The following is a 57,498-nucleotide window of genomic DNA, read 5'->3' as shown; positions in this document are numbered from 1 at the left end:
ATTGGTCTGTATTACAACGAGGATGGCATTATTCCTCAGTTGCAGGCGGTTGCAGAAGCCGAAGCACGCCTGAATGCTGTACCACATGGCGCATCGCTTTATCTGCCGATGGAAGGGTTAAATACTTACCGTAACACCATCGCGCCGCTGCTGTTTGGTGCCGATCATCCGGTGCTCGCGCAAAAACGTGTCGCCACCATCCAGACGCTTGGCGGGTCAGGTGCGCTGAAAGTCGGTGCAGACTTCCTGAAAAAATACTTCCCGGACTCCGGGGTATGGGTGAGTGATCCTACGTGGGAAAACCACGTGGCTATCTTTGAAGGCGCAGGTTTTAAGGTCGCGACTTATCCATGGTTCGACAGCGAAACCAACGGTGTGCGTGTAGAGGCACTGCTGGAAAAACTGCACACCCTGCCGGAGCGCAGTATTGTGCTACTGCATCCATGCTGTCATAACCCGACCGGTGCGGACCTCACTAATGACCAGTGGGATGCGGTAATTGAGGTACTGAAAGCGCGTAATCTGATCCCGTTCCTCGACATTGCCTATCAGGGCTTTGGCGCAGGCATGGAAGAGGATGCTTATGCAATCCGCGCCGTTGCCAGCGCAGGCCTGCCGGCACTGGTGAGTAACTCTTTCTCTAAAATCTTCTCTCTGTATGGCGAACGCGTCGGCGGTCTGTCCGTAGTGTGTGAAGATGCCGAAGCCGCAAGCCGTGTGCTGGGTCAACTGAAGGCGACGGTGCGCCGCATTTACTCCAGCCCACCAAACTTTGGTGCGCAGGTCGTCGCCACGGTTCTTGGTGATGAGCAACTGAAAGCATCCTGGCTTGCTGAAGTGGAATCAATGCGTACGCGCATTCTGGCGATGCGTCAGGAACTGGTTAACGTCCTGAAAAAGGCCGTGCCGGGCCATAACTTCGACTATCTGCTCAAGCAGCGCGGGATGTTCAGTTATACCGGCCTGAGTGCCGCTCAGGTTGATCGCCTGCGCGAAGAGTTTGGTGTCTACCTGATTGCCAGCGGCCGTATGTGCGTGGCGGGGCTGAATGCCAGCAATGTTCAGCGCGTGGCGCAGGCATTTGCTGCCGTGATGTAAGTAAGTGATCACATTCTCTCTTCTTTCTGAAGAGAGAATGTGATCTTTCTTCTTTTTTCGCTGATCCATAAGCAAAAACTCCTTTCCTTCGCTTCCCGCTGGGGTTATGGTCGGATAGTTTTTTGACCGTTCGCTCAAAATAAAACGATAACAAACTGAATATTCAGGGGAAAACATGCGCAAGATCACACTGGCGCTCAGCGCCGCCTGCTTATTGTTCTCGCTTAATAGTGCAGTCGTTGCGCGAGCTTCCGCACCGACACCGCTTTACACCGGAACCACCGCCGCCATCCTTGCCGAGCAGGCGCCTGTTCACTGGGTCTCTGTGGCACAAATCGAAAATAGTCTGATGGGGCGTCCGCCAATGGCTGTGGGCTTCGATATTGACGATACCGTCCTGTTCTCAAGCCCGGGTTTCTGGCGCGGCAAGAAAACATATTCACCAGACAGCGAAGACTATCTGAAGAACCCGGAGTTCTGGGAAAAAATGAACAACGGCTGGGATGAGTTCAGCATCCCGAAAGAGGTCGCCCGATCGCTTATTGCCATGCATGTTAAGCGCGGCGACAGCATTTACTTTGTTACCGGACGTAGTCAGACCAAAACGGAAACGGTATCCAAAACCTTGCAGGACGATTTTCTGATCCCTGCCGCTAACATGAATCCAGTCATTTTTGCGGGAGATAAACCCGGTCAGAACAGCAAAACGCAGTGGCTGGAGCAGAAAAATATCAAAGTGTTTTATGGCGATTCTGATAACGATATCACGGCCGCGCATGATGTGGGGGCCAGAGGGATCAGGGTGTTACGCGCCTCTAATTCGACCTATCGACCACTGCCAATGGCCGGGAAATTTGGTGAAGAGGTGATTGTTAATTCTGAATACTGAGGTATGCTGGTTTTTTGTACAAATCACGCCTGCCGGGTTTACCTTTTGTCGTCTTGCTGCACACTTAAAGAGGCAGGAACTCAGGTCGTGTCCAACCCATTTACAGGGGAGCTAAGATGACAATTTCGGAGATACTCCAGTACTGCATGAGTAAGCCCGGCGCTGAACAAAGCGTCCACAGCGACTGGAAAGCCACGCAGATCAAAGTGGGTGACGTGCTTTTTGCAATGGTGAAAGAGGTTGAAGGCCGTCCGGCGGCTGCACTGAAAACCAGCCCGGAACTGGCTGATTTATTACGCCAGCAGCACCATGACGTCCGACCGAGCCAGCATCTCAACAAGGCTCACTGGAGCACTGTCTACCTCGACGGCTCTCTGCCGGGCTCGCAAATTTACTATCTGGTGGATGCATCGTACAAGCAGGCAGTTGAACTGCTGCCGGAAACGACCCGACAGCAGCTCTCCGTGTGACAATTACAGCAATGGTTTAAGGAAGCGTGCGGTGTGCGAGGCTTCGCACTCTGCAACGGTCTCTGGCGTACCGGAGACGAGGATTTCACCGCCGCCGCTACCGCCTTCCGGGCCAAGATCGACAATCCAGTCAGCGGTTTTAATCACATCAAGGTTGTGCTCAATCACCACAATGGTGTTGCCCTGGTCTCTGAGCTGATGCAGTACGTCCAGCAACTGCTGGATATCGGCAAAGTGCAAACCTGTGGTGGGTTCATCCAGGATATAAAGCGTCTGGCCCGTGCCACGTTTGGAAAGCTCACGCGCCAGCTTCACGCGCTGGGCTTCACCACCCGAAAGCGTCGTTGCTGACTGACCGAGACGGATATAGGTCAGCCCTACATCCATTAACGTTTGCAGCTTACGCGCCAGCGCCGGGACGGCATCGAAGAACTCGCGTGCTTCTTCAATGGTCATATCCAGCACTTCATGGATAGTCTTGCCTTTGTACTTAATTTCAAGCGTTTCGCGGTTATAGCGTTTGCCTTTGCACTGGTCGCACGGCACGTAGATATCCGGCAGGAAGTGCATCTCAACTTTGATCACCCCATCGCCCTGGCACGCTTCACAGCGTCCGCCACGCACGTTGAAGCTGAAACGTCCTGGTGTATAGCCGCGTGAACGAGATTCCGGTACGCCAGCAAAGAGTTCACGTACAGGCGTAAAGACGCCAGTATAGGTCGCCGGGTTAGAACGTGGGGTACGGCCAATCGGGCTCTGGTCGATGTCGATAACCTTATCGAAATGCTCCAGCCCTTGAATATCGCGGTACGGTGCAGGTTCAGCAAGCGTTGCGCCGTTCAGCTCCGTCTGTGCTATCGGGAACAGCGTATCGTTGATCAGCGTTGATTTACCGGAACCGGACACGCCGGTGATGCAGGTAAACAGGCCAACCGGCAGCGTCAGGGTGACGTCTTTCAGGTTGTTGCCGCGTGCGCCAGTCAGCTTCAGCACTTTTTCCGGGTTCGCTGCCACGCGTTGTTTCGGCACGTCAATCTTGCGCTTGCCGCTCATATACTGGCCGGTCAGCGATTCAGGTACCGCCATGATATCTTTCAGCGTCCCTTCCGCGACCACCTGGCCGCCATGCACGCCTGCGCCTGGGCCAATGTCGATAACGTGGTCAGCGGCTCGAATCGCGTCTTCGTCATGCTCGACCACAATCACCGTGTTACCGAGGTTACGCAGGTGGATCAGCGTGCCGAGCAGGCGTTCGTTATCACGCTGGTGCAGGCCGATAGATGGCTCATCCAGGACGTACATCACGCCAACTAAACCCGCGCCGATTTGGCTGGCAAGACGGATACGCTGGGCTTCACCGCCGGAGAGCGTTTCAGCGGAGCGGGAAAGTGTCAGGTAGTTCAGTCCGACGTTCACCAGGAATTTCAAACGATCCCCGATCTCTTTCAGCACTTTCTCGGCGATTTTCGCGCGCTGTCCGGAGAGTTTCAGGTTGTTGAAGAAGTCCATCGCGTGGCCGATGCTCATGTCTGAGATGGTCGGCAGCGCCGTGTTTTCGACAAACACGTGGCGCGCTTCCCGACGCAGACGTGTACCGTCACAGGTGGCGCACGAGCGGTTGCTGATGAATTTTGCCAGTTCTTCGCGTACTGCGCTGGATTCGGTCTCTTTGTAGCGGCGCTCCATGTTGTGCAGCACCCCTTCAAACGGGTGGCGACGCACGGAGGTATCGCCGCGATCGTTCATGTACTTGAACTCGATGTTCTCTTTGCCGGAACCGAACAGAATCACTTTGTGCACACTCGGGCTCAGGCTGGCCCACGGGGCTTCAACATCGAACTTATAGTGCTCTGCCAGCGATTTCAGCATCTGGAAGTAGTAGAAGTTACGCTTGTCCCAGCCGCGAATGGCCCCGCCCGCCAGAGACAACTCCGGATTCTGGATCACTCGGTCCGGGTCGAAATACTGCTGAACGCCAAGGCCGTCACACGTCGGGCACGCGCCCGCCGGGTTGTTGAAGGAGAACAGGCGCGGTTCCAGCTCGCGCATGCTGTAGCCGCAAATCGGGCAGGCAAAGTTGGCGGAGAAGAGCAGCTCTTCTGCTTTTGGGTCGTCCATATCGGAGACCACGGCCGTGCCACCAGAGAGTTCCAGTGCCGTTTCAAAGGATTCCGCCAGACGTGTCGCGAGATCGTCACGTACTTTGAAGCGGTCAATCACCACTTCGATGGTGTGCTTTTTCTGCAGCTCCAGCTTGGGTGGGTCTGACAGGTCACATACTTCACCGTCGATACGAGCGCGGATATAACCCTGGCTTGCGAGGTTCTCCAGCGTTTTAGTGTGTTCACCTTTACGTTCTTTAATGATGGGTGCCAACAGCATCAGGCGTTTGCCTTCTGGCTGCGACAGCACGTTATCCACCATCTGGCTCACGGTCTGGGCCGCCAGCGGGACGTCGTGGTCCGGGCAGCGTGGCTCACCCACACGGGCATACAGCAGACGCAGGTAGTCGTGAATTTCGGTAATGGTACCGACCGTTGAACGCGGGTTATGCGAGGTAGACTTCTGCTCAATGGAGATGGCAGGGGACAACCCTTCAATATGGTCGACATCCGGTTTTTCCATCAGCGACAGGAACTGACGTGCGTACGCAGAGAGTGATTCAACGTAACGACGCTGTCCTTCGGCATATAAAGTGTCGAAAGCCAGTGAGGATTTGCCAGACCCCGAAAGCCCGGTCACGACGATGAGTTTGTCGCGAGGGATTATGAGGTTGATATTCTTGAGATTGTGGGTGCGGGCGCCCCGAACTTCGATCTTATCCATTCACCTTTCCCGGTTGGAACACGGATTGCCTGGTTTGTTTGAAGGACAAACGGCTGTCAGAAACGGCTAATTATGACACAATTTAACCTGTTTGAATATACAGTATTGGAATGCATTTTCCGATTGGCTATGTAACAATGTAGCGTTCGCACGAGAACTCTGGAATCCATCTCGCAGCTATCAAAATGCAGCATGGAAATGGTACACTCGCGCGTTTACACTATTAAGAAACGTATTCAGGAGACACGAACATGGCCAGCAGAGGCGTAAACAAGGTGATTCTCGTCGGTAATCTGGGCCAGGACCCGGAAGTACGCTACATGCCGAGTGGTGGCGCAGTTGCCAACATTACGCTGGCTACTTCCGAATCCTGGCGTGATAAAGCGACCGGTGAGATGAAAGAGCAGACTGAATGGCACCGTGTTGTGCTGTTTGGCAAACTGGCAGAAGTGGCCGGTGAATATCTGCGTAAAGGTTCTCAGGTTTATATCGAAGGCCAGCTGCGTACCCGCAAATGGACCGATCAGTCCGGCGCTGAGAAATACACTACTGAAGTGGTGGTAAACGTTGGCGGCACCATGCAGATGCTGGGTGGCCGTCAGGGTGGTGGCGCACCAGCAGGTGGTGGCCAGCAGCAGGGCGGTTGGGGTCAGCCTCAGCAGCCGCAGGGTGGCAACCAGTTTAGCGGCGGCGCACAGTCTCGCCCGCAGCAGCAGTCTGCTCCTGCACCGTCTAACGAACCACCAATGGATTTCGACGACGATATTCCGTTCTGATCCTCTGATATCCAAACAAAAAACCCAGACAATAGTCTGGGTTTTTTTATTCCGTAAGGGATCAGGTAATCACCATCGGCCAGTCTGGCGGTGTGTGGCTCATTGCTTCAACCATCACCACTTTAATATTTTCCCAGACGGCGGCAATGTCCAGCAGGGTGATGCCAAGAAGACCAGTGGCAAACCAGCAAGCTGCGCCTAACCCCAACAGAGTGCTGATGATAGCAAGGCCAGCGTAATCAGACTTACGAAACTGAATGTTCAGCGTGCTGGCTAAAAACATCAATACCGCACTCAACAACGGCCAGCGTAAGAGAACCATGCTGGTAGTAATGGTTGCCATAAAACCCATCCTCTACAAAACAGACTCACTGAATGAAACAGTGTTTATTATTACACAAGATATGTGAACTATATCACACTTGATGATTTATTCGCCAGAGTCAGAGGTGTGAAAATGGGAGGATTCACAACTGAATGAAAGGGGGAGGTATCAGAAAGAAAATATATCTTTGCAGGCTAAGAAACCCTTTTCCCCTGCTCTTCATAACGAATTCATTGAGATAGCAAAACCTCTGCAAGACGGCGCCTGTTGTACAGCGTTTACAGCAATAAACGTATGGATTATGCTTGAGTGGACATATTAATTTACTCGCAGCTAACCTTTCAGGTTTTTGAATTTTATTGTTATTTTATTTATTTGTCCGTTTTTAATTACACACAACAGTCGTTTCATTTCGCTGTGCTGATATTCAGCCTCCAGCTTTGGCTGACCAGTTTTTGAATCTGAAGAAAGTTGCGTCCGGTTTATCGCGTGATAATCGGCGAAAAGATGAAAAAAAAACGATGTGAGATTGTCAATGACAGCATGCAGGCTTTGCATGCACTGGCTAAGTTGATGCCCCAGCTTCACACTCAGTGTTCACTGGCAGAAATGCTGGAGACGATCAATCGATCTCTGGGGGCAAGCCTTGCCTGGGTTAGCGTTAATGATAATGACGGACTGCACCGTGTGGTCTGCGCGGGTGATGTAGCCTGCCACTCTTTTGAAGTCGCCGATTTTCTGGCGGGAGCCCTGTTACAGCGGCATCACCGGTCATGGCGGGTGGTCTACTGGAAAGAGAAGATTGGTCGCGCCTTATTTCCTCCGCAGCACCCTGGCTATACGCAATTGCAAAGCGGTGTACTATGCAAACTTTCGACCCATAACTGGCATTGCAGGGGATATTTCTTTCTGGCATTTGATGAGAAATTGTATTCTCTGCCAATCCTGAAAAATATCGTCGTGGTGCTGGTCGAAAAATTAAAAGACTATTTTGAGGAAATTATTGCCCGCGAGAAAACCGCACAGGAAATGCAGCGTGTCGTGACACAATATAAGACCCTGTTTGAGCGGGCTCCGGTTTTAATGAATTCTTTCGACAAATTTAACCGCTGCGTGTTGTGGAATGCCGAGTGTGAAAAAGTATTTGGCTGGACGATGGCGGAGATCGGGGCTCATGCCGATCCGCTCTCGCTGTTTTACCCCGATCCTGAAGAGCGGCGTCGGGTAAGAGAGTCGGTAAATATCTCTCCCCTCAAGGACATGTATGAGTGGCATCCACTACGTAAAGACGGTACGCAGTTGACCGTATTGTGGTCAAACATACTGTTGCCGGACAACTCTATCCTGAATATTGGGCTCGACATTACCGAGCGAAAGAAAGCAGAGCAGCGGTTGGAAGTGAAAGCCACGATTGACGATCTCACCGGCTGTTTTAACCGTTCGGCGATTTTGCAGCAACTGGAACTTGCTCAATCAGCAAATGCCAGGCGGGAGGCTAACAGCCATTTTTGTGTCCTGATGTTTGACCTGGATTTTTTCAAACAAATCAATGATGAGTGGGGACACCAGGTAGGCGATGCGGCGCTTCTTCACTTTTGTGATTGTATCCGTGAGTTAGCCCCTTCAGATTCTGCATTAGGGCGCGTGGGAGGGGAGGAGTTTTTGCTTCTGCTGGCGCAAACTCATGGTCATGACGCGGCGCAACTGTCCGCCAGGCTGCATACCACGCTAAAAACCAAACCGCTGAGGGTTGGAGAGAAAAAACTGGAGTTGTCGTTTAGTGCTGGGGTTGTGGAGGTGTGCGGGGATCAGTTCGATACGTCGGCATTGCTGACGCGCGCTGATAAAGCATTATATGACGCCAAGCGTACGGGACGGGGAAAAACGGTAGTGGCAGCTGACTATTTATAAATCAGCGAACAAAATACACCCGAAAAAATAGCATAGAATTTCATGAAGAAGTTGTGCTTTTTTCATGCTGTCAAAAGTTTGGCTTAATCAACGATCCTCTGTTGTGTTATCTTCGCACCTCCCTTACGGGATGGATAAATATTTTCCTTAATTGAAACGGAACGAATACTTACAGTTTAGCTTACGGGAAAATATTATCGTCATAACGAAATTTAAGATTTTTAATACTAAAAGTCAGTTGCTAACTTCGCATGATTCATGCAACGTAATCACCTGTTTAGCAAAGCATCCGGCCTTCATTACTACAGGCGTACAACATGCAGGGATATAGGGCGGGAAATGAATCGTAGCGCGCGGCACAAGATGCTCAGGGTGGTAGGGATCATCATGGTAGTTATGCTACCGGTGATGCTTGCGCTATGGTTTGCCCAGCTAAGAGCCGTATCGGAAACAAGCGCTCAGCTACGTACCTTTGCTGAACTGGCTTTAGACAAAACAGAACTGGTTATTCAACAGGTTGAACTGGCCCGGGACGAGGCGACAAAATACCAGGGCGAACTTTGCACGCCAGGACATCGTCAATATATGCTGAACGTTGTTCGTGGCCGTCTGTTTGTCGCCGATTTAATTTATGCCGAAGGTCAGAATTTTCTTTGTTCGACCGTTTTTACACCGGAACATCCATACTCAATTTCCGTCGCCAATTACACGCGTAAACCTGACGTCGCTATCTATTATTATCGCGATACCCCATTTTATACTGGTTATAAAATGACATATATGCAGCGTGGTAATTATGTGGTGGTGGTCAATCCGCTTTCGTACAGTGAAGTGATGTCAAACGATCATTCCCTTTCATGGGGAGTGTACGACACGATAACCAACGCATTCTTTTCCGTTAGCCAAAAAGCCAATATTTCTTTATTAAATTCGATGATTCGGGATAAGGAATCGGTATTTCAAAAAGATAACCGTTTTTATACCGTCGTAAAATCGCCAAAAAGACCTATTGCGGCTATTGTGTCAACATCGAATAAACGCTTTTATGAAACGCTTTATCATCAGGCAACATTGACGCTGCCACTGGGGATGATCTGCAGCATTATTATTTTGCTGGTATGGTCGCGTACCCATCGTGAACTTAATTCCCCAGGGCGGTTGTTGCAACGCGCGCTCAACAAACGCCAGCTTTGTGTGCACTATCAGCCGATCATTGATATCAAGAACAACCAGTGTGTAGGGGCTGAAGCGCTGTTACGTTGGCCTGGTTTTAACGGACAGGTGATGAGCCCGGCTGAGTTTATTCCGCTGGCTGAAAAAGAGGGAATGAGCGAGCGGATAACGGATTATGTTGTTGAGGAGGTGTTCAGCGATCTGGGCCATTTCCTGGCCGCGCATCCGCATCTCTATATCTCGATTAACCTGTCGGCCACGGATTTCCACTCTTCGCGGCTGATCGCCATGATTTCTGACAAGGCCCGCCACTATGACGTGCGCGCGCAGCAGATCAAAATCGAAGTGACGGAACGTGGGTTTATTGATGTGCCAAAAACCACGCCGGTGATTCAGGCTTTCCGTCAGGCAGGTTATGAAGTGGCAATCGATGATTTCGGGACGGGTTACTCTAACCTGCATAACCTCTATTCGCTGAACGTTGATATCCTCAAAATCGACAAATCCTTTATCGACACCTTAACGACCAACAGCACCAGTCACTTGATCGCCGAGCATATTATCGAGATGGCACAAAGCCTGCGGCTTAAAACCATTGCGGAAGGTGTAGAGACGGCAGAGCAGGTCGGTTGGTTGTTGAAGCGCGGTGTTCAGTTCTGTCAGGGATGGCACTTCGCGAAAGCGATGCCGCCCCAGGAATTTATGACCTGGCAGCAGCAACCTTTGCATTGATAGTGATTAATTCAACTGATGGCGATAATCGCTCGGCGTGCGGTCAAATTCGCGACGGAACACGCGGGAAAAGGTTTGTTGCGACACATAGCCAAGATCCATTGCGATATCAAAAATGGGCCGCTGCGTGGAGCGTAGCGCCTGAGCTGCCAGCAGCAGTCTGCGCTGACGAATGTATTCACCCAACGTCTGATGCATAACCGTCCGGAACATTCTCTGTAAATACCATTTCGAATAGCCCGATTTTTTAGCGACCACATCAATGTTCAACGGTTGGTCGATATGTTCATCAATCCATTCAATAAGTGTCTGAATAATCTGCTGATGCGACATACGGTTGCCCCTCTGTAGATACAACTTTCCTGGTTGATTCGTCGTTTTCTCTGCGGGGGAGTATAATTCCTCAAGTTAACTTGAGGTAAAGAGGTTTTATGGAAAAGAGATTGCCGCGAATTAAAGCACTTTTAACACCTGGTGAAGTGGCGAAGCGAAGCGGTGTTGCGGTATCGGCGCTCCACTTCTATGAAAGCAAAGGGTTAATCAAGAGTATCCGTAACGGTGGAAACCAGCGTCGCTATACCCGCGATGTGCTCCGCTATGTGGCGATTATCAAAATTGCGCAACGAATCGGAATTCCCCTGGCCACCATCGGCGAGGCATTTGGTGTGCTGCCGGAAGGTCACACCCTAAGCCCGAAAGTCTGGAAAGAGCTTTCATCCCAGTGGCGTGAAGAACTGGACAGGCGTATCCATACGCTGGTCGCACTGCGTGACGAGTTGGATGGTTGCATTGGTTGCGGCTGTTTGTCCCGTAGTGATTGTCCGTTGCGTAACCCGGGCGACAGGCTGGGTGAACAGGGGACGGGGGCGCGGTTGCTGGAAGAGGATTAATAAAGAACTAAAGCGCCACATAAGGGCGCTTTAGTTTTTCCCGGTCTTTGTCTTTCTCTCTATCCCGCTGGTTCACGGGAGGGTTTCCCCCGACATCAGCACCCCTCATGTCGAGCTGGTTGGGGAGGTTCCGGATTGTGCTGACACTTTAATTCTATGCAAGCCCTGTCATTTCGCCAGCTACACCGGTTGTTTTTTAGCCGAATTTTTTTCGCGGTGTTGTTCGATTTTCTATAGTTAAAAAGTATGAATAACAGGAGACAACCATGCTCACGGTACACCACCTTAACCAGTCGCGCTCACATCGTGTGATCTGGGCGCTGGAAGAACTCGCCCTGCCTTATGAGATCATTCACTACCAGCGCGAAAAGAACATGCTGGCTCCTGAGTCCCTCAAAAAAGTGCACCCGTTGGGCAAATCGCCAGTCGTCGAAGATAACGGCCTGATTCTGGCCGAGTCAGGTGCCATTCTGGAGTATCTGCAGGAAACGTACGATCCCGACTCACGGTTGAAACCCTTAGATCCCGCTCATAAGGTGCAATATCGCTTCTGGCTGCATTATGCCGAAGGGTCGCTGATGCCGCTGTTACTCATGAAGCTGGTGTTTAACAGCCTCGGTAAACCCCCTGTGCCGTTTGGTATCCGAACCCTGGGCAAAGCGCTGGGACAGGGAGTGCAAAAAGCCTATCTCAACCGTCAGCTGGAAACCCATGCACGTTTCATTGACTCACATCTTGCGGAAAACAGCTGGTTTGCCGGGGACGCGATGAGCATGGCCGATATTCAGATGAGTTTCCCGATCTTTGCCCTGCTGGCGCGTGGAGGCATCAATAATCTGCCGCATATTCAGGCATGGAAGAAAAAGATTGAGAATAGCTCTGCCTGGCAAAGAACACTGGAACAAGGTGGTCCTTTATCAATCCCGGGTGACGATTGAAATGTAAACGAATTGCGCATAAACGATAACGTTTGCGCATCCTCTGTTTATTTCTTCAGCGTCATAAGTGAATTTTAGCGAAAAACGACAAAGTTCAGTTGAAAAGGGCGGTGATTAGGCTAGATAATCGTTTGCCTTAATTTGACCACCCGTTTGTAAGTGCGGAGCTAAACGTTTGCTTTTTTTGTGACGCCCTTTCGTCACAAACGCAACTCAAGGATTTGACGTTTAGCTGGCAGTGGCGTCTCCACCACGCTTACGGACTTTCTAAAAACTCTCAGGGGATGTTTTCTATGTCTACGCCATCTGCGCGTACTGGCGGTTCACTTGACGCCATGTTTAAAATTTCGGCTCGCGGCAGCACCGTGCGTCAGGAAGTTGTTGCCGGTCTGACAACGTTCCTGGCGATGGTTTACTCCGTCATTGTTGTGCCGGGCATGCTGGGCAAAGCGGGCTTCCCGCCTGCAGCTGTCTTTGTTGCGACCTGCCTTGTGGCCGGTGTGGGCTCCATCGTGATGGGGCTGTGGGCGAACCTGCCGCTGGCGATTGGTTGCGCCATCTCTCTGACGGCGTTTACCGCATTCAGTCTGGTGCTGGGCCAACACATCAGCGTACCGGTTGCGTTGGGCGCCGTGTTCCTGATGGGTGTGCTGTTTACCGTTATTTCAGCGACCGGCATCCGTAGCTGGATTTTGCGCAACCTGCCGCACGGCGTAGCGCACGGTACGGGTATCGGTATCGGTCTGTTCCTGCTGCTGATTGCCGCCAACGGCGTCGGTCTGGTCATCAAGAACCCGCTGGACGGTCTGCCGGTTGCGCTTGGTCACTTCGCGAGCTTCCCGGTGATTATGTCCTTGATTGGCCTGGCGGTGATTATCGGTCTGGAAAAACTGAAAGTTCCGGGTGGTATTCTGCTGACCATTATCGGGGTTTCTATTGTCGGCCTGATTTTCGATCCAAACGTCCACTTCTCCGGTATTTTCGCCATGCCGTCGCTGAGCGATGACAAAGGCAACTCCCTGATTGGTAGCCTGGATATCGTCGGCGCGCTGAACCCGGTGATCCTGCCAAGCGTGCTGGCGCTAGTGATGACCGCTGTGTTTGATGCGACCGGTACAATCCGTGCAGTCGCGGGGCAAGCGAACCTGCTGGATAAAGACGGTCAGATTATTGATGGCGGCAAAGCGCTGACGACCGACTCCCTGAGCAGCGTCTTCTCTGGTCTGGTGGGTGCGGCTCCGGCTGCAGTATACATCGAGTCCGCAGCGGGTACGGCGGCAGGCGGTAAAACCGGCCTGACGGCGATCACCGTCGGCGTGCTGTTCCTGCTGATCCTGTTCCTTTCTCCGCTGTCCTATCTGGTTCCGGCGTATGCGACTGCACCAGCGCTGATGTACGTTGGTCTGCTGATGCTGAGCAACGTGGCAAAAATCGACTTTGCTGACTTTGTGGATGCGATGTCCGGCCTCATCACTGCGGTATTTATTGTGCTGACCTGTAACATCGTGACCGGCATTATGATCGGTTTCGCATCACTGGTGATTGGTCGTCTGGTCTCTGGTGAGTGGCGCAAACTGAACATCGGCACGGTGGTGATCGCTGTTGCGCTGGTGGCGTTCTACGCGGGCGGTTGGGCAATCTAAGTTGTCCTTTGATGCGAAAACGGGTGGCTCAGGCCGCCCGTTTTTATTTTCAGGACTCATCCCGTTGCCTTTTACGTTACTCTGAGGAAGATAGAATAAAAGGCACGACGCCTTCCGTAGTAGATAAGCAACACAGCAAACAGGGAACGCATGGAAATCTTCTTCACAATACTCATCATGACCCTTGTGGTCTCGCTATCCGGGGTGGTTACACGCGTACTGCCCTTTCAGGTCCCTCTACCATTAATGCAAATTGCCATCGGCGCGCTGCTGGCGTGGCCGACGTTTGGCCTGCACGTGGAGTTCGATCCCGAACTGTTCCTCGTGCTGTTTATCCCGCCACTGCTGTTTGCTGATGGCTGGAAAACGCCCACGCGCGAATTCCTTGAGCACGGGCGAGAGATCTTCGGTCTGGCGCTGGCGCTGGTGGTGGTCACCGTGGTCGGAATTGGTTTTCTGATCCACTGGGTGGTGCCGGGTATCCCGTTAATTCCTGCTTTTGCGCTGGCTGCCGTGCTGTCACCAACCGATGCTGTGGCGCTTTCCGGCATCGTGGGGGAAGGACGTATTCCAAAGAAAATCATGGGGATTTTACAGGGTGAGGCGCTGATGAATGACGCCTCCGGCCTGGTTGCCCTGAAGTTTGCGGTGGCGGTCGCGATGGGTACGATGGTCTTTACCGTCGGCGGCGCGACGCTGGAATTCTTCAAAGTGGCGATTGGCGGTATCCTGGCCGGTTTCGTGGTGAGCTGGCTGTATGGACGTTCGCTGCGATTCCTCAGCCGTTGGGGCGGTGATGAGCCTGCAACGCAAATCGTGCTGCTGTTCCTTCTGCCTTTTGCCTCTTATCTGATTGCCGAACATATAGGCGTGTCAGGCATTCTGGCGGCGGTGGCGGCAGGCATGACCATCACCCGCTCCGGCGTGATGCGTCGTGCACCGCTGGCTATGCGTCTGCGTGCGAACAGCACCTGGGCAATGCTGGAATTTGTCTTTAACGGCATGGTGTTCCTGCTCCTGGGCCTGCAATTACCAGGCATTATGGAGTCCTCACTGGTGGCGGCAGAAGCCGACCCGAACGTTGAAGTCTGGATACTGTTTACCGATATCGTGCTGATCTACCTGGCGCTGATGCTGGTGCGTTTCGGTTGGTTGTGGACGATGAAAAAGTTCAGCATGCGTTTCCTGACGAAAAAGCCGATGGAGTTCGGCTCGTGGACTACGCGTGAGCTATTGATTGCCTCTTTCGCGGGGGTACGCGGGGCGATTACCCTCGCCGGTGTGCTCTCTATTCCACTGCTGCTGCCGACGGGCGATGTCTTCCCGGCGCGCTATGAACTGGTGTTCCTTGCGGCAGGTGTGATTCTGTTCTCGCTGTTTGTTGGCGTGGTGATGTTGCCTATTTTGCTGCAGCACATTGATGTGGGTGATTCGACCCAACAGCATAAAGAAGAGCGCATTGCCCGTGCGGCGACTGCCGAAGTGGCGATTGTGGCAATTCAGAAAATGGAAGAACGTCTGGCCGCCGATGCGGAAGAGAACATCGACAATCAGCTGCTGACGGAAGTCAGTTCCCGCGTGATTGGTAACCTGCGTCGCCGTGCCGATGGGCGTAACGATGTGGAAAGTTCGCTGCAGGAGGAGAACCTGGAACGTCGGTTCCGTCTGGCGGCGCTGCGTTCAGAGCGTGCCGAACTGTACCACCTGCGCGCCACGCGACAGATCAGTAACGAGACGCTGCAAAAGCTGCTGCATGATCTGGATCTGCTGGAAGCGTTGTTGATAGAGAATCAGTAACCTTTTCCCCTCTCCCCATAGGGGCGAGGGGCTCGATCGGTTCCCTCTCCCGCCGGGAGAGGGCTAGGGTGAGGGGTTAGGAACCCAAAACCCTTCACAACATTGCAGCCATGCCTGTGCGCTGTGCGACAAATACACCCCTTCGCGCCATATCATCCCTAACTGCCAGTGAAGATTGCTCTCCAGCGGGATCCAGCGCAGCGTGTTTTTATCCAGTCGCTCGCAAATCGGTTGTGGCAGGATGGCAATCCCCACACCTGCCTGCACCATCGCGGCCAGGAAATCCCACTGACCACTGCGAACCGCAATGCGCGGCTTCACGTTGTGTTGATTAAATAACGTCATCAACTGGCGGCTGAGCGCAAAGTCTTCGTTGTAAATCAGCAGCGGGTGTTCGCCGAGAAGCTCGGGTTTCACCGAGTCTCTCTTCAGCCAGTCGCCGGAGCGTGGAACCAGTACGCACAGTGGATGGCTGAAGAGCGGCAGTGTCGCCAGGCCACTCTCTTCCTCAACGGGGAGAGCGGTCATCGCCACGTCCAGCTCGCCGTTGATAACCGCCTGCTGGACGGTTAATCCGCCAAACTCAGATATCTTCAGCTCAACGCCGGGATAGCGCTGACGAAACAGGCTAATTGGCCCGGCCATCATCATCCCTACCATCGGCGGAATGCCGAGACGAAGCACACCTTTCGTCAGATGATTGATATCGTCCAGCTCCGCTTCCAGTTGACGGAACTCCGCCAGGATTGCCAGCCCACGTTCAAAGACGACGCGTCCGGTATCGGTCAGTAACAGCTTGCGCCCGTCGCGGATCAGCAAAGTGCAGTTCAGTTCATCTTCGAGGTTTTTCAGCATCTTGCTGATGGTGGGTTGGGTAACAAACAACTTCTCCGCTGCGCGGGTAAAACTTTGCTGACGAACCACTTCGACAAAATAGCGCAGCGTTCTTATGTCCATGATTATTCCTCGAAACTATACCTTTGATGATTTTAATTCATTTCTGTCCATACCGTGCGCTCACTATACTGGCGCTTCGTCTCATTTTTGAGGAACCCCCCATGGCCGTGGCGTTAAGCCGTGTTACGCCTGCCTTTGTGCAACGACTCCAGGTACCGGTTCAGGTACTGCTCTACGCGGGACTGTTTGTTTTTGCGGAATATCTTGTCGGCTGGTTGCATCTGCCGCTGCCAGCCAACCTGGTGGGGATGATGCTGATGCTTACGCTCATCCTTTGTCGCGTTATTCCCCTCAAATGGGTGCGCGCTGGCGCGCGCTGGCTGCTGGCGGAGATGCTGCTGTTCTTTGTCCCTGCTGTGGTGGCGGTGGTGAACTATGCGCAACTGCTGATGGTGGATGGCTGGCGCATCTTTGCAGTTATCGCGCTGAGCACGCTGATGGTGCTGGGAGCGACCGCCTGGGTGGTAGATAAAGTCTATCGGTTTGAAATCAGCAGGCACAGAAATGACTAACTTTCAGATAAGCATGCTGTGCCTGATTGCGACGCTGGTGATCTACTTTGCTAACAAGCGGCTGTATCGCCGTTTTCACGCCCTGCCGCTGATGCCGCTGGTCTTCACACCGATCCTGCTGGTGCTGATGCTGGTCTTCGGTCACATCTCCTGGCAGAACTACATTGGCGAATCCCACTGGCTACTGTGGCTGCTGGGGCCGGCAACTATCGCCTTTGCCGTCCCGGTGTATGACAACCTGGCGATTATCAAACGCCACTGGATGTCACTCAGTGCAGGCGTGATCACCGCCACGGTGGTGGCGGTCTGTAGCTCGGTCTGGCTGGCACGGCTGTTTACGCTGCCTGATGAAATTCAGCGCAGCCTGGCGGTACGTTCGGTGACGACGCCATTTGCGCTGGCCGCAGCCAAACCGCTTGGCGGACAGCCGGATCTGGTGGCGCTGTTTGTTGTTGTCACCGGCGTCTTCGGCATGGCGGTGGGCGATATGCTGTTTCTGCGCCTGTCTATTCGGGAAGGGATGGCGAAAGGCGCGGGGTTTGGCGCGGCATCGCACGGTGCGGGCACGGCACGTTCCTATGAACTGGGTCAGCAGGAGGGCGTTGTGGCAAGCCTGGTGATGATGCTCTCTGGTGTGGTAATGGTACTGATTGCGCCGCTGGTGGCGTGGGTGATGTTCTAAATTCCCCGGCCAGAGTGACCGGGGAGAAAGACTTAGTGTGCGCGGCCTTGTTCAACGCCCAGGCCGGTTTGAGAGCGGATAAACTGGGCGCGGAATTTCTCGCGTTCCAGGTTACCCTCCGGGGAGTTATCGGTGGCCGAGAAGACCCAGATACCGATAAACGCCACGGCAATAGAGAACAGCGCCGGGTATTCATACGGGAAAATCGCAGTTGCGTGACCGAGGATCTGTACCCAGATGGTTGGGCCCAGAATCATCAGGATCACCGCCGTCAGCAGTCCCAGCCAGCCACCAATCATCGCCCCACGGGTGGTCAGTTTTGACCAGTACATGGAGAGCAGGATGATAGGGAAATTACAGCTGGCCGCGATCGAGAAGGCCAGCCCCACCATAAAGGCGATGTTCTGCTTCTCAAAGAGAATACCCAGCAGAATAGCGACCACACCCAGCACCAGCACGGTGATCTTGGAAACCTTCAGCTCATCACGTTCACTCGCGCCTTTACGGAAGACGTTGGCGTAGAGGTCGTGTGACACCGCAGATGCACCTGCCAGCGTCAGCCCTGCTACCACCGCAAGAATGGTGGCGAAGGCCACGGCGGAGATAAAGCCGAGGAACAGGTTACCGCCCACCGCGTCGGCCAGATGTACCGCCGCCATGTTATTACCACCAATCAGCGCCCCCGCCGCATCTTTGAACACCGGGTTTGCTCCCACCAGCATGATGGCACCAAAGCCGATGATAAAGGTCAGGATATAGAAGTAACCCATGAAACCAGTGGCGTAGAAAACGCTCTTGCGTGCTTCGCGTGCATCGCTCACGGTGAAGAAACGCATCAGGATGTGCGGCAAACCTGCGGTACCGAACATCAGACCCAGACCGAGCGAAAGGGCTGAAATCGGGTCTTTCACCAGGCCGCCAGGGCTCATAATGGCTTCGCCTTTCGGGTGGACCGCCATCGCTTCGGTAAACAGGTTATTGAAGCTGAACCCAACGTGTTTCATCACCATGAAGGCCATAAAGCTGGCGCCGAACAGCAGCAGGACGGCTTTGATGATCTGCACCCAGGTCGTTGCCAGCATGCCGCCGAACAGGACGTACATCACCATCAGAACGCCAACCAGTACCACTGCGACGTGGTAGTTCAGGCCGAACAGGAGTTCGATTAATTTACCCGCGCCGACCATTTGTGCAATCAGATACAGCGCAACCACCACCAGCGAGCCACAGGCTGAGAGGGTGCGAATTGGCCCCTGTTTCAGGCGATAAGATGCGACGTCTGCAAAGGTGTAGCGTCCCAGGTTACGCAGGCGTTCAGCAATCAGGAACAGAATGATTGGCCAGCCGACCAGGAAGCCGAGCGAGTAAATCAGACCATCGTAGCCTGAGGTATACACCAGGGCGGAGATGCCGAGGAACGAGGCCGCGGACATAAAGTCGCCGGCAATCGCCAGCCCATTCTGGAAACCGGTGATGTTGCCGCCCGCAGTGTAGTAATCGTTACGGGAGCGCACGCGTTTCGACGCCCAGTACGTGATGTACAGCGTCAGCAGGACGAAAATCAGGAACATCACAATCGCCTGCCAGTTGGTTGGCTGGCGCTGTACCTCGCCGGTAATGGCATCCGCCGCGTGGGCGGCAAAGGGAAGTGTGGCGGCTAGCGCCGTCAGGACTCGCTTCATGATGCTTTTACCTCTCTCAGTACCGCTTTATTAAGACGATCGAATTCACCGTTTGCGCGCCAGACGTACACGCCGGTCAGCACAAATGAAATCACAATCACGCCAATGCCAATGGGGATCCCGCGCGTGACGCTGGTCCCCTCGTGCAGCGGGGTACCGAGCCAGTGTGGGGCAAAGGCGATAAGCAGAATAAAGCCGACGTAGATAATCAGCATGATGATGGAAAGGAAGAAGGCAAACCGTTGCCGTTTATCGACGAGCTCCCTGTAGTGCGCACTATTCTCTATCTGCTGACAAATATCGTTATTCATCACAGAGTCTCCAGAAGTATTGGTAGGGGAGGTTTTATTGTTCCCTCTCCCTTGCGGGAGAGGGTTAGGGTGAGGGGGTTACGAAGGCATTGCGATGGCCTGCTTCTCTTCGAGCAGTTTGTCCACCACACCCGGATCGGCGAGTGTTGAAGTATCACCGAGGTTACTGGTGTCACCTGCCGCGATTTTGCGCAGAATACGACGCATAATTTTGCCTGAACGGGTTTTCGGCAGCGAGTCGGTCCAGTGCAGAACATCCGGTGTGGCAAGCGGGCCAATCTCTTTACGTACCCAGTTGCGCACCTCGGCATACAGCTCTGGCGATGGCTCTTCACCGTGGTTCAGGGTGACATAGGCGTAAATCGCCTGGCCTTTGATGTTATGCGGGATACCCACAACGGCGGCTTCAGCAATCTTCGGATGAGACACCAGCGCAGATTCAATCTCGGCGGTGCCCAGACGGTGGCCGGAGACGTTCAATACATCGTCCACGCGTCCGGTTATCCAGTAGTAACCATCTTCATCGCGACGCGCGCCATCGCCACTGAAGTACATGTTTTTAAAGGTCGAGAAATAGGTCTGCTCGAAGCGTTCGTGATCGCCGAACAAGGTGCGCGCCTGACCTGGCCAGGAGTCAGTGATCACAAGGTTGCCTTCGGTTGCCCCTTCCAGCGGATGACCTTCGTTATCTACCAGCGCAGGTTGTACACCGAAGAATGGGTTCGTTGCAGAACCCGCTTTCAGTTGGGTCGCACCTGGCATTGGGGTGATCATAAAGCCGCCCGTTTCGGTCTGCCACCAGGTGTCCATCACCGGGCATTTCTCATTACCGATTTTCTTCCAGTACCACTCCCAGGCTTCCGGGTTGATAGGCTCACCCACGGAACCAAGAATGCGCAGGGAAGAGCGGTCAGTACCTTCGATGGCTTTATCGCCTTCCGCCATCAGCGCACGGATCGCCGTTGGCGCAGTATAGAGAATGTTGACCTTGTGTTTGTCGACCACCTGGCACATACGCGCCGGGGTTGGCCAGTTCGGTACACCTTCAAACATCAGCGTAGTGGCACCGCAGGCCAGTGGGCCGTACAGCAGGTAGCTGTGCCCGGTTACCCAACCCACATCAGCAGTACACCAGTAAATGTCGCCCGGGTGATAATCGAAAACGTATTTGAAGGTGGTAGCCGCATAGACCAGATAGCCGCCAGTGGTATGCAGCACACCCTTCGGCTTGCCGGTCGAACCGGAGGTGTAAAGAATGAACAGCGGATCTTCTGCATTCATCTCTTCTGGCTGATGCTGGTCGCTTGCTTTTTCAATCAGATCGCTCCACCACAGGTCACGACCTTCTTTCCAGTCGATCTTACCGCCGGTACGCTTGAGCACCACAACGTTGCTGACGCTTTTCACGTTCGGGTTTTTCAGTGCTTCGTCGACGTTTTTCTTCAGCGGAATACTGCGACCAGCGCGCACGCCTTCATCGGCGGTGATCACCAGTTTAGAATTTGAATCGACAATACGACCAGCAACCGCTTCTGGCGAGAAGCCGCCGAAGATGACGGAGTGGATCGCACCGATGCGCGCGCATGCCAGCATGGCAACCGCCGCTTCGGGTACCATCGGCATATAAATAGCCACGACATCGCCTTTTTTAATGCCCTTTTCCAGCAGGACGTTGGCGAAACGGCACACGTCGCGGTGCAATTCTTTATACGTTATGTGTTTGCTCTGCGAGGCATCATCGCCTTCCCAGATGATGGCCGTCTCATTCCCGCGCTCGGCAAGGTGACGGTCAAGGCAGTTTGCCGCCAGGTTCAGCGTGCCATCCTCGTACCATTTTATGGAGACGTTGCCTGGCGCAAAGGAGGTGTTTTTCACCTTCTGATAAGGTTTGATCCAGTCAAGGATATGACCCTGTTCACCCCAGAAGATGTCCGGGCTGTTGATAGATTGCTGATATTTCTCGTGGTACTGCTCCGGGGTGATCAGGCAACGGTCCGCAATGTTTGCGGGAATGTCATGTTTGTGTATTTGGCTCATGGCTTTTTTTCTCCTTGTAAGATGTTAATAATATGTCGCAAAAACGTTAATTGTAGGGGCTTTACAAGCTTTGTTTATTATTTGGGCGGCAGATCACGCATTGTTTGAATAGTATGAAAAATGAGCGAATGAAACTTTGAAGAAAAATAATTTAGTGAGACGATTATTCATAATTTAACCTAAAAAAGCGTTTTTATAACAAAAGGTTATTTATCGGGATTATCACAAACTCTCGTCATAGCAACTTTTCGTAGTGAAACGCATCGTTCTTTAAGGCTTGCGCAACATACCGCGCAAATGATACTCATACGCCGCGTTAAAAAATCCCATAAACCAACGCAACACAATTCATACCCTTTCAGTATGGCTCCATATTCATGCAGTTTGAGTGATCAGGGAGCTTCATTGAGGAAGTCAGTTTCTATGAAAAACGTTAAAGTCAGCCTGGCCTGGCAAATTTTGCTAGCCCTTGTGCTGGGCATCTTGCTGGGCAGTTACCTCCATTATCACAGTGACAGCCGCGAATGGCTGATTGCGAACCTGCTCTCGCCGGCAGGCGATATCTTTATTCATCTGATCAAGATGATTGTGGTACCCATTGTGATCTCGACGCTGGTGGTCGGTATTGCGGGCGTCGGCGATGCGAAACAGTTAGGCCGTATCGGGGCGAAAACCATTATCTATTTCGAAGTGATCACGACGATTGCCATTATCCTGGGCATTACAATGGCGAATGTGTTCCAGCCAGGCTCCGGGATTGATATGTCGCAACTGGCGACGGTGGATATTTCGAAATATCAAAGTACGACTGCTGATGTGCAGAGCCATGCGCATGGCCTGATGGGAACGATCCTGTCGCTGGTGCCAACTAACATCGTGGCATCTATGGCAAAGGGCGAGATGCTGCCTATCATCTTCTTCTCGGTGCTGTTTGGTCTGGGCCTCTCTTCCCTGCCTGCGACACACCGTGAGCCGCTGGTGACGGTGTTCCGCTCAATCTCTGAAACCATGTTCAAAGTGACTCACATGGTGATGCGCTATGCGCCGGTTGGGGTGTTTGCGCTTATTGCTGTGACCGTAGCGAATTTCGGTTTCGCCTCCCTGTGGCCGCTGGCGAAGTTGGTGATTCTGGTGCACTTTGCCATCCTGTTCTTTGCATTGGTGGTGCTGGGCATCGTGGCGCGTCTGTGCGGGTTGAGCATCTGGATCCTGATCCGTATTCTCAAAGATGAGTTGATTCTGGCTTATTCCACTGCAAGCTCTGAGAGCGTACTGCCGCGCATTATTGAGAAGATGGAAGCCTACGGCGCACCGGCGTCGATCACCAGCTTCGTGGTGCCAACCGGCTACTCCTTTAACCTGGATGGCTCTACGCTGTATCAGAGTATTGCGGCGATCTTCATCGCTCAGCTCTACGGGATTGACCTGTCGCTGTGGCAGGAAATTGTGCTGGTGCTGACCCTGATGGTGACCTCAAAAGGTATCGCAGGCGTACCGGGCGTTTCGTTCGTGGTGCTGCTGGCAACGCTGGGTAGCGTCGGGATCCCGCTGGAAGGACTGGCATTCATCGCCGGTGTTGACCGTATCCTCGACATGGCACGTACAGCGCTGAATGTGGTGGGTAACGCCCTGGCGGTGCTGGTGATTGCCAAGTGGGAACACAAATTCGACCGTAAAAAAGCGCTGGCGTATGAACGCGAGGTGCTGGGTCGTTTTGATAAGACGGCTGACCAGTAATGTAAAAAGCCGGGTGGCTTGCGCCACCCGGCAATGTTTACTCCCCGCTCAACGCATCAAACTCTTCGCATCCCGTATCAAACCCTTCAGTACAACTCAGGTTCAACCAGTACAGCGCTTTCTGTTTATTGGGGATGATAAAGCCCTTCTCACCCTGTCTGAACAACATTCCAGCCCAGTACTCTGCGTAGCCCGTACGTGAAAGTGCTGAACTGCGTTTAAACCATGATGCCGCCTGAACATCGTCCTGAGCCACTTCTACACCGTTGGCATAAATCAAACCCAGCAGCAGTTGCGCATCTACCGCCGAGTCATTGTCGATATCTTCGGTTGCCGTTTGCAGCAGTTTGATGGCCTGTGGATAGTCGGTTTTGCCTGCCAGGGTGTTGACCAGCACGCGTGCCAGCATGATCGCCCCTCGTTTACTGCCTGCGATGTTCGCCTGCTGCGCCAGTGCTTTAGCCTGCGCATAATCACCCTGTGTAAACTGAATTTGCGACAGCAGTGCCATCGCATCGACGTCGCCCCCTTTTGCCGCTTTCTCTGCCCATAGCGCCGCCTGTTTGCTGTCGCCAGAGCTGAAGTACGTATCGGCAAGATAATACTGGGCGCGGGCATCACCCGCTTCAGCTTGCTCTTTATACTGGCTGCCAATCTCATCGGCACGGGCAAGCGACGTAAAAACTAACAACAACAGGAAAATGTGTTTCATGGATTCTTATCATCTTGGTACATGCCGCGCAGTATAATCGCGGTGGCAGAAGAAAAAAATGGGTGCATTAAGACCTCAGCATCCGACAAGCCGGGCGGAATCGTCGCTCCGCCCGAAGAGGTTAGCCTGCGTTGCAGGCTAATTTCGCCGCCACCTCCTGATGTTCACTCTTTATTTTGAGTTCGCATAACTTACCGCGATTAATAAAGGTAAATATCACTATCGTCAGGCAAATAATAAAGACAATGCCTAACGCAGTTTTTAATGGCGTCATGCCTTTTACTCCTTGTGAAAACTAGAATAAGAGGCTACTCTCAACCTGTTGGGGGTTGAGGGGTAGCCTCGGGTAAATGACGATTTCCCGGGGCTTTCCACTTTCTGTCCCTCAACAATGCTCAAGACAGAAAGTCTTAAGCACCCGCCGCACATCTTATCCCTCTGAATTAAAATGCAAAGATGTAATTCTTGTTTGCGTAAATTACATTATTTCTGCGAGCGGCTTTCCAGAATAATAATTGATATTTCGAATGCTTTAAGCAGAAATAAAAAGGGAGTGAATATCTCACTCCCTTTATTCACTGATGAATTAACAGCTTCAACCCATTGCGCTTTCGCGCAGGCGGGCTTTCAGCTTGTTATATTCGTCGATGACATACTGTTCCGCAGCGTGCTGATCCGCAATTGGCTCCACGTTGACGGCGCAGTATTTATACTCCGGCGTTTTAGTTATCGGGCTTAAGTTCTCCGTCACCAGCTCGTTACAGGCGCCAATCCACCACTGGTAGGTCATATAGACCGCACCTTTGTTAGGACGGTCGCTGACCTGCGCACGAGTAATGATTCGGCCTTTACGCGAGTTCACCCACACCAGCGCTTCATCCTCAATACCGAGACGGTCAGCGTCGGCGGTGTTGATCTGCGCATAGCCTGGTTCATCCGCCAGTGCCGCCAGTGCGGCACAGTTGCCGGTCATGGAACGACAGGAGTAGTGGCCAACTTCACGCACGGTGGAAAGCACCATCGGATACTCATCGGTGAGTTTGTCGATGGGGGCGACCCAGTCACACGTGAAGAACTGAGCCAGCCCGTTCGGGGTGTCGAACTTCTCTTTGAAGAGATACGACGTGCCCTGATCAGCCTCTGACTCATCCCTGCATGGCCACTGGATATACCCCAGTTCACCCATTTTTTCGTAGGTGGCACCAAAGAAATCCGGGCACAGATGACGCAACTCATCCCAGATTTCCTGGGTGTTGTTGTAGTGCATCGGATAACCCATGCGGGTGGCGATTTCGCTGATAATCTGCCAGTCCGTTTTCAGATCCCACTTCGGCTCTACCGCTTTAAAGAAGCGCTGGAAGCCACGGTCTGCTGCCGTATAGACACCTTCATGTTCACCCCAGGACGTTGACGGTAGAATCACATCCGCCGCTGCCGCGGTTTTGGTCATAAAGATATCCTGGACAATCACCAGCTCCAGGTCCTCAAACCCTTTGCGCACCGCTGACAACTCGGCGTCGGTCTGGAGCGGATCTTCGCCCATGATGTAAGCCGCTCGCACTTCACCGTGTGCCGCGCGGTGCGGCAGCTCGCTGATGCGATACCCGGTGTGTTCCGGCAGGCTTTCCACGCCCCAGGCCTTCGCGAATTTGGCGCGGTTCTCCGGGAATTTCACGTACTGATAGCCCGGATAAGTATCCGGCAGTGCGCCCATATCACACGCGCCCTGCACGTTATTCTGCCCACGCACCGGGTTGACGCCAACGTGCGCCTTACCGAGATTCCCCGTCAGCATGGCGAGGCTGGTCAGAGAACGCACGGTTTCCACCCCCTGGTAGAACTGGGTCACGCCCATGCCCCACAGGATCGCGGCGGTTTTCGCCCCGGCATACATCCGAGCCGCCTGGCGGATCTCCTGCGCGCTAACACCGGTTATCGCTTCTACCGACTCTGGCGTATAGCCTTCGACAATTTTCCGGTACTCGTCAAAGCCTTCCGTACGGGTGGCGACAAACGCCTGGTCGTACAGGTTCTCTTCAATAATGACGTGCCCCATTGCGTTCAACAGCGCGATGTTCGAACCGTTTTTCAATGCAATGTGCATATCGGCAATGCGCGCGGTTTCAATTTTGCGCGGATCGCAGACGATGATCTTCGCCCCATTCTGTTTGGCGCGAATAACATGGTTCGCGACGATAGGGTGAGAATCTGCCGGGTTATAGCCGAAAATAAACACGAGATCGGTATTATCTATCTCGTTGATCGCATTACTCATTGCGCCGTTACCGACCGACTGGTGCAGACCTGCAACCGATGGGCCGTGTCAGACGCGAGCGCAGCAGTCGACGTTATTGGTACCAATAACGGCGCGCGCGAATTTCTGCATTACATAGTTCGTTTCATTTCCTGTCCCACGTGAGGAACCGGTGGTCTGAATGGCATCCGGGCCATATTTGGCCTTAATGGCACTCAGGCGTGAGGCGACGTAATCCAGCGCCTCATTCCAGGAGACGGATTCCAGTTTGCCACCGCGTTCGCGGCGGATCATAGGGGTTTTCAGGCGCGGGGTGAGGATTTGAGTATCGTTAATAAAATCCCAGCCGTAGTAACCTTTCAGGCATAGCGTGCCCTGATTGGTTTTCCCCTGTGCGGCCTCCGCCCGGACGATTTTGCCGTTATCGACCACCAGGTGAATTTTGCAACCTGAGGCACAATAAGGGCAAACCGTGACGACTTTTTTCATCAGTCTGCTCCAGTTAATCGAATCTTTCGCACCCACTATGCAGCTTCTATGCCATGTTTTTTATATGGGTATACCCAGACTTTACGGCCCATTTGCAGTGAAAACCCTGACGAAAAGCAGCCAATCGTCAAAATTGACGTGTCGACAGGGCAGCGGATGTGACATGGGTTGAATTTTCGTGACTGAAAAAACTATTTGACTGGAGCCGACGGCAGAATGGTTCAGACTTAAAATAATCCCCTGACGGAAGCATGCGATGAAACCGGCGATTCTGGTGGTTGATGACGATATTGCAGTCTGCGAACTGCTTCAGGATGTGTTGAGTGAGCACGTCTTTAGTGTGCTGGTCTGCCATAACGGCCAGGATGCCCTGAACCGTGTTCATCAGGAGCCGAATATTGCTCTGGTTCTGTTGGATATGATGCTGCCGGATATCAACGGTCTGCAGGTTTTGCTGCAACTGCAAAAGCAGCGTCCGGCGCTACCGGTGGTCATGTTAACCGGGCTGGGCAGTGAGTCCGATGTGGTGGTGGGGCTGGAGATGGGTGCCGACGATTATATTGGCAAGCCGTTTAACCCGCGTGTTGTGGTCGCCCGCGTTAAAGCTGTGCTGCGTCGCACGGGCGTGCTGGCCGCTGACGTTCCCGTGCCGAGTGTAGAGGGGATTACCTTTAACGGCTGGACGCTGGATACCGCGCGCTGTGAACTGAGCGATCCTAACCGTAACACCGTGCCCTTAACACAGGGCGAGTACGGCTTACTGCTGGCACTCACGCAAAATGCTCGCCGGGTACTGAGCCGTGATCAACTGCTTGAGTTGACCCACAGTGAAAGCGCCGAAGTTTTTGACCGCACTATTGATGTGTTGATCATGCGCCTGCGACGAAAAATCGAGGCCAACCCGCATCAGCCAGCACTCATTAAAACCATCCGTGGACTGGGCTATGTTTTTGCTACTGACGTCTCTCACAGTGAGAAAGCGGCCTAAGTATTCTCTTTAATAAACAGCTGCAACTCGGCCAGCGTTTTCGCGCCGTCAATCGCATTGGCGGCCAGCAGGCTTGCCCGCGCACAGGCGTGTGCCAGATAAATACTCTCCGTCAGCGACAACGATTCATGGCAGCCGTATAAAAAGCCCGCACAAAAGGCATCTCCCGCGCCAACGCTGCCGATGATCTGTTCCTGTTCCAGCAACCATGATGGGATCCAGCGACCTTCTTCGCCGTGTGCTTCACCCCATGCCCCTTCCGGGCAGTGGATAACCACGCGCTGACGGACGCCAGATGCCAGCAGTTGAGAAGCGGCCTGGGCAATATGGGCAATGTGCAGTGCATCATGCTCGTCACGCATCTCCAGCCCGCTAAACTCTCCGGCTTCAAGCTCATTAATTACCAGATAATCGAGATGGCGAAGGGCAGGGAGCACCAGCGGCTGATAGCGCGGGTCACCCTTGCGGGAGACCAGATCGAGTGAGGTTTCATACCCTTGCTCGCGCATTTGTGCCAGTAACCGTGCGCTACGGGTGCCGAAATCATCATCGGGCATGTCCAGGCTGTCGAGGAGTAACAGGTAGCCCAGATGGAAAATTTTCATCGTGCCATCAAGGCGGTCGAAGGCGGGAAGGTCCAGCAGACGGTTTGCCCCCGGTGAGTGGAAAAAGGTGCGCTGTCCGCTGGGATCGGTCATGACCTGCGACATGGAGGTTGGGGCAAAGGTCGTGCGTTGCACCCGCTGGCGGTTGACGTGGTACTGGTCGAGCATTGCCAGAATGTAGTCCCCGTCGCTATCTTCACCAATCAGTCCCACCGCCTGCAGGGGCAGGGCAACATGCATTTTCGCCAGCGTCAGCAGAACGTTGAGCGGTGCACCACCGGTGGAACGTTCGCTGTGGGTAATTTCTGCCAGCCAACCACGTTCTGGCCATTGCACGATCTGGTGGACGTGATCCACCAGCATATTGCCCGCAGCGATAATTCCTTTGCGTTCCATTATGCCTGCCCCGCGCTGCCAAAGATGCGCATCTGTTCAGCGACCGTATCGGTAATCGCCTCTTCTATACCCAGCAGCAGCTCGGCAAACTCGTCATAGAGTGGCTGGCGTTTTGCCATACGCTGCTCAACGGCGGACAGGGCCGCTTGCGACATCCCGGTGTAGAAGTTGATTTTATGAATGCCCAGTTCGATGGCGCGACGAAAATCGGCTTCGCTAATCCCGGAGCCCCCATGCAGCACCAGCGGCAGACCCGTCTGCTGGCGAATCGCATCCAGGCGCGGGAAATCGAGTTTCGGCTCGCCTTTGTATTTGCCGTGCGCATTACCAATGGCGACGGCCAGGGCATCAATACCCGTCAGATCGACAAATTCGCGTGCCAGTTGCGGATCAGTAAAAAAGGCTTCATCCGCATGCCCATACAACGCGCCGCCTTCGTCACCGCCAACCGCGCCCAACTCAGCCTCCACCGACACACCCACCGCATGGCACATCTTCACGACTTCTCGTGTCTGGCGAATGTTTTCCTCGTAACTCAACGCGGAGCCATCGAACATCACCGAACTGAACCCTAAGCGCAGAGCCCGCACCACAGCCTCGAAATGCAGACCGTGGTCGAGGTTGAGGACCACGGGAATATCGTGGCGAGCGGCCTCGAACTTCACCGCTTCGACGAGCGAATCCAGCGACACATACTTAAAATGCACTTCGGCGATGTTGATGATAAACGGCGATCGTTCCTGCCTGGCGGCGGCAAATAACGCACGCAGGAAGTGGGAGTCGAGAACGTTAAACGCACCCAGTGCGTAGCCGTGCTCTCTGGCGTGCTCAAGACCGTCGGCAAGAGAAATCAATGGCATCATTCACTCCTTATATCCGAAACAGACTGTACTCGTTGCACAACACCAGTACCGCCGGTTCGTCTTCTTCAATACTGTTGTAGCGAGCAATGGGCTGCAGAAAATGGTTATCGTGTTCGTCGTCGTTCACGGATGACACTTCGCCCACCAGAACGTCGCCAAACCCGCGTTCGCCCCAGAAACTGTGGTACAGGCCGGGCGTCAGACAGATGCTTTCCCCTGGTGTGAGGCGCAACTGGCTACCGGGCGCGTGGGTCTGCCGACAGCCGTCGACGGTGACGGTCACGTCGGTGTTTTCGGTCTCTTCATGCGCGCCGGCGTTCCATAACTCAATAATCAGATTCCCGCCGCCCCGGTTGATGATGTCTTCCCGCTTGCGCCAGTGGAAATGCATCGGCGTGACCTGGCCGTCTCGCACGTGCATGATTTTTTCTGCGTAGCATTTTTCATACGGCACCCCGTTGGGTGAGCCATTGCGCAGAGTAAACAGCGTCAGGCCCTGGGCGGCAAAATTGTTGCCACCGAATGCCGTCACGTCCCAGCCGAGCCTGAGGTCGAACACTTCCTGCCATGCAGCCTGGTCAAGCTGCTGCCATTTTGTTGGCGGAAAGCTGGCGAAAGGGGGGAGGGGCACATCGTGCATGGAGAAAAACTGCCGGGTGTGGCCGAGGATTTCGTTGATGTCGGAGCGTTTCATGGGGACTCCTTGAAAACAGTTCCCTCTCCCGGTGGGAGAGGGAAAAGGGTTACTTAACCGTCCATCCCTTATAGGTTCCGACATTCTTTTTATCGATCATCGTCACCGGGATCAGCACAGGCGCTTTCGGTGCAGGCTTGCCCTGTAATATGTCATAGCCGATCTCCACCGCTTTTGCCGCCATCACCTGCGGATCTTGCGCTGGGGTCGCCACAAACAGGGAGTTTTCCCGCTTCAGCGCTTCTTCACCGTCCGGGCTACCATCCACGCCGACAATAAAGAACTCGTTGCGTTGTGCCTGCTTGGCTGCCAGATCGGCACCGATCGCGGTAGGATCGTTAATCGCGAACACGCCGTCGATCTTCGGATTGGCGGCCAGTAAGGAGGTCATCACTTCCAGCCCACCCTCACGGCTGCCTTTGGCGTTCTGGTTATCTGAGAGCACCTTGATATCCGGGTGTTTTTTGAATTCTGTCTGACAACCTTCCACGCGGTTTTGTACTGCTGACACCGGTGGCCCGTTGATGATCACCACATTGCCTTTACCTTTCAGGCGGTCGGTTATGTACTTACAGGCCATTTCGCCTGCCTGGGTGTTATCGGAGGTGATGGTGGCATCTGCCCCTTCCGCTGCCACGTCAACCGCGACCACTACGATCCCGGCGTCCTTCGCGCGTTTTACCGCCGGGCCGATACCTTTGGAGTCCGCCGCGTTAAGGATGATCATGTCCACTTTAGCGGCAATAAAGTTGTCGATCTGCGCCACCTGCTGACCCAGATCGTAACCGCTGGAGACCAGCGTGACTTTAACGTTATCCCCCGCCAGTTTGCGCGCTTCCAGCTCGGCACCTTTGGTGATCTGCACGAAGAACGGGTTAGCCAGGTCACCCACCGTCACACCGATGGACTTCAGATCTTTCGCCTGCGCAAACGGCGTTGCGGCAAGCAGTGCGCCAGCACAGAGCGCGGTCACTAACGGTTTCAAACGCATCTTTTCTTCCTCGCTTGTAGGGTATTGTTGTTATGCACTTTGATGGTGTCGGGTACGGTATTTGTCGATCAGCACCGCAATGATGATCACCGCCCCTTTGATCACCAGTTGCCAGAAGTAGGAGACGCCCATTAGCGTCATGCCATTGTTGAGGGTGGCGATGATCAGCGCACCGACCAGCGTGCCGGTGATCGTGCCGATCCCGCCGACGAAGCTGGTACCACCGAGGATCACTGCCGCAATCGCATCCAGCTCGTAACCCATGCCCAGATTGCCGTTGGCGCTGTAAAGTCGCGATGCGCTCATTATCCCGCCCAGGCCCGAGAGCAGACCGCTCATGCCGTACACAAACAGCAGTACCATCCAGACCTTAATACCGGTCAGTCGTGCCGCCTGCATGTTGCCACCGACCGCGTAGATGTGAACCCCAAGCGTGGTGCGGCGCAGGATAAACCAGCACACTGCAATCACTGCCAGGGCGATCACCACCAGCCAGGGAATGGGGCCGAGATAGTTATTACCGATCCACTCAAAATTGATGTTTGAGTTAATGACCGTTGTGCCGTCGGCAAGCAGATAGGCCGCGCCGCGTAGCGCGGTGTAGGTCCCGAGCGTGACGATAAAGGGCGGCAACCCGGCAAAGGCCACCAGCGCACCGTTGAATAGCCCCAGCACCATTCCAAGCATCAGGGCCGCCGGAATAGAGAGCATGGAAAATTCCGGGATCAGGGATACCACCATCGCGGCCACCGCTGTGGTGCCCAGAATCGAGCCTACGGAGAGGTCAATCCCGCCAGTTAAGATGATGAATGTCATCCCTGCCGCCAGCACAATGTTGATCGAGGCCTGACGGGTAATGTTGAGCAGATTGCTCTCGGTGAAGAAGTTAGGGGCGATAAAACCAAATACCGCCACAATCAGGATTAAAATCGGCAAAATACCGACCGTTTGCATCAGATCGCTCATCAGCATTTTTTTTGCGGAGGCGGATTTCACCACCTGCTGCGGACTGGTTGAATGTGTCATGGTTACACCGCCTGATGATGAGTGTCGTTCACGCCGGTAGCCAGCGTCATGATGTTTTCCTGAGAGATGTCATGCCCGTGGAGTTCGCCCGCAATGCTGCCTTCACGCATGACGTACACCCGGTCACTCATGCCCACCACTTCCGGCAGTTCGCTGGAGATCATCAAAATCGCCACGCCCTTGCGCGCCATCTGGTTCATGATGCGGTAGATCTCGCTTTTCGCACCGACGTCCACGCCGCGCGTCGGTTCGTCCAGAATCAGAATGCGCGGGCCGATTGCTACCCAGCGGGAGATCAGCAGTTTTTGCTGGTTACCACCTGATAGCCCACCTGCGCGCACCTGAGAATGGGGCACGCGGATGTTAAGCAGGGCGATGGCGTCATCGGAAATGGACTGTGCTTTTTTGCGGTTAAGCATGCCGAAGGTGGCGTCGCGCTCCAGCGTGGCCATGGTGATGTTCTCCTGCGCCGCCAGTTCCAGGAACAGCCCCTGTTCCTTGCGGTTTTCAGTGAGAAAACCGATCCCGTTTTCAATCGCCGCCCGCGGGGAGTGGATTACCACTGGCTCGCCATCAACCTCAATCATGCCGCCCGTGGCTTTGCGTGCGCCGAAGATCAGTTGCGCCAACTCGGAGCGGCCAGCCCCCACCAGGCCCGCCAGACCGACAATTTCCCCTGAACGTACCTGCAGGCTGCAAGGCTGTACTTTTTTACCGTCGGTGAGGTGGTGAACGTTGAGACGCGGGCTGCCGAGCGGAATATCACGTTCTTTGTTAAACAGATCGCTTAAGGGGCGACCGACCATCATCTTCACCAACTCAGAGGCGTTCAGTTTGTCGCGCGTCAGGCTGCCGACGTATTGCCCGTCACGCAGAACGCTGACACGATCGGAGAGTTCGTACACTTCCGCCATCCGATGGCTGATATAGATGATGGCCATTCCTTCATCACGCAGGCGCAAAATCAGTTCAAACAGGCGATGGGTTTCTCGTGAGGAGAGGGCCGCAGTGGGTTCGTCCATCACCAGAATGCGGCTGTTGCGGTGCAGTGCGCGGGCAATTTCCACCTGCTGCTGCTCGGCAATGGTCAGCTTCATCACCAGGTCGGTGGCGTTAAAATGTGCGCCAAGGCGCTCAATCACAGCCTGCGCCTGAGCAGCCATCTCTTTGCGCTGTACCAGCCCGCCCCGTGACAACTCGCTGCCAAGAAAGATGTTTTCAGCGACAGTCAGATTGGGCGCCAGCTGCATCTCCTGATAAATCAGGGTAATGCCTGCGGCCAGCGCATCTTTTGGCCCCTTGATGTGAAACGGCTGACCGTCGATCAGGATCTCACCGCTGGTGGCGGTATAGGCTCCCGCGAGGATCTTCATCAGCGTGCTTTTCCCCGCGCCGTTTTCACCCATCAGCGCGTGGATCTCACCGGGGAAGACCGTCAAATCCACACCCTTGAGCGCGTGGAAATTGCCAAACGTCTTGGCAATGTGACGCATCTCTAATACCGGGGTTCTGCTCATGGCGGATCTCCTGTGAATGTCGATATCTGCACTTCATCACAGGTGCGTAAATGCAAAATGTCAGAAGCCGTTCATATTTGTCATAGTTATGAATAGTTAATGTCGATCACAGTTACGGAGCTAACATGTCATCACACCGCCCCCCGTTTTTTGCCAGCGCCCGTGGTCGCCTGCTGATTTTCAATCTGCTGGTGGTTGCGGTGACGCTCATGGTCAGCGGTGTGGCAGTGCTGGGGTTTCGTCATGCCAGCCAGATCCAGGAGCAGGTTCAACAGCAAACGCTGGATGACATGACCGGCAGTATGAATCTCGCCCGGGATACCGCCAACGTGGCAACGGCGGCGGTGAGGCTTTCGCAAGTCGTAGGGGCGCTGGAGTATAAAGGTGAAGCTGACCGGTTGAAGCAGACGCAAATGGCACTGCGTCACTCGCTGGAACAGCTTGCTGATGCGCCACTGGCGCAGCAGGAACCGGCGCTGGTGGCGCGAATTATTCAGAGAAGCAATGAATTACAGCAGAGCGTGACGGGGATGCTTGAACGCGGGCAGCGACGCCATCTGGAACGTAATGCGCTGCTGAGCTCGCTGTATCAGAGTCAGAGCTACTTACGGCATTTGCAGGATATCAATCGCCGTTACGGCAGCAAGGTCCCGGATGCCCAGCAGCTTATGGAGATGGACAGGCTGATTATCGCCGCTATCGACACCCCCTCGCCGCGCGCCACGGTGCAGCAGCTGGATGCGGTGACGGCAACGCTGCCGCGGAGTGCGGCGCAGCCGGTGGTGAATGGTGTCCTGCCTGATTTTAACGACGAACTGCGTAAGCTCGCGCCGCTGTCGAAGCAACTGGAAGAAAGCGATCTGGCGATAAGCTGGTATATGTTCCACATCAAGGCGCTGGTGGCGATACTCAACAGTGATATTAATCAGTATGTCGAACAGGTGGCGCAAGCTTCCCGTCTTCGCACAACCCAAAGCCATCACGAATTACAATCCATCAGCGTATTTATCAGCATTTTCGCTGTGCTGGCGCTGATCATCACCGGATGCGCCTGCTGGTATATTTATCGCAATCTGGCTTCCAACCTGACGGCCATTTCCCGGGCGATGTCGCGTCTCGCCCATGGCGAACAGGATGTTTCTGTCCCTGCGTTGCAACGGCGTGATGAGCTGGGTGAGCTGGCGCGTGCGTTTAACGTTTTTGCCCGCAATACCGCCTCACTTGAGCACACCACGCGTCTGCTGAAAGAGAAAACTACGCAGATGGAGATTGACCGCATCGAGCGTCAGGGGCTGGAAGAGGCACTGCTGCACAGCCAGAAGATGAAAGCCGTTGGGCAACTTACGGGTGGGCTGGCACATGATTTTAATAACCTGCTGGCGGTGATCATCGGCAGTCTTGAGCTCACTGATCCTGAGTCAAAAGATGCGCCGCGCATCACCCGGGCACTGAAGGCTGCCGAACGCGGTGCACTCCTGACCCAGCGTCTGCTGGCATTTTCCCGTAAACAATCCCTGACGCCGCATGCGGTCGAGATGAAACCGCTGCTGGAGAATCTCAGAGAACTCATGCTCCACTCTTTACCGGCTACCCTGACGCTGGAGATTGAAGCGCAATCTCCCGCATGGCCCGCATGGATAGACGTCAGCCAGCTGGAGAATGCCATCATCAATCTGGTGATGAACGCCCGCGATGCGATGGAAGGGCAAAGCGGGGTAATTAAAATCCGTACCTGGAATCAGCGTGTCACCCGTAGTGACGGGCGCAGGCAGGATATGGTGGCGCTGGAGGTGATTGACCGCGGCAGCGGTATGTCGCAGGAGGTGAAATCCCGGGTCTTTGAACCATTCTTCACCACCAAGCAGACCGGAAGCGGGAGTGGGTTAGGCCTGTCGATGGTCTACGGCTTTGTCCGCCAGTCCGGTGGTCGCGTGGAAATTGAAAGCGCGCCGGGGCAGGGGACGACTGTTCGACTTCACCTCCCACGCTCGATGTTGCCTGTTATGTCTGAGGATGAAGTGCTCTCAGCCACCGCTGCCAGTGATAGTGAGCGGTTGGTGCTGGTGCTGGAAGATGAGGCGGATGTTCGTCAGACCCTGTGCGAGCAGCTGCACCAGCTTGGCTATCTGACGCTGGAGGCGGAGAACGGTGAGCAGGCGTTGAGAATGCTGGAGGTCTCACCGGATATTGGCATGTTCATCAGCGACCTGATGTTGCCGGGCAGCCTCAGCGGCGCCGAGGTGATTAACCATGTGCGCAGCCATTATCCGCAGCTTCCGGTGTTGTTGATCAGTGGTCAGGATTTACGGCCCGCGCATAACCCTCAGTTGCCAGATGTCCAGTTACTGCGAAAGCCGTTTACGCGGGTGCAATTGGCGCAGGCGCTGCGGAAAGTCTGTTTATAAGCAGTGATATTTAGGAATTCATCAAGAGTGTGAGTAAACCGGGTGATGCTAACCTGCGCAAAATTTGGCAGATTGGGATATAAAGGGAACTATGCCGGTACTTACCAGAGGGGACTCACAAATGATCGTGATGCCTACAACTTACAGCCCAAAGACCGTAGCAAGGTCATTCAAGCTCGTTGATGAATTTGTTCTCTCCGGGCGAGTGTTACATGTCATCTTTGATAGCCAGACGCCAAGGGCTGCGATTATTGAAGCGGATGTCGAAACCTTCGATGGTGTGCCTCGGCATCGGGTTGTTGCTGCCCTGGATTTACAACGTAAAACGCATTTGGGTGAAGATATCATTGCTGTCGAGCGTTGTTGGGAAGATACCAACGTTATTCAGGTAGAAGGTATATGCGTTGATCCTGCCGAGCGTGACAAGGGACTGGCAACTCGCCTGTATGAATCCCTGGTATTACAGTGTGGCGTGACGCTTGTCAGTGATTTTGAACAATATGAGGGTGGTAAGGTTATCTATGACGGCGGTTGTATACCCGAAGATCGTATCTGGAGCCATTCGCCGGATCAAAAATGTTATGGCATTGTACTGGTTGCAGAAAATAAACAGCGTGCAAATCAACTGATGAAAGACCCTGGGCACAACTGAATTTGAGATTCCTCCGCTACCCCCGTTCCCTGTTGTTCATTATCGTAAAGCCAGTTCACCTGCGAGTCTGGCCTTATGAAACGTTACTCAACTGCTCTGTTATTTGGTCTGCTGTCACTCACCAGCCAACTGGCTCACGCCGATATTGTTGATGATGCCATTGGCAACATTCAGCAGGCGATCAACGACGCCTATAACCCCAGCAGTAGCCGAAGCAGCGATGACGACGACGATCGTTATGACCGCAGCCGTCAAATCGACAGTCGACAGTACGACGACCGTCGTCGGCAGCTTGAAGACAGACGCCGCCGTTTAGACGAGCGTCAGCGTCAGTTGGATGACGATCGTCGTCGGTTAGAAGAGGATGAGCGCAGGTTAGAAGACGATTACGATCGAGGATAAGTGCGGCCTGTTGCCCTTACCTCAACCCTCTCCCACGGGAGAGGGAGAAAAACTAATCCAGCGCCAACACCATGCCGTCATATCCCGCTTCAAACCCTTCCGGAAGCGGATTATTCATCATCCACACGTCGAACTGATGGCTGATGTGCGTCAGGATCACCTGCGGGCAGCCAATCACCTCGTTTAGCGCAATTACTGTATTTAAGTCGCAATGGTTTCGCGGCGTCTCATCGCGCGGTTCGTGACTGCAGTCGATAATCATCGCCTGCGGCCGGTTGTTAAGCAGGAACTTCACCGTTTTTTCCGGCAACCCGGCGGTATCCGATAGCCAGGCCACGCGGCTGTGGGCCGATTCCAGCAAATACCCGAAGGTCAGTTTTGAATGGTTGAGTGGCAGCGGCGTGACCCGCATCCCCTGTAGCTCAAACATCACAAACGGTTCCACTGTATAGCTGAAATCCAGGATCCCCGGGTGCCTGAACAGGTCGTCACAGCCCACGTCGTCCGGCGGACCATAGACCGGAATGGTCGCCCCCACACCCCAGCGCAGCGGGAATAGCCCCTGAACGTGATCCATATGGTAATGCGTGAGCAAAAACTGCTGAAAGCTGCCTGCCGGCCAGTCGTCCATCAGGTGCGGAATACCGGCATCCAGCAAGGTTATGGCATCAATGAATTTGACCACCGCGCTGCACGGGCGGCGGCGATAGTTAGCCTGCAAACGCGCCCGGCGACATGCCGCGCAGTCGCAGCCAAATACCGGAACCAGCTGGGCACTGCCGGTACCGGTTAACGTGATCGTCAGACTCATCGCATACCTCTACAGCGGTTTGGTGAATCGAAAATGACTCTGTGTGTAACCTTCACGGACATAAAATCGGTGGGCGTCCACACGTTTTACGCTGGTCGAAAGCTCCGTTAACTCCGCTCCCGCCTGGCGTGCGACGTCTTCTGCCCAGGCCAGGAGTTGGCTCCCTACTTTGTGACCACGCGCCTGCGGCATCACCACCAACTCCTGGATTTCACCAATCCAGCGTGCGTGATGCAGGTGAAACTGCATATGCAGGCCAATCATGCCGACGACCTGTCCGTCCAGCTCGGCAAGTTGATAACGCATATTGTGGTCTTGCAGATTAGCAAGATAACCGGTGTGAAAGGCCATATGATCGAACTCGGCCTGCTTTAACTCGCAGATGAGAGCGTAAACTATCGGCGCATCGTCGGCGGTGGCAGGGCGAAGCTGGCAGTCAGGCATGCTGTTTCTCCTTCTGACGGATCAGCGATAAAAAGGTATCGACTGACTGTAGCAAACTTCCGTCATTATTGAGGATATGACATTCAGACGGGGTATAACGCGCCGCGCGCTCAAGCCGCTGGTCTATCTCACGGGCTGATTCGCGCCCACGGCTCTGCAACCGGCTGCGCAGAACATCGGGTGAAACCTGCAGGCAGACCGGCAGCAGGGCAGCTTCATATCGGGCGCGCGCTTGTTGAAGGTGCGCACGCGAACCGTTGACCAGCACGTCGAAACCCGCGTGTAGCCACAGGTCTATCTCAATACCGATCCCGTAGTAATAGCCGTTGGCGTGCCAGCTAAGCGCCAGCAGGTTTTGCCCCGCACGGGTGAAAAACTCCTGCTCGCTGAGGGCAATATGATTCTCACTCCCGGCATTCGCCGCGCGCGTAATATAGCGGTGAGCGACCAGCAGTTGCGGGTGTTCCCGCTGGCGTAACGCGGACAGCAGGCTGTCCTTACCGGAGCCGGACGGTCCCATTAGCCAGATTAGTTTTCCCATCAGAATACCCGTTTTCCCTGACGCCAGACGTGGTCGATATGAATGTGCTCACCTTTACGGTGGGCCAGCACCAGATCCGCCCGTTTACCTTCGGCAATCTCCCCGCGATCCTGAAGATTCAGCGCTGATGCCGGGTTTTTCGTCACCAGACGAATGGCCTGCGGCAGCGTGAATCTGTTGCCCTCGTCGTCCGCCACCCGGAATGCCGCATCCAGCAGGCTGGCGGGGTAGTAATCGGATGAGAGGATATCGAGCAGATCAAGTGAGGCGAGCTTGCTTGCCGCCACGTTGCCAGAATGCGAGCCGCCGCGCACAATGTTTGGCGCGCCCATCAGCACGTTCATGCCGTGCTTACGGGAGGCTTCAGCTGCTTCAAATGTGGTGGGAAATTCGGCGATCACGCTACCAAGCTGATGAGATTCGAGTACATGGTCGTGGGTGGCATCATCATGGCTGGCCAGCGCGATGTTACGGTCCCGGCACATCGCAGCAATGGAGAGGCGATTCGGTTGCGACCATTGTGCAGCCAGCGCCAGTTGCTCTTCTTCAAAGCGAGCCATTTCAGCATCGGTGAGAGAATACTTGCCCTGGTAGTATTCGCGATATTTCTCAATATTGGCGAACTGACGCTGCCCTGGGGAGTGGTCCATCAGTGACACCAGCGAGACCGGCTCACGCCCAACCAGCTTCTCAAACAGTGGCAGGGTGGTGTGATGCGGCAGCTCGCAGCGCAGATGCAGGCGGTGCTCGGCGCGGTTGAGGCCGCGTTTTTGCGTCTCTTCCACGGCGTTAATCATCTTCTCCAGATTCTCCAGACGATCGCCCCCGTCGCGTACGTCACCAATCGCTACCGCATCCAGGACGGTGGTGATGCCGCTGGCGACCATCAGCGCGTCGTGGCTGCTCATCGCCGAATGGGCGGGCCAGTCCACTTTCGGGCGCGGGGTGAAGAATTTATCCAGATTATCGGTATGCAGCTCGATCAGCCCCGGCAGCAGCCAGCCGCCTTCACCGTCCATGGCTTCTGGGGAGCGACTCAGGGTTTCGGCGAACGCGCGGATCACCCCGTCCTGGATCTCAATGGAGCCGTCAACCACCTCATTTTCCAGCACCAGCTTGACGTTATTGATAATCATGCGTGGGTCCCCATTGGATGTAGCCTGTCTGCGACATGGGTGCGAATGGTGTCGTCGTGGAAGATCCCAACGATCGCCGCGCCGCGTGCTTTAGCCTGTTCGATCAGCTCCACCACCGCCGCGCTGTTTTTGTTGTCGAGCGAGGCGGTGGGTTCATCAAGCAGTAAAATCGGGTAATCGACGATAAACCCACGCGCAATGTTCACGCGCTGTTGTTCACCACCGGAGAATGTGGAAGGGGCGAGATGCCACAGGCGTTCCGGCACGTTCAGGCGCGTCAGCAGGCTGGCGGCTTTCGCTGCGCAAGTTTCACGGGGCACGCCCAGATCCAGCAGTGGTTGCATTACCACGTCCAGGGCGGAGATCCGCGGGATCACCCGCAGAAACTGGCTCACCCAGCCGATCGTCGAGCGGCGGACTTCCAGCACTTTCCGTGCGGGTGCCTGAACCAGATCGACCCACTCATCGCCGTGGCGGATGTGAATATGGCCTTCGTCCGGCAGGTAGTTGGCGTACAGGGAGCGCAGCAGGGTGGATTTTCCGCTGCCGGAATGACCGTGCAGGACCACACATTCGCCCTTGCTGACCTCAAGTGAAGCATTTTGCAGCACCGGCAGACGCACGCCGTTTTGCTGGTGGAGTACAAAGGTTTTACTTACGTTTTGCACGCGGATCATGTTGGCCTCTTAATTCTGCAATACCGACGACACCAGCAGCTGGGTGTACGGATGGTGGGGATCGTCAAGCACCCGGTCGGTAAGCCCACTTTCCACCACCTGACCCTGTTTCATTACCAGCAAACGGTCGGCCAGCAGGCGCGCAACCCCCAGATCGTGGGTGACAATCACCACCGCAATGTTCAGCTCCACCACCAGACCGCGCAGCAGATCGAGCAGACGCGCCTGCACGGAGACGTCCAGTCCGCCGGTGGGTTCATCCATAAACACCAGCTTCGGATGGGTGACCAGGTTGCGGGCGATTTGCAGGCGTTGTTGCATCCCGCCGGAAAATGTCGTCGGCAAGTCGTCGATACGCGAGGCGGGGATTTCAACTTCCTCCAGCCAGTGTTGTGCCGTGGCGCGGATATTGCCGTAGTGGCGTGCCCCGGTGGCCATCAAGCGTTCACCAATGTTTCCACCTGCCGATACCTGGCGGCGCAGGCCGTCCATCGGATGTTGATGCACCACGCCCCACTCGGTGCGCAGCAGGCGGCGGCGCTCGGCTTCACTCATGCCGTATAACGAGGCGCCCTCATACAAAATGTCGCCATTCTGCGGCGTCAGGCGGGCTGAGATGGATTTAAGCAGTGTCGTTTTGCCGGAGCCGGATTCGCCGACGATCCCCAGCACTTCACCCGGCCACAGCTCAAACGAGACATCGCTGAAGCCTTTGCCCGGTGCATAAAGATGGGTCAGGTTGTTAACCGAAAGCAGCGGTTTCATAGGCTGTTCGCCTCGCTCTGTTGGCGGCAGTAATCGGTGTCGGAGCAGACAAACATCCGTTTGCCCGTGTCATCCAGCACCACTTCGTCCAGATAGCTGTGTTTCGAACCGCAAATGGCACACGGCTCGTCCCACTCCTGCACCGTAAACGGGTGGTCATCGAAGTCGAGACTCTCCACACGGGTGTAGGGCGGCACGGCGTAGATGCGCTTTTCACGCCCGGCACCGAACAGTTGCAGCGCAGGCATCATGTCCATCTTCGGGTTATCGAATTTCGGGATTGGCGACGGGTCCATCACGTAGCGACCGTTTACCTTCACCGGGTAGGCGTAGGTGGTGGCGATATGGCCGAAGCGGGCGATATCTTCATACAGTTTCACCTGCATGATGCCGTACTCTTCCAGGGCGTGCATGGTGCGGGTTTCGGTTTCACGCGGCTCGATAAAGCGCAGCGGCTCCGGGATGGGGACCTGGAAAATCAGGATTTGATCTTCGGTGAGTGGTGTTTCTGGAATACGGTGACGAGTCTGGATCAGCGTGGCATCTTCGGTTTTTTCGGTGGTGTTAACACCCGTCACGCGCCTGAAGAAGTTGCGAATCGACACGGCGTTGGTGGTGTCGTCCGCCCCCTGGTCGATGACCTTCAGCACATCCGCTTCCCCAATCACACTGGCGGTAAGCTGAATACCGCCGGTGCCCCAGCCGTAGGGCATCGGCATTTCCCGGCCGCCGAACGGCACCTGATAGCCCGGGATTGCCACCGCTTTCAAGATAGCGCGGCGGATCATACGTTTGGTTTGCTCATCCAGATAAGCAAAATTGTAGCCGCTTAAGTTAGCCATTTTCGCGCTCCCGTTGCAGGCGTTTCAGCAGTTCCAGTTCGGCCTGGAAATCAACGTAGTGCGGCAGCTTGAGGTGCGAGACAAAGCCTGCGGCCTCAACGTTATCCGCGTGAGCCAGCACGAACTCTTCGTCCTGCGCCGGGCCGGAGATGTGTTCACCGTAGTCCGGGGCCTGCAGCGCGCGGTCGACCAGCGCCATCGCCATTGCTTTACGTTCACTCATACCGAATGCCAGCCCGTAACCCCGGGTAAAATGTGGTGCTTCGTCTTCCGGAGCGACAAACCCGTTGACCATTTCACATTCCGTTACCAGTAGTTCGCCGATGTTCACGGCAAAACCCAGCTCTTCAGGCACAATTTCAACGTCGAGGTAGCCGCTACGAATTTCTGCCGCGAACGGATGGTTACGCCCGTAACCGCGCTGAGTGGAGTAGGCCAGCGCCAGCAGATAACCTTCGTCGCCGCGCATCAACTGCTGAAGGCGCGACGAGCGTGAGCACGGATAAACCGGTGGTGTGCGGGTGATGTCGTCTGGCATGCTGCCGGTGTCTTCTTCAGCTTTTGCCAGCCCCTGATGCGCCAGCAGGCTAAAGACATGCGGGGAGGCATCTTGCTGCGGCTCGGCCGTGCTCAGGGAAGGCGTTTCACCGTTTGCCAGCAGCGTGAAATCCAGCAGGCGATGGGTGTAGTCGTAGGTGGGGCCAAGCAGTTGACCGCCAGGGATGTCTTTATAAACGGCCGAAATGCGGCGTTCCAGGCGCATCTCAGCGGTGTTAACGGGCTCACTCACCGCCAGTCTGGCAAGCGTGGTGCGATACGCGCGTAACAGAAAGATGGCTTCCACGTTGTCACCGCTGGCCTGTTTTAACGCCAGCGCCGCCAGCTCGCGGTCAGCGATGCCGCCTTCGGTCATGACACGGTCGACAGCGAGGTTTAACTGCTGCTCTATCTGGGCAACGCTCAGCTCAGGAAGCTGCTCATCACCCCGTCGTCTGTGCGCCTGTAGCGCATGGGCGGCGGCGATGGCTTTCTCGCCCCCTTTGACGGCAACGTACATCAGCATACCTCCACGTGAGTGGTTCGCGGTATCGCCAGCAGGCGTTCACCGCAGGTCAGGATCAGGTCGATACCCAGCGGGAACGGGTGGGGACGCTCTGTCAGCTCATGAATGATGCAATCCGGTAGCTGTGGCGCGACCATCCGTTCGTCAGCGATGCCAGCACCGGTCAGGCGCAGCATGCGACCGCCGCTCAGACTGGAGACCTGCAAAATCAGCGTGGCGCTGGTTTCCGGAGCGACGGCGCTGCCTTCGCTCAGGGCGTTGAGCTGTTCGTGGCTGATTTGCTCATCGGCCACGGCAAACACGGCCTGTCGGGGCTGTTCAACCAGCGGAGCGTTGGTGTGAAAACGCAGGTTCTGGCTGGCGATATCATTCGAAAGCGCGCCCGAGAGCCACACCGGAGTATCGTTGTCGGCGAGGGTCAGCAGTACGCTGGTGGTCGCCAGGTTTAGCGGCAGCCAGCCTTGTGAAAGCTGGTGCAGCGAGACAATCACGCCCGGCTCGCTCATGGCTTTCAGCAGGCGACGAAAACTCTGTTGGGCATCCTGGACGGCAAGGGTAAAAGCGGGTTGAAGCGTCATGCGTTATCTCCGCGAACGAGCGTAAAGAAGTCGACCCGGCTGGTATTCACTTCGGCCTGACGTGCGGCAAGGCGTGCGGCGCGGTCGGCTTCCAGAGGGGCGATAAGGGTTTCCATTAACGTCTGGAAATAAGGTTGTTCCTGCAAAAGCGCGTCTATCACTGCGCAATGTTCGGCATGCTGTTTATCGCGACCGAGCACGTAGCTGTAGCCCAGCGTGCCGCTGTTCAGGCGGATCACGGCTCGGGTAAGGGTGGCATCACCTGCGAAGAAGCGCTCACCGGTACTTCCCATGCGCGCCTGGATCTGTACCAGGCCGATTTCCGGTGTGCGAATAGCGTCGTAGTCCGGCGTCAGGCCGAGCGCTTTCATACGGCTGTGCAGCGCAGCAGGCTGACAGTGGGCCAGCACGCGCATCCAGCGCTGACGGGTGGCGGTATCGAAGTGCATTCAGTGCTCCATGGTGAATTCGATCATGTCGGCGCGGGTCAGACTGACGGAGTATTCCGTCGCGTCGACTTCACCGTCACGGTGGTTAAGGGTGCGCACGCAGAGCAGTGGGGCCATGTTGGGGATTTCCAGTACTTTGCTCTCTTTGGCCTGTGCGCGGCGGGCACTGATGCGTGTCTGGGTACGTCTGAGCGCAATACCGGTAGCATCACGCAGGAAGTCATGCAGTGAACCGCTGGAGAAATGTTGCAGCACAGGCCAGAGGCTCAGGTCACTGAAGTAGTGATCTATCTGGCAAACGGCCACGCCATTGACCCGGCGCAGAGTGCGTAGATGGACGACGTTGTCGCCCTCCTGAATGCCCAGCGCATCGGCTACATGGCTCGATGCCGGGCGTAGCACGGAGAGCAGTTTTTCGCTGGTGGGGTGACTTCCCTGATCCAGCAAGTTCTGGCTAAAGCGCGCCTGGGCGTTAAGCGGGTAGTCGAACGGGCGCATCAGTACCAGTACGCCAATCCCCTGACGGCGCTGGACCCAACCGCGCTCGACCAACTGGTCAATGGCACGACGCAGGGTGTGGCGGTTCACTTCATAGCGATCGGCAAGCTGTTGTTCGGCTGGCAGATAGTCTCCGCAGCGGTAGTGGGTGCGAAGCTCCACTTCGAGTTTTGCCGCAATTTCTTGCCAGCGGGTTGGGTAACTGGTCGGATGTCTGGATAAGTACATATAAATCAAAGCCTCGCTTCTCAGATGAAGTGCTTACGCAAACGTTGAGAGAGGAAATCCAGCAGGCTCACTGTGATGATGATAAGCACCATCAGGGCGCAGGTTTGCTGGAACTGGAAACCGCGGATCGCTTCCCACAGGGTGACGCCAATCCCGCCTGCGCCCACCATGCCCACGACGGTGGCGGAACGGACGTTAGACTCGAAGCGGTACAGCGAGTAAGAGATCAGCAGCGGCATAACCTGGGGCAACACGCCATAGAGAATTTCTTCGATTTTGTTCGCACCTGTTGCGCGGATACCTTCAACCGGGCCTGGTTCAATGGCTTCAACGGCTTCAGAGAGCAGTTTGGAGAGCACACCGGTGGTGTGGATGAACAGCGCCATCACCCCTGCAAACGGGCCAAGTCCGACGGCCACCACAAACAGCATGGCGAAGACCATTTCGTTAATGGCGCGACAGGCGTCCATCAGGCGGCGCACCGGCTGATAAACCCACCACGGTACGATGTTTTCGGCACTCATCAGGCCAAACGGAATGGAGAGAATGACGGCAAGGGCGGTACCCCAGACAGCGATTTGCAGGGTGATGGCCATTTCGCTGAGGTAGTCCTGCCACTGGCTGAAGTCCGGCGGAAAGAAGTCGGCGGCGAAGGTCGCCATGTTGCCGGAATCTTTGAAGAGCAGCAGCGGATCCATCTCTGCGCCCTTCCAGGAGATAACGAGCACCGCCAGCAGGATGGCCCAGCTTATGAGCGAGAACCAGCTGCGCTTCGGCGGTGGGATAGTGATGGTTTGCATGTTGGCTCCTTTATCTTTTCTCCCTCTCCCTGTGGGAGAGGGCCGGGGTGAGGGCATCAGCGGGCGCATTTCCCCCTCACCCTAACCCTCTCCCTCAAGGGAGAGGGGACTTGAGTTACTGCACCGCTTTATTCATGCTGGTCATGGCGCCAAGTGCGGCGGTCAGGCGGTCGAGATCTTCCAGTTGCGCCTGAATCGCGGCGACTTTGCTGGTTTTCTCCTCGTCCTTCAGGCCCTTGTTGTCCTTCACACCCTGCATCTCTTTAAACAGTGCCAACTGGCGAATCGGCACCAGTTGCAGGTCGCTGGATGCGCGGAACGGAGCCCAGCCCAGTTTCGCCAGAACTGCCTTCTCTTCCGGCGTTTTGCCGTAGTTCATAAAGAAGTCGTAGACCTTATCCTTGGTGCTCTCAGAGAGATTTTTGCGCCACACAATCGGGTCGCCCGGGATCAGCGGTGATTTCCAGATGACCTTCAACTCTTTGAGTTTGTCCGGTGCGGAGGTCTTCAGCTTGTCGAGGTTTTCGGTGTTGTTGGTGGCAACATCCACCTGCTTGTTGGCCACGGCCAGGGCGTTAGTTTCGTGGCTGGCGTTGACGGTACGTTTGAAATCACTCGCAGACGCATTGTTCTTAGCGAAGACGTAATAGCCAGGGACCAGGAAGCCAGAGGTGGAGTTCGGGTCGCCGTTACCAAAGGTCAGGTCTTTGCGTTTGGCGAGCATGTCGTTGAGGTTATTGATTGGGCTGTCTTTATTGACGATCAGCACGCTCCAGTAACCCGGGGAGCCATCTGCTGCAACGGTCTGGGCAAAGACCTGGCCGTTCGCGCGGTCCACCGCTTCCATGGCTGAGAGATTGCCGTACCAGGCGATGTCTACTTTGTTAAAGCGCATCCCCTGGATGATGCCCGCGTAATCCGGCGCGAAGAAGGCGTTCACTTTGATCCCCAGTTTGGTTTCCATATCTTTCAGGAACGGTTCCCACTGAGGTTTGAGATTCTGCTGTGATTCCGTCGAAATAATGCCGAAGTTCAGTGCCTTTTCCTGTTCTTCCGCGTACGCAGGGCTTAACAGGGTGCTGATGCTGAACATACTGGTAAAGGCCAGTGCGGCAACGGCTTTGTAGCTCATGTACTTTCCTCGGATCGGGTTGAGTTATGCAGCCTGCGCGTTCTCGTCGACGCGGTTAATGCTGCGGTAGAGATGGTCAAAACGGTCGTTATCAAACTGATGGCTTGCGCCATCAAAGAACACATGCCCCTGACGCAGCGCGACAATGCGCTCGCAGTAGCGCAGGGCGTAATCCACCTGATGCAACGTCACTACCACGGTGATGCCATCGTTCTGGTTAATGTCACGCAGGGTTTCCATCACGATGCGTGCGGATTCCGGGTCGAGCGAGGCAATCGGCTCATCGGCAAGGATCACTTTGGCTTTTTGCATCAGCGCACGGGCAATTGCCACGCGCTGCTGCTGACCACCGGACAGGGTGGAGACACGCTGGTGGGCGAAATGCGCCATGCCAACGCGGGTTAGCGCCTGCAACGCTTGTTGTTTCTGAGAAGGGGAAAACCAGCGCAGACAGGTGCGCCAGAACGGCGTGCTGCCGAGAGCGCCAATTAGGACGTTCTCCAGCACCGTCAGGCGGTTCACCAGGTTGAACTGCTGGAAGATATAGCCTGTTTGCGCGCGGCTTTTGCGGATATCCCGCGCCAGACGGCCCGCGCGCTGGACGGTGTTACCCAGCAGTTCGACGTGGCTTTCCGGTGCTTTATCGCAGGTAATAAGGCCGCTCAGGTGGCGCAGAAGGGTGGACTTACCTGAACCGGATGGCCCCAGCAGTGCCACCATTTCGCCCTGCTGGACGGTCAGATCAACGGCATGCAGAGCCTTGTTATGATGAAAGGTCTTGCTCAGTTTCTCGACGCGGATGACAGTTTGCATGTGCTGGGCCTCACGATAAATGTGGCCTCATGCTGGCGCATCAATATGACATTTGGGTTAAGTCTGGGTTGCGGAAGTTTGAAGAGTTGAGCGGAGTTTGATGACAGGCGGAGGCAGACTGCCCACCGCCCGAAAATTAGTGCTGCTGCTTAACGACGTTAATCATCCACGGCACGCCGTATTTATCGGTGACTTTACCGAAACCGTGTGCCCAGAAGGTTTCCTGCCAGGCCATTTCGATATTCCCGCCTGCGGCGAGGTTGTCGAACCAGCGCTTGCCTTCATTGACGTCCTGGGTGTCGAGAACCAGCGTGAAGCCCGCATACTGAGCGTTGCTGCCTGGCGGCATCCCGTCGCTCATCATGATATCGCTGCCCGCAATGCGGACGTTAGAGTGGGCGATCGCCGAATCCGGAAACTGCATACCGGAGGGGCAGCCTTCTTCGCTGTTATCGCTTTTTGGCATCTCGCCGAAGGTGATTTTATAAAGAAGCTCTGCGCCGACGGCTTGCTGATAGAAGGCAGTGGCCTCTGAACAGTTACCGGCAAATGAGATGTAGGGACTTAACGGCATAATCTTTACCTCACGTAAGAAAAGCCCGTTAAGTGTAGTTCCTGAAAGCCCGGTATGCGAAGCGCCACCGGGCAGGTCAATCAGTTCTTTTTCACGAATTCAGATTTCAGCTTCATCGGACCAAAGCCGTCAATTTTGCAGTCGATATTATGATCGCCTTCAACCAGACGGATATTCTTCACTTTGGTGCCAATCTTCAGCATGGAAGAGCTGCCTTTCACTTTCAGATCTTTAATCACGGTGACGCTGTCGCCATCCGCCAGCAGATTGCCGTTCGCATCTTTTACGACAAGTGCATCAGCATCTTGTGATGGTTCGGCATCATTCCATTCATGGGCGCATTCCGGGCAGATAAACATGCCATTATCTTCGTAAGTGTATTCAGAATTGCATTTTGGGCAGTGTGGGAGTTGCATATCGGTATCCTCTAAAAGTGTTAACGCGCTGGAAAGTGCCAGCTAAATGACGGCAGTGTGCCGAAAAAGGCGGCAAGTATAGCGCAAATCCACATGGTTGTCGGTGATATTGTGAATTAAAAAAATGCAAAAAGCGTATCGCGGGTGACATTTCCTGTCAGTCAGTTAAGCGATGCTTATGCCATTAACACGGTGGGAAGAAATGGCGTTAAATATATCGAATATTTTATTGCAGCAAATTGCTACGTTCCTTCATTTCGGATAAGGTGAAGCAACACATTGTTATTTATCTCCGGACTTCCCCGTCATTCATATCGTATGGCGGTGACGCATTACCTCTCTTTTTAGGTGGGTAAATAACGATGATATATCCTGAAGTTTCTTAAAAATGGGCTACGCTTTTTTCTTTTGGCTGTCTGGCCAGAAGGAGAGTGTCACACGCCATGCAGGGATAGTGAATTATTTCTGATTAGCATCAATCAGTTATATTTTGGCGAACATGTTTTCCACACGTGATCATATAAGCCTGAACAACATAATTAAAACCAGTGGCTTAATAAAAGTAATAAATTTGCGTTAAGGAAAGGCTTTTATCATGCACACACAGACAATTTTTGAATTAAGCCAGGAAGCTGAGCGTTTGTTGCAGCTTGCCCTGCAAAACCTCGATACGCTGAAATCAGTGCCGACGGCGATGCTGGAGAGCACCACGGCGGCGATTACGGGTGAAAAGAACAACGTTTTGCCTTTGCATTTTAGTGCGCGCGGTGTCGAAGCACAGCAGGCAATGTTGAATAATGAATTACGGAAAATAACCCGTCTGGAAATGGTTCTGGCAATTGTTGGTACCATGAAAGCGGGGAAATCGACCACCATTAATGCGATTGTGGGCACTGAAGTGTTGCCGAACCGCAATCGTCCGATGACAGCGCTACCGACATTGATCCGTCATACACCGGGTCAGAAGGAACCAGTGCTGCATTTCTCTCATGTCTCGCCGATTGATGATTTGATCCGACTGCTACAGAAAAAGCTCTGCGATAACGATCGTGGGAAACTGGCTCAGCGTCTGGAAATTGATAAAGACATGAATATGCTGCTGGAGCGAATTGAAAAAGGGGAAGCTTTTGAGAAGCATCACCTGGGCGCGCAGCCGATATTTCATTGTCTGAAAAGCCTCAATGACCTGGTCAGACTCTCCCTGGCGCTGGGTGTCGAATTTCCCTTCTCTGAGTATGCGGCTATCGAACACATTCCGGTGATTGAAGTGGAGTTCGTGCATCTTGCGGGTCTGGATGCTCACCTTGGTCAGCTGACACTACTCGATACCCCAGGGCCTAATGAGGCCGGACAACCGCATCTGCAAAAAATGCTTAGCGAGCAGTTGTCCCGTGCGTCGGCGGTGCTGGCAGTGATGGATTACACCCAGCTTAAATCTATTTCTGATGAAGAGGTCCGCCAGGCTATTTCGGTAGCGGGGAAATCAGTGCCGTTGTATGCGCTGGTCAATAAATTCGATCAGAAAGATCGTAATAGCGACGATGAAGAACAGATCAGGGCGATGATCTCTGGCACGCTCATGAAAGGCAATATTTCACCCGGGCAGATCTATCCTGTTTCATCAATGTGGGCGTATCTGGCGAACCGCGCCCGCTACGAGATGATCACCCACGGACAACTGCCTGATCACCAGGATCAACCCTGGGTTCAGGATTTTGCCGAAGCTGCCCTGGGACGTCGCTGGCGTACGGCGGACCTGGACGATATCGACCATATACGTCATGCCGCCGATCTGTTGTGGGAAGATTCATTATTTGAACAACCGATACGCAAACTGATTTACGCCGCCTATGCCAATGCGTCGTTATTTGCGCTGCGTTCGGCGTCGCATAAGCTTCTAAACTACGCGCAAAATGCCCGGGAGTATCTCGATTTTCGTTATCAGGGGCTGACCGTGGCCTTTGAGGAACTCGAACTCAATATTACGCGGATTGAAGAGGATATGGCGCAACTGCGGACGCGTCAGCAGGTGGTTAGCGATGAAGTGAAGCATGAAGTCGAGGAAGCGCTGAATGCAACGGATGACTTTATGGCCTTGCAGAAAAGTGCGCTTCAGCAGGCGATTGGTCATGTTTTTAGCCGTCACAATATTCTTGATTTGGCCGGGAGCGATCCGCTGAATCTTCGTCACGATGAACCGGAAGCGCTTAAACAGTTGATGCTGGAGGATGAGGGGCAGGCGCAGATTGTGCTGAGCAAAATCCGTTCATCCTGCGAGCTGATCATGCTGGATGCGCAGACGAAGATTTGTCGGGAGTTGGCGTTACGTTTTGATCAACTGGAGTCTACGCTGGCGCGTTCACTGAATGAAGCTATGCGACCCATAGAAACGCGTATTAAAGAACATTTGAGCCATGCTGGTTTTCGGGCTCGGATTAGCTTCCCGGCGTTTCAGGCTAACCAGCTTAACTTCAACACGCGAGCGCTGTTTAACGATGCAATTGCACAGGATAACAGCCCGGCGGGTCAGCCATCTGGCGCGAGCAGCATGCGTGAAACGGTCTCTCGCTGGCTCAATAATCCTGGCTGGGGTTGGGATGATTATGTCGAAACGCGCACGCGTTATGTTATCGATATTGCACAGCTACATGACAAATTTAAGCAACATATTGAGCAGTTTTGTGAACAAATCCGTAAAGCTTTATCCGCGCAGGTCGATGTCTCTGTTACGGCAGGAATGGCAACGTTCTTTGCAGAATTTTCGTTATGCCTGACCGGGTTACAGGAAAGCTTGCGTGATAGCCTCGCAGTGCGTCAACAAAATGAGCATTCAACCCGAGCGCTCTGCCAGTTGTTGAAGCAAAGTATCACTACTGCGACGTGGATTCAGGAAGATACCCGACTGTTACGCGATGACATTCAAACTCTATTCGCGGCAGAGCAACCATGACAACACAACTACTGGACGGTCCCGGGAGAACGCTGGAGTGCATTAATCCAAAATTTATGGTCGATTTGGTGCAGGGGGTTGATGCGGCGCGTCATCCCAACCAGGGACCACAACAGCTGCAGTTTCGTGAGCGTTTGACTCTGGAGATCATGACGCATACCCGGCTACGACCCTGGGCAATGGCTGGAATGCTCAATGAAAATGCGGCGTTACGCCTTGGGCTGGCAGAAAAACTGGCCGGTATGCTTGACCCGGGCCATCTCGCGCTGACGCTGATGGCCGATAAACTGATGGCGCTGCGTCAGCAGACTCACCCGCGGGCTCCGCAATCACCGGGCCTGATGCAGCAGTACGCTGAACTCTCCTCTCATTTTACCCAACGTGCAGCTTATAAAGAAAAGGCGCTGACCCAACGCGGATTAACGGTGCAGGCGGGTGAGCACAGTGAGCAAATTTTTACCCGCTGGCGAGCCGGGCTCTATGATGGCTGGTCTCTGGCCGGGCGCTGCTTTGTTGTCCTGGAAGAACTGCGCTGGGGGGCATTTGGCGATGCATGTCGCCTGGCAAATGAAGATGTGTCGGCAATGCTCAAGGATAACTTACGCAGCATGGCGGCGAACTATCTGGCGCAAGGCATCAATGCGTCTCCCTCTACCCGCCATTTTTATCACCAGTGGTTAACGACGCCTGCTTCTCCTGGATTGATCGATCATAAAGATATGCTGGGCTGGTTGGGTGACTGGTGCCTGGCGGATAAACATCCTGTGAGCTGGTCAGTGACGCAAAACTGGCAAACTGTCGCGCTGGGTATGCCGAGACTCTGTTCGGCAAAACGGTTGGTGGATGGGATGGTGGAAGAGATTTTTGGGTGAATCCCTTACCTCTGCCCCCCTCTTCTCACAGGGGGGAAGGAGTAATGTGTTAATGATTCATTTGTATTGGTTTCGGTTCAGGCTGGGTCTCTTGCATATTTCCGTAGCGTTTCGCATACAGTGCCGTGATGATGGGCACCAGGATCGCGGTAACAATCACGCTGGCTGCAACCAGTGCCGTCGCTGACGCGGCCACCGGTTCGAAGGCCGGATTTATTTGGGCAATGATCACCGGGTTTGCTACCGCCGCACCTGCGGCTGAAGAGGCGGCAACACCCGCCGTTCCGTTTCCTCCCCCAATCACGCGGTCGGCAATAATCAGCGGAATACCGGTGATGATGATAACAGCCACACCCAGCACAATACCCAGCAGGCCTGTATCAAGAATGACGTTCAGGTTGATGGTGTTACCCAACGCGAAACCGAAGAATGGGATCAGTACCGGTGTGGCTTTGCTAAAGAAGTCACGCAGATCGTGGTCCAGGTTACCCAGGGCGAAACCGACCAGGAATGGCAGGATCGCGCCGACAAAGTGGTGGGGTTCAAATGATGCCAGGCCAGCAGACCCCAGAATCAGCATCGTCATCAGTGGGCCGGATTCCAGAGACATCAGTACAAATGCACCTGACTCTTCTTTCGTTCCATACTGGTTCATCAGGCTGGCATACAACCCACCGTTGGTCATATCCATCGCAGAGACAATTGCCAGAACTGATAAACCGGCGAAGAACCCGGTCTGAATTCCATTCTCCGGAATGAACATCGCGCATATCATTGCCACAGCCCAGGCAACCGCTATTTTGGTTATCACCAGCGTACCGGATTTACGTAATACGGTACCCGTTGCCCGCAAATTAATGGATGCTCCGATACAAAAGAACCAGACTGCCAGAATGGGGACAGTGCCGGTTATCATTCCTTTTGTGAAACCACCAAAATAGGCCCCGGTATCAGGAGCCAGGGTATTCAGGATGGCACCCAGTACCAGCGGAACCAGCATCATACCGCCTGGTATGCGTTCTATCGTGGCCTTAATCTTCATATATAACCCTCACTCTGATCCCGCGAGGCGGGAGATGATCGATAGAAATAAGTCAATAAATTCAATTGATTGAGTCTTTTAATGTGAATTAATTTCGATAGTCATTCAGCAAAAGTAAATACGTGTTCTCGATTAGCCATGTCGGAGAACACGTGAAATGTTGTATTCGGATTTATCATGCGATCAATGGAATGTTGATTCAACAAAAACAAAACAGTGTTTTAGTTATCTTTGTCACATATTCAATGTAAATTTTTGGATGTGTTCTTGATGGAGGGGGTTTATGTAAATCTGATGTGAATTAATGGAGTTTGTTTTTCCATTGCTTAAGAAATAATGACACGCGTGAGGATATTTTTCTGAAGGGATGAGGCGGCTCTTATTGGCGCTAATTGACAAATATTGTACTCAGCTGACCATATACGGGATTTAGTGTGAAGTTGATCACAAATATAAACGCTGGTAGGGTAAAAAGGTCATTAACTGCCCAGACAGGCGTCAACAGGTTCGGTTGTATCGACGTGAAACGTCAATGTAAGTAAACCTGCTACGCTTGAATAAGGCGATTCGCATGGAGCGGATCCCATGGTTCACAGAACGCAAACTGGACTGTGAAACAGACAGGGCCGAGTCTACGAGGATAGCTATGCTGAGAAGGAAAAAGATTAAACCCATTACACTTCGCGACGTCACCATCATTGATGACGCAAAACTGCGTAAAGCCATTACCGCAGCCTCGCTCGGTAATGCGATGGAGTGGTTCGATTTTGGTGTCTACGGCTTTGTGGCCTATGCGTTAGGTAAAGTGTTCTTCCCCGGGGCTGACCCCAGCCTGCAGATGATTGCCGCACTGGGTACGTTTTCCGTTCCCTTCCTGATTCGCCCGCTGGGCGGCCTGTTCTTCGGTATGCTCGGCGATAAATATGGTCGCCAGAAGATCCTTGCCATTACCATCGTCATTATGTCGATCAGTACGTTTTGTATCGGCCTTATCCCGTCGTATGCCACGATCGGGATCTGGGCGCCGATCCTGCTGCTGATATGTAAGATGGCCCAGGGCTTCTCCGTGGGTGGTGAGTATACCGGTGCCTCGATTTTCGTCGCAGAGTATTCCCCTGACCGTAAGCGTGGCTTTATGGGGAGCTGGCTGGACTTTGGCTCGATTGCCGGGTTTGTCATGGGCGCGGGCGTAGTAGTACTGATTTCAACCGTGGTAGGGGAAGATAATTTCCTCGACTGGGGCTGGCGTATCCCGTTCTTCCTGGCCTTGCCGCTGGGGATCATTGGTCTGTACCTGCGTCATGCGCTTGAAGAGACACCAGCATTCCAGCAGCACGTCGAACAACTGGAGCAGGGTGACCGTGAAGGGCTGCAGGAAGGTCCGAAAGTGTCGTTCAAAGAGATTGCCACTAAGCACTGGCGCAGCCTGCTGACCTGTATTGGTCTGGTTATTTCTACCAACGTCACCTACTACATGCTGTTGACTTATATGCCGAGCTATTTGTCGCATAACCTGCATTACTCGGAAGATCACGGTGTACTGATTATTATCGCCATTATGGTTGGTATGCTATTTGTGCAGCCGATTATGGGCCTGTTGAGTGACCGCTTTGGCCGTCGACCGTTTATTATCCTGGGGAGCGTTGGGCTGTTTGCCCTGGCAATCCCGGCATTTATTCTGATTAACAGTAATGTACTGGGGCTGATTTTCGCGGGTCTGCTGATGCTGGCAGTGATCCTTAACTGCTTTATTGGGGTGATGGCCTCCACGTTACCCGCGATGTTCCCGACACACATTCGCTATAGTGCGCTGGCCGCAGCCTTTAACATTTCTGTGCTGATTGCCGGTCTGACCCCGACACTTGCTGCCTCGCTGGTGGAGAGTACGCAGAACCTCATGATGCCTGCTTATTACCTGATGGTGATAGCGGTGATTGGTTTGATTACCGGTATTGCGATGAAGGAGACGGCAAATCGTCCTCTGAAAGGGGCAACGCCTGCCGCATCCGATATCCAGGAAGCGAAAGAGATCCTGCGTGAGCACTACGATAATGTAGAGCAGAAGATTGAGGATATTGACGCAGAGATTGAAGAACTGCAGAAAAAACGCTCCCGACTGGTGGATCAGCATCCACGCATCAACGAGTAATATAAGAAAACCCGCCAACGGCGGGTTTTCTTTTATTAGCATCCGGCGGCGATGTAGTCGCCATTGGCGCTGATGGGGATCACTGTCAGGAACAGGATCGTCGCGAACAGGATCAGGACTATCCCTCCGGCTATTTTGACTACCGGTACCAGCCATCTTAGTGAGGAGCTTCCTCCAAACCAGGCCACGGTGCGCTCACGGGCGTAACGTACTGCCAGTGAAAGTCCCATAATAGAGAGTGCCGTTCCCAGAGACATGGTCATTACTGCGGCCATCCCCCAGGAGACTATGCCCAGCGCGTTCGAGAACATCAGGATCATGATTGCGCCGCTACACGGGCGCGCGCCAATTGCCAGAATCACACCCAGGCGGGTTTTCCAGTCGCCTTGTGTCAGATTCGCTCCCACACCATGGTGGCTACAGCCACAGTGTTCGTCATGTTGATGGAGGGGGTTGATGGCTGAAATAGTCATCCTGTGCGGACGCAGGCTCTTAAGCGACTGGTAAATGATAAATGCACCAAATGCGCCAATGAGTACTGCGCTTATCTTCTCAACATACCAGCGGCTGGTACTGATATCCCCTGATGCGAGGTTAAACCCTACCGCCAGAATAAAAACGAAAAGAATGGCGCTGACGCCTTGCATCAGGCTGCCAAGGAAAGGGACGACCCGGGCGGCCAGCTCGCTTTCCTTATTTGTAGTCAGGTAGGTCGTCACGATGAACTTTCCGTGCCCGGGGCCAATGGCGTGGAGAACGCCATAAAGGAAAGCTCCCGTTAATAGCCATAATCCGCCGCTGTACTGGTGGTTATTAAGCTGCAGCAAATACATCACCAGATAACGGTGCAGCGTAATTTGTGTGGCCAGGCACCACTGGATAAAGGCATTCCAGTGCGTATGCAGGGTGAAACCGGCAAAGAGGATCGCCAGCAACATCAGTCCTGCTGTGGGGATACGCCAGTCACGGGTGAGGTGTTGTGTGGTCATGAAGGTGGCCTGCGGAGGAGAATATTTGCCGCTAGTATAGTTGATCTTCCCCCTCGGTTCGCAGGATCACGCCAGGATCTATGAACAATTGTGGATAACTCTGTGTGTAAAAAGGTATAAAGCGGGGTTTTGCTGGGGAATGCAGCAGTCAGTCATTTTTTTGCAACTTTTCGGTTGCGGCCTGCGGAGAACTCCCTATAATGCGCCTCCATCGACACGGCAGATGTGAATCACTTCACAAACAACCCGGTCGGTTGAAGAGAAAAAATCCTGAAATAACGGGTTGACTCTGAAAGAGGAAAGCGTAATATACGCCACCTCGCAACGGTGAGCTGAAAGCCGCGTTGCA

54 protein-coding genes (1 of these 54 cut by a window edge) are annotated in these 57,498 nt (G+C 54.2%); 20 read left to right on the top strand and 34 right to left on the bottom strand.

Annotated elements, in window-relative coordinates; genetic code table 11:
- From tyrB to HED65_RS17500, 3 genes are all read left to right on the top strand, one after another.
- Positions 1-1,098 carry the 3' portion of an aromatic amino acid transaminase gene (tyrB, locus tag HED65_RS17510; protein WP_114979538.1) on the top strand. Its footprint begins 96 nt before the window's first position, so only the last 1,098 of its 1,194 coding nucleotides appear in the window; the start codon falls outside the window, past its left edge; the stop codon is at positions 1,096-1,098.
- A gap of 175 nt (positions 1,099-1,273) precedes the next feature.
- A complete protein-coding gene (gene aphA / locus HED65_RS17505; RefSeq protein WP_028017930.1) occupies positions 1,274-1,987 on the top strand; it encodes an acid phosphatase AphA in 714 nt (237 codons plus the stop codon).
- A gap of 116 nt (positions 1,988-2,103) precedes the next feature.
- Positions 2,104-2,457 carry an MmcQ/YjbR family DNA-binding protein gene (locus HED65_RS17500; RefSeq protein ID WP_028017929.1) on the top strand — a complete coding sequence of 118 codons (354 nt, stop codon included), beginning with the start codon at positions 2,104-2,106 and terminating at the stop codon, positions 2,455-2,457.
- A gap of 3 nt (positions 2,458-2,460) precedes the next feature.
- Here the strand turns inward: HED65_RS17500 and uvrA are convergent, their stop codons facing one another.
- A complete protein-coding gene (gene uvrA / locus HED65_RS17495) occupies positions 2,461-5,283 on the bottom strand; it encodes an excinuclease ABC subunit UvrA (protein WP_114979537.1) in 2,823 nt (940 codons plus the stop codon).
- A gap of 251 nt (positions 5,284-5,534) precedes the next feature.
- Here uvrA and ssb1 point away from each other — a divergent pair, with 251 nt between their 5' ends.
- Positions 5,535-6,059: a single-stranded DNA-binding protein SSB1 gene (gene ssb1, locus HED65_RS17490; protein ID WP_008503384.1), complete on the top strand. Its 525-nt coding sequence runs from the start codon at positions 5,535-5,537 to the stop codon at positions 6,057-6,059.
- 61 nt (positions 6,060-6,120) lie between these two features.
- On the opposite strand, the gene HED65_RS17485 is transcribed toward ssb1, so the two are convergent.
- The gene (locus HED65_RS17485; protein WP_028017927.1) at positions 6,121-6,402 is read right to left on the bottom strand and encodes a YjcB family protein; all 282 of its coding nucleotides are present in this window, start codon (positions 6,400-6,402) and stop codon (positions 6,121-6,123) included.
- Between the two features lie 489 nt (positions 6,403-6,891).
- On the opposite strand from HED65_RS17485, the gene HED65_RS17480 reads away from it, so the two are divergent.
- Together HED65_RS17480 and pdeC are read left to right on the top strand one after the other, a co-directional pair.
- On the top strand, positions 6,892-8,295 hold the full coding sequence (locus HED65_RS17480; protein ID WP_114979584.1) for a sensor domain-containing diguanylate cyclase: 1,404 nt from the start codon (positions 6,892-6,894) through the stop codon (positions 8,293-8,295).
- Between the two features lie 339 nt (positions 8,296-8,634).
- The gene (gene pdeC / locus HED65_RS17475; protein WP_114979536.1) at positions 8,635-10,200 is read left to right on the top strand and encodes a cyclic di-3',5'-guanosine monophosphate phosphodiesterase PdeC; all 1,566 of its coding nucleotides are present in this window, start codon (positions 8,635-8,637) and stop codon (positions 10,198-10,200) included.
- Between the two features lie 6 nt (positions 10,201-10,206).
- On the opposite strand, the gene soxS is transcribed toward pdeC, so the two are convergent.
- Positions 10,207-10,533: a superoxide response transcriptional regulator SoxS gene (gene soxS, locus HED65_RS17470; protein ID WP_013095071.1), complete on the bottom strand. Its 327-nt coding sequence runs from the start codon at positions 10,531-10,533 to the stop codon at positions 10,207-10,209.
- 98 nt (positions 10,534-10,631) lie between these two features.
- Here soxS and soxR point away from each other — a divergent pair, with 98 nt between their 5' ends.
- The 4 genes from soxR to HED65_RS17450 all read left to right on the top strand — a co-directional run bounded on the left by soxR (position 10,632) and on the right by HED65_RS17450 (position 15,468).
- Positions 10,632-11,090 carry a redox-sensitive transcriptional activator SoxR gene (soxR, locus tag HED65_RS17465; RefSeq protein WP_114979535.1) on the top strand — a complete coding sequence of 153 codons (459 nt, stop codon included), beginning with the start codon at positions 10,632-10,634 and terminating at the stop codon, positions 11,088-11,090.
- A 266-nt stretch (positions 11,091-11,356) separates the two neighbouring features.
- Positions 11,357-12,028, top strand: a complete 672-nt coding sequence (locus tag HED65_RS17460) for a glutathione S-transferase family protein (protein ID WP_114979534.1) — start codon at positions 11,357-11,359, stop codon at positions 12,026-12,028.
- Positions 12,029-12,321: 293 nt separating this feature from the next.
- Entirely contained in the window at positions 12,322-13,671 is a 1,350-nt protein-coding gene (gene ghxP, locus HED65_RS17455) for a guanine/hypoxanthine transporter GhxP (protein ID WP_028017923.1), read from the top strand.
- 150 nt (positions 13,672-13,821) lie between these two features.
- Complete coding sequence (locus HED65_RS17450) at positions 13,822-15,468, top strand: Na+/H+ antiporter (protein ID WP_114979533.1); 1,647 nt, start codon at positions 13,822-13,824, stop codon at positions 15,466-15,468.
- Positions 15,469-15,531: 63 nt separating this feature from the next.
- On the opposite strand, the gene HED65_RS17445 is transcribed toward HED65_RS17450, so the two are convergent.
- Positions 15,532-16,425, bottom strand: coding sequence for a LysR family transcriptional regulator (locus tag HED65_RS17445; protein ID WP_114979532.1), 894 nt, complete (start codon positions 16,423-16,425; stop codon positions 15,532-15,534).
- A gap of 101 nt (positions 16,426-16,526) precedes the next feature.
- Here HED65_RS17445 and HED65_RS17440 point away from each other — a divergent pair, with 101 nt between their 5' ends.
- Together HED65_RS17440 and HED65_RS17435 are read left to right on the top strand one after the other, a co-directional pair.
- Positions 16,527-16,937 (top strand): CidA/LrgA family protein, encoded by a 411-nt coding sequence (locus HED65_RS17440; protein ID WP_114979531.1) that lies wholly within the window; start codon positions 16,527-16,529, stop codon positions 16,935-16,937.
- Positions 16,930-17,619 carry an LrgB family protein gene (locus tag HED65_RS17435; protein WP_114979530.1) on the top strand — a complete coding sequence of 230 codons (690 nt, stop codon included), beginning with the start codon at positions 16,930-16,932 and terminating at the stop codon, positions 17,617-17,619. Before HED65_RS17440 ends, HED65_RS17435 begins: the two co-directional genes overlap by 8 nt.
- Before the next feature lie 32 nt (positions 17,620-17,651).
- Here the strand turns inward: HED65_RS17435 and actP are convergent, their stop codons facing one another.
- From actP to acs, 3 genes are all read right to left on the bottom strand, one after another.
- Positions 17,652-19,301: a cation/acetate symporter ActP gene (actP, locus tag HED65_RS17430; protein WP_114979529.1), complete on the bottom strand. Its 1,650-nt coding sequence runs from the start codon at positions 19,299-19,301 to the stop codon at positions 17,652-17,654.
- Positions 19,298-19,612 (bottom strand): DUF485 domain-containing protein, encoded by a 315-nt coding sequence (locus HED65_RS17425; RefSeq protein WP_114979528.1) that lies wholly within the window; start codon positions 19,610-19,612, stop codon positions 19,298-19,300. Before HED65_RS17425 ends, actP begins: the two co-directional genes overlap by 4 nt.
- Positions 19,613-19,690: 78 nt before the next feature.
- Positions 19,691-21,649: an acetate--CoA ligase gene (acs, locus tag HED65_RS17420; RefSeq protein ID WP_114979527.1), complete on the bottom strand. Its 1,959-nt coding sequence runs from the start codon at positions 21,647-21,649 to the stop codon at positions 19,691-19,693.
- Positions 21,650-22,072: 423 nt separating this feature from the next.
- Here acs and gltP point away from each other — a divergent pair, with 423 nt between their 5' ends.
- Positions 22,073-23,386, top strand: coding sequence for a glutamate/aspartate:proton symporter GltP (gene gltP / locus HED65_RS17415; protein WP_014830305.1), 1,314 nt, complete (start codon positions 22,073-22,075; stop codon positions 23,384-23,386).
- A 37-nt stretch (positions 23,387-23,423) separates the two neighbouring features.
- On the opposite strand, the gene HED65_RS17410 is transcribed toward gltP, so the two are convergent.
- From HED65_RS17410 to fdhF, 3 genes are all read right to left on the bottom strand, one after another.
- Entirely contained in the window at positions 23,424-24,098 is a 675-nt protein-coding gene (locus HED65_RS17410; protein ID WP_114979526.1) for a tetratricopeptide repeat protein, read from the bottom strand.
- Positions 24,099-24,219: 121 nt separating this feature from the next.
- Positions 24,220-24,372, bottom strand: coding sequence for a Hok/Gef family protein (locus tag HED65_RS17405; RefSeq protein WP_114979525.1), 153 nt, complete (start codon positions 24,370-24,372; stop codon positions 24,220-24,222).
- A gap of 321 nt (positions 24,373-24,693) precedes the next feature.
- Entirely contained in the window at positions 24,694-26,841 is a 2,148-nt protein-coding gene (fdhF, locus tag HED65_RS17400; RefSeq protein ID WP_114979524.1) for a formate dehydrogenase subunit alpha, read from the bottom strand.
- 256 nt (positions 26,842-27,097) lie between these two features.
- On the opposite strand from fdhF, the gene HED65_RS17395 reads away from it, so the two are divergent.
- Positions 27,098-27,829, top strand: coding sequence for a response regulator (locus tag HED65_RS17395; RefSeq protein ID WP_028017912.1), 732 nt, complete (start codon positions 27,098-27,100; stop codon positions 27,827-27,829).
- Here HED65_RS17395 and HED65_RS17390 read toward each other — a convergent pair.
- From HED65_RS17390 to HED65_RS17365, 6 genes are read right to left on the bottom strand one after another with little or no spacing between them, the layout of a single operon-like run.
- Positions 27,826-28,830 (bottom strand): carbohydrate kinase family protein, encoded by a 1,005-nt coding sequence (locus tag HED65_RS17390; protein WP_114979523.1) that lies wholly within the window; start codon positions 28,828-28,830, stop codon positions 27,826-27,828. The genes HED65_RS17395 and HED65_RS17390 overlap by 4 nt on opposite strands.
- Positions 28,830-29,690: a ketose 1,6-bisphosphate aldolase gene (locus HED65_RS17385; protein WP_114979522.1), complete on the bottom strand. Its 861-nt coding sequence runs from the start codon at positions 29,688-29,690 to the stop codon at positions 28,830-28,832. The genes HED65_RS17390 and HED65_RS17385 overlap by 1 nt, the downstream gene beginning before the upstream one ends.
- A 10-nt stretch (positions 29,691-29,700) precedes the next feature.
- The gene (locus HED65_RS17380; RefSeq protein ID WP_114979521.1) at positions 29,701-30,387 is read right to left on the bottom strand and encodes a D-lyxose/D-mannose isomerase; all 687 of its coding nucleotides are present in this window, start codon (positions 30,385-30,387) and stop codon (positions 29,701-29,703) included.
- Between the two features lie 49 nt (positions 30,388-30,436).
- Entirely contained in the window at positions 30,437-31,378 is a 942-nt protein-coding gene (locus tag HED65_RS17375; protein WP_021242935.1) for an ABC transporter substrate-binding protein, read from the bottom strand.
- A gap of 30 nt (positions 31,379-31,408) precedes the next feature.
- Entirely contained in the window at positions 31,409-32,404 is a 996-nt protein-coding gene (locus tag HED65_RS17370; RefSeq protein WP_114979520.1) for an ABC transporter permease subunit, read from the bottom strand.
- A gap of 2 nt (positions 32,405-32,406) precedes the next feature.
- Positions 32,407-33,921 carry a sugar ABC transporter ATP-binding protein gene (locus tag HED65_RS17365; protein ID WP_114979519.1) on the bottom strand — a complete coding sequence of 505 codons (1,515 nt, stop codon included), beginning with the start codon at positions 33,919-33,921 and terminating at the stop codon, positions 32,407-32,409.
- 125 nt (positions 33,922-34,046) lie between these two features.
- Here HED65_RS17365 and HED65_RS17360 point away from each other — a divergent pair, with 125 nt between their 5' ends.
- The 3 genes from HED65_RS17360 to yjdP all read left to right on the top strand — a co-directional run bounded on the left by HED65_RS17360 (position 34,047) and on the right by yjdP (position 37,380).
- The gene (locus tag HED65_RS17360) at positions 34,047-36,326 is read left to right on the top strand and encodes an ATP-binding protein (RefSeq protein WP_114979518.1); all 2,280 of its coding nucleotides are present in this window, start codon (positions 34,047-34,049) and stop codon (positions 36,324-36,326) included.
- Positions 36,327-36,447: 121 nt separating this feature from the next.
- Entirely contained in the window at positions 36,448-36,978 is a 531-nt protein-coding gene (locus HED65_RS17355; protein ID WP_114979517.1) for a GNAT family N-acetyltransferase, read from the top strand.
- A 75-nt stretch (positions 36,979-37,053) separates the two neighbouring features.
- A complete protein-coding gene (gene yjdP, locus HED65_RS17350) occupies positions 37,054-37,380 on the top strand; it encodes a DDRRRQL repeat protein YjdP (protein ID WP_047345567.1) in 327 nt (108 codons plus the stop codon).
- Between the two features lie 52 nt (positions 37,381-37,432).
- Here yjdP and phnP read toward each other — a convergent pair whose 3' ends face one another.
- From phnP to HED65_RS17270, 16 genes are all read right to left on the bottom strand, one after another.
- Positions 37,433-38,191: a phosphonate metabolism protein PhnP gene (phnP, locus tag HED65_RS17345; protein ID WP_114979516.1), complete on the bottom strand. Its 759-nt coding sequence runs from the start codon at positions 38,189-38,191 to the stop codon at positions 37,433-37,435.
- Between the two features lie 9 nt (positions 38,192-38,200).
- On the bottom strand, positions 38,201-38,635 hold the full coding sequence (gene phnO, locus HED65_RS17340; RefSeq protein WP_114979515.1) for an aminoalkylphosphonate N-acetyltransferase: 435 nt from the start codon (positions 38,633-38,635) through the stop codon (positions 38,201-38,203).
- On the bottom strand, positions 38,628-39,179 hold the full coding sequence (gene phnN, locus HED65_RS17335) for a ribose 1,5-bisphosphokinase (protein WP_114979514.1): 552 nt from the start codon (positions 39,177-39,179) through the stop codon (positions 38,628-38,630). The genes phnO and phnN overlap by 8 nt, the downstream gene beginning before the upstream one ends.
- Positions 39,176-40,312, bottom strand: coding sequence for an alpha-D-ribose 1-methylphosphonate 5-triphosphate diphosphatase (phnM, locus tag HED65_RS17330; protein ID WP_114979513.1), 1,137 nt, complete (start codon positions 40,310-40,312; stop codon positions 39,176-39,178). The genes phnN and phnM overlap by 4 nt, the downstream gene beginning before the upstream one ends.
- On the bottom strand, positions 40,309-40,989 hold the full coding sequence (gene phnL, locus HED65_RS17325; protein WP_114979512.1) for a phosphonate C-P lyase system protein PhnL: 681 nt from the start codon (positions 40,987-40,989) through the stop codon (positions 40,309-40,311). The genes phnM and phnL overlap by 4 nt, the downstream gene beginning before the upstream one ends.
- Before the next feature lie 9 nt (positions 40,990-40,998).
- Complete coding sequence (gene phnK, locus HED65_RS17320) at positions 40,999-41,754, bottom strand: phosphonate C-P lyase system protein PhnK (RefSeq protein ID WP_114979511.1); 756 nt, start codon at positions 41,752-41,754, stop codon at positions 40,999-41,001.
- The gene (gene phnJ / locus HED65_RS17315; RefSeq protein ID WP_049007713.1) at positions 41,751-42,596 is read right to left on the bottom strand and encodes an alpha-D-ribose 1-methylphosphonate 5-phosphate C-P-lyase PhnJ; all 846 of its coding nucleotides are present in this window, start codon (positions 42,594-42,596) and stop codon (positions 41,751-41,753) included. The genes phnK and phnJ overlap by 4 nt, the downstream gene beginning before the upstream one ends.
- Complete coding sequence (locus HED65_RS17310) at positions 42,589-43,653, bottom strand: carbon-phosphorus lyase complex subunit (RefSeq protein ID WP_114979510.1); 1,065 nt, start codon at positions 43,651-43,653, stop codon at positions 42,589-42,591. Before HED65_RS17310 ends, phnJ begins: the two co-directional genes overlap by 8 nt.
- Complete coding sequence (gene phnH / locus HED65_RS17305) at positions 43,653-44,237, bottom strand: phosphonate C-P lyase system protein PhnH (protein ID WP_028017896.1); 585 nt, start codon at positions 44,235-44,237, stop codon at positions 43,653-43,655. The genes HED65_RS17310 and phnH overlap by 1 nt, the downstream gene beginning before the upstream one ends.
- On the bottom strand, positions 44,234-44,686 hold the full coding sequence (gene phnG, locus HED65_RS17300) for a phosphonate C-P lyase system protein PhnG (protein WP_114979509.1): 453 nt from the start codon (positions 44,684-44,686) through the stop codon (positions 44,234-44,236). The genes phnH and phnG overlap by 4 nt, the downstream gene beginning before the upstream one ends.
- Positions 44,687-45,412 (bottom strand): phosphonate metabolism transcriptional regulator PhnF, encoded by a 726-nt coding sequence (gene phnF, locus HED65_RS17295; protein WP_114979508.1) that lies wholly within the window; start codon positions 45,410-45,412, stop codon positions 44,687-44,689.
- A gap of 20 nt (positions 45,413-45,432) precedes the next feature.
- A complete protein-coding gene (gene phnE, locus HED65_RS17290; protein ID WP_114979507.1) occupies positions 45,433-46,212 on the bottom strand; it encodes a phosphonate ABC transporter, permease protein PhnE in 780 nt (259 codons plus the stop codon).
- 115 nt (positions 46,213-46,327) lie between these two features.
- On the bottom strand, positions 46,328-47,344 hold the full coding sequence (gene phnD / locus HED65_RS17285) for a phosphonate ABC transporter substrate-binding protein (RefSeq protein WP_114979506.1): 1,017 nt from the start codon (positions 47,342-47,344) through the stop codon (positions 46,328-46,330).
- 24 nt (positions 47,345-47,368) lie between these two features.
- Positions 47,369-48,157 (bottom strand): phosphonate ABC transporter ATP-binding protein, encoded by a 789-nt coding sequence (gene phnC, locus HED65_RS17280; RefSeq protein WP_114979505.1) that lies wholly within the window; start codon positions 48,155-48,157, stop codon positions 47,369-47,371.
- A gap of 136 nt (positions 48,158-48,293) precedes the next feature.
- Positions 48,294-48,731 carry a VOC family metalloprotein YjdN gene (gene yjdN / locus HED65_RS17275; protein WP_114979504.1) on the bottom strand — a complete coding sequence of 146 codons (438 nt, stop codon included), beginning with the start codon at positions 48,729-48,731 and terminating at the stop codon, positions 48,294-48,296.
- Positions 48,732-48,811: 80 nt separating this feature from the next.
- A complete protein-coding gene (locus HED65_RS17270; protein WP_114979503.1) occupies positions 48,812-49,147 on the bottom strand; it encodes a zinc ribbon domain-containing protein YjdM in 336 nt (111 codons plus the stop codon).
- A gap of 595 nt (positions 49,148-49,742) precedes the next feature.
- Here HED65_RS17270 and crfC point away from each other — a divergent pair.
- Both crfC and HED65_RS17260 read left to right on the top strand, forming a co-directional pair.
- The gene (gene crfC, locus HED65_RS17265) at positions 49,743-52,097 is read left to right on the top strand and encodes a clamp-binding protein CrfC (protein WP_114979502.1); all 2,355 of its coding nucleotides are present in this window, start codon (positions 49,743-49,745) and stop codon (positions 52,095-52,097) included.
- Positions 52,094-52,969, top strand: coding sequence for a diguanylate cyclase regulator RdcB family protein (locus HED65_RS17260; protein ID WP_114979501.1), 876 nt, complete (start codon positions 52,094-52,096; stop codon positions 52,967-52,969). Before crfC ends, HED65_RS17260 begins: the two co-directional genes overlap by 4 nt.
- A 49-nt stretch (positions 52,970-53,018) precedes the next feature.
- Here HED65_RS17260 and kdgT read toward each other — a convergent pair whose 3' ends face one another.
- Entirely contained in the window at positions 53,019-54,011 is a 993-nt protein-coding gene (kdgT, locus tag HED65_RS17255; RefSeq protein WP_114979500.1) for a 2-keto-3-deoxygluconate transporter, read from the bottom strand.
- 646 nt (positions 54,012-54,657) lie between these two features.
- Here kdgT and proP point away from each other — a divergent pair.
- The gene (gene proP / locus HED65_RS17250) at positions 54,658-56,160 is read left to right on the top strand and encodes a glycine betaine/L-proline transporter ProP (protein WP_114979499.1); all 1,503 of its coding nucleotides are present in this window, start codon (positions 54,658-54,660) and stop codon (positions 56,158-56,160) included.
- A 35-nt stretch (positions 56,161-56,195) separates the two neighbouring features.
- Here the strand turns inward: proP and HED65_RS17245 are convergent, their stop codons facing one another.
- Complete coding sequence (locus HED65_RS17245; protein ID WP_114979498.1) at positions 56,196-57,149, bottom strand: nickel/cobalt transporter; 954 nt, start codon at positions 57,147-57,149, stop codon at positions 56,196-56,198.
- Between the last annotated feature and the right edge of the window lie 349 nt (positions 57,150-57,498).

Source organism: Pantoea sp. LS15, assembly GCF_012241585.1.
In the GTDB taxonomy this organism is placed as follows: domain Bacteria; phylum Pseudomonadota; class Gammaproteobacteria; order Enterobacterales; family Enterobacteriaceae; genus Enterobacter.
This window is presented reverse-complemented; position numbering and strand designations above follow the sequence as displayed.

Coding starts and splice junctions, on each gene's coding strand:
- ghxP (WP_028017923.1), top strand. CDS start 12,322: ATGTCTACGCCATCTGCGCGTACTGGCGGTTCACTTGACGCCATGTTT.
- ssb1 (WP_008503384.1), top strand. CDS start 5,535: ATGGCCAGCAGAGGCGTAAACAAGGTGATTCTCGTCGGTAATCTGGGC.
- yjdP (WP_047345567.1), top strand. CDS start 37,054: ATGAAACGTTACTCAACTGCTCTGTTATTTGGTCTGCTGTCACTCACC.
- yjdN (WP_114979504.1), bottom strand. CDS start 48,731: ATGCCGTTAAGTCCCTACATCTCATTTGCCGGTAACTGTTCAGAGGCC.
- phnH (WP_028017896.1), bottom strand. CDS start 44,237: ATGACGCTTCAACCCGCTTTTACCCTTGCCGTCCAGGATGCCCAACAG.
- phnK (WP_114979511.1), bottom strand. CDS start 41,754: ATGAAACCGCTGCTTTCGGTTAACAACCTGACCCATCTTTATGCACCG.
- HED65_RS17365 (WP_114979519.1), bottom strand. CDS start 33,921: ATGAGCAGAACCCCGGTATTAGAGATGCGTCACATTGCCAAGACGTTT.
- HED65_RS17310 (WP_114979510.1), bottom strand. CDS start 43,653: ATGTACGTTGCCGTCAAAGGGGGCGAGAAAGCCATCGCCGCCGCCCAT.
- phnP (WP_114979516.1), bottom strand. CDS start 38,191: ATGAGTCTGACGATCACGTTAACCGGTACCGGCAGTGCCCAGCTGGTT.
- acs (WP_114979527.1), bottom strand. CDS start 21,649: ATGAGCCAAATACACAAACATGACATTCCCGCAAACATTGCGGACCGT.
- HED65_RS17445 (WP_114979532.1), bottom strand. CDS start 16,425: ATGGACATAAGAACGCTGCGCTATTTTGTCGAAGTGGTTCGTCAGCAA.
- phnM (WP_114979513.1), bottom strand. CDS start 40,312: ATGATTATCAATAACGTCAAGCTGGTGCTGGAAAATGAGGTGGTTGAC.
- HED65_RS17385 (WP_114979522.1), bottom strand. CDS start 29,690: ATGCCATTGATTTCTCTTGCCGACGGTCTTGAGCACGCCAGAGAGCAC.
- crfC (WP_114979502.1), top strand. CDS start 49,743: ATGCACACACAGACAATTTTTGAATTAAGCCAGGAAGCTGAGCGTTTG.
- soxS (WP_013095071.1), bottom strand. CDS start 10,533: ATGTCGCATCAGCAGATTATTCAGACACTTATTGAATGGATTGATGAA.
- pdeC (WP_114979536.1), top strand. CDS start 8,635: ATGAATCGTAGCGCGCGGCACAAGATGCTCAGGGTGGTAGGGATCATC.
- HED65_RS17360 (WP_114979518.1), top strand. CDS start 34,047: ATGTCATCACACCGCCCCCCGTTTTTTGCCAGCGCCCGTGGTCGCCTG.
- HED65_RS17390 (WP_114979523.1), bottom strand. CDS start 28,830: ATGGAACGCAAAGGAATTATCGCTGCGGGCAATATGCTGGTGGATCAC.
- HED65_RS17380 (WP_114979521.1), bottom strand. CDS start 30,387: ATGAAACGCTCCGACATCAACGAAATCCTCGGCCACACCCGGCAGTTT.
- uvrA (WP_114979537.1), bottom strand. CDS start 5,283: ATGGATAAGATCGAAGTTCGGGGCGCCCGCACCCACAATCTCAAGAAT.
- HED65_RS17485 (WP_028017927.1), bottom strand. CDS start 6,402: ATGGCAACCATTACTACCAGCATGGTTCTCTTACGCTGGCCGTTGTTG.
- HED65_RS17480 (WP_114979584.1), top strand. CDS start 6,892: ATGAAAAAAAAACGATGTGAGATTGTCAATGACAGCATGCAGGCTTTG.
- HED65_RS17435 (WP_114979530.1), top strand. CDS start 16,930: ATGACTAACTTTCAGATAAGCATGCTGTGCCTGATTGCGACGCTGGTG.
- HED65_RS17425 (WP_114979528.1), bottom strand. CDS start 19,612: ATGAATAACGATATTTGTCAGCAGATAGAGAATAGTGCGCACTACAGG.
- aphA (WP_028017930.1), top strand. CDS start 1,274: ATGCGCAAGATCACACTGGCGCTCAGCGCCGCCTGCTTATTGTTCTCG.
- phnE (WP_114979507.1), bottom strand. CDS start 46,212: ATGCAAACCATCACTATCCCACCGCCGAAGCGCAGCTGGTTCTCGCTC.
- phnL (WP_114979512.1), bottom strand. CDS start 40,989: ATGATCCGCGTGCAAAACGTAAGTAAAACCTTTGTACTCCACCAGCAA.
- phnC (WP_114979505.1), bottom strand. CDS start 48,157: ATGCAAACTGTCATCCGCGTCGAGAAACTGAGCAAGACCTTTCATCAT.
- phnD (WP_114979506.1), bottom strand. CDS start 47,344: ATGAGCTACAAAGCCGTTGCCGCACTGGCCTTTACCAGTATGTTCAGC.
- HED65_RS17405 (WP_114979525.1), bottom strand. CDS start 24,372: ATGACGCCATTAAAAACTGCGTTAGGCATTGTCTTTATTATTTGCCTG.
- phnO (WP_114979515.1), bottom strand. CDS start 38,635: ATGCCTGACTGCCAGCTTCGCCCTGCCACCGCCGACGATGCGCCGATA.
- gltP (WP_014830305.1), top strand. CDS start 22,073: ATGAAAAACGTTAAAGTCAGCCTGGCCTGGCAAATTTTGCTAGCCCTT.
- HED65_RS17450 (WP_114979533.1), top strand. CDS start 13,822: ATGGAAATCTTCTTCACAATACTCATCATGACCCTTGTGGTCTCGCTA.
- HED65_RS17245 (WP_114979498.1), bottom strand. CDS start 57,149: ATGACCACACAACACCTCACCCGTGACTGGCGTATCCCCACAGCAGGA.
- HED65_RS17395 (WP_028017912.1), top strand. CDS start 27,098: ATGAAACCGGCGATTCTGGTGGTTGATGACGATATTGCAGTCTGCGAA.
- HED65_RS17410 (WP_114979526.1), bottom strand. CDS start 24,098: ATGAAACACATTTTCCTGTTGTTGTTAGTTTTTACGTCGCTTGCCCGT.
- HED65_RS17500 (WP_028017929.1), top strand. CDS start 2,104: ATGACAATTTCGGAGATACTCCAGTACTGCATGAGTAAGCCCGGCGCT.
- phnJ (WP_049007713.1), bottom strand. CDS start 42,596: ATGGCTAACTTAAGCGGCTACAATTTTGCTTATCTGGATGAGCAAACC.
- HED65_RS17260 (WP_114979501.1), top strand. CDS start 52,094: ATGACAACACAACTACTGGACGGTCCCGGGAGAACGCTGGAGTGCATT.
- kdgT (WP_114979500.1), bottom strand. CDS start 54,011: ATGAAGATTAAGGCCACGATAGAACGCATACCAGGCGGTATGATGCTG.
- HED65_RS17355 (WP_114979517.1), top strand. CDS start 36,448: ATGATCGTGATGCCTACAACTTACAGCCCAAAGACCGTAGCAAGGTCA.
- HED65_RS17370 (WP_114979520.1), bottom strand. CDS start 32,404: ATGACACATTCAACCAGTCCGCAGCAGGTGGTGAAATCCGCCTCCGCA.
- soxR (WP_114979535.1), top strand. CDS start 10,632: ATGGAAAAGAGATTGCCGCGAATTAAAGCACTTTTAACACCTGGTGAA.
- HED65_RS17270 (WP_114979503.1), bottom strand. CDS start 49,147: ATGCAACTCCCACACTGCCCAAAATGCAATTCTGAATACACTTACGAA.
- phnF (WP_114979508.1), bottom strand. CDS start 45,412: ATGTACTTATCCAGACATCCGACCAGTTACCCAACCCGCTGGCAAGAA.
- HED65_RS17375 (WP_021242935.1), bottom strand. CDS start 31,378: ATGCGTTTGAAACCGTTAGTGACCGCGCTCTGTGCTGGCGCACTGCTT.
- HED65_RS17460 (WP_114979534.1), top strand. CDS start 11,357: ATGCTCACGGTACACCACCTTAACCAGTCGCGCTCACATCGTGTGATC.
- actP (WP_114979529.1), bottom strand. CDS start 19,301: ATGAAGCGAGTCCTGACGGCGCTAGCCGCCACACTTCCCTTTGCCGCC.
- proP (WP_114979499.1), top strand. CDS start 54,658: ATGCTGAGAAGGAAAAAGATTAAACCCATTACACTTCGCGACGTCACC.
- HED65_RS17440 (WP_114979531.1), top strand. CDS start 16,527: ATGGCCGTGGCGTTAAGCCGTGTTACGCCTGCCTTTGTGCAACGACTC.
- phnG (WP_114979509.1), bottom strand. CDS start 44,686: ATGCACTTCGATACCGCCACCCGTCAGCGCTGGATGCGCGTGCTGGCC.